Consider the following 56,288-nt stretch of genomic DNA (forward strand, 5'->3'; position numbering starts at 1 on the left):
CGACCTTCTTTGCCGTGAGCATCCTGCGCTGGGATATCAACCTGCGGGAATCCACGGTGCTGGGGCTGGTTGGCGCCGGGGGCATCGGTGTGATTTTACAAGGCGCCATCGACATGCTGGATTGGCGCACCGTAGCCACCATCCTGCTGGCCATCATCGTGCTGGTGATCGCCGGTGAGGCGCTGGCAGCCTGGCTGCGCAAGAAGGTGATCTGATCCCGCTTTGGGGTCTAGTCTTTAGCCAGTAGCCGTTCATAGAGCGCCACGTAGTCTTGAGCCATGCGCTCGCGGGTAAAACGCGTCATGAAACACTCCCTTACGACACGTCGATCCAGCGCATCGATGTTTTCCACTGCCCAGCACGCCTCTTCCATACTCTCGACGATATAGCCATTCACTCCATGCTCGACGATTTCCTCGACGGCCCCGTTGCGCCAGGCGATGACCGGCGTGCCACAGGCCATGGCCTCGATCATCACAAGCCCGAAAGGTTCCGGCCAATCGATTGGGAATAGTAGTGCTTCGGCATGGCCTAGCAGCCGCGCTTTTTGCTGGTCATCAACCGGACCTATATAGCGAATATCGTCATTCAATCGAGGCTTGACCTGATGGTCGAAATACCCTGGATTACCTACGTCGATGCCCCCAGCCAGCTGCAATGATCTGCCCGTTGCCAGGGCAATATCGATTGCTCTATCCGGGCGCTTTTGATCCGTCATACGACCAACGAACGTTAGATAACCCTTGCTTCTTTCAACGAAGGAAAAACGCCTAGGATCTAATCCATGATGCACGATTCCCGCTCGATTACTGGCAGGAATGCTCTCGGCCTGAGCTCGGGAGATTGCCGCCACCGGCAGATCGGGAAAGCTTGAGAAAAATAGCTGGCGATCCCGTTCATCGACGCGCCAGTGAATCGTGGTAAGGCTCCTTTTGCGATGTTGTCCTAATAGTGCCGCATGAAAAAATTCACCATGGCAATGCAGGATATCGAACTCCATTATCGTTCCACGTAATTTATCCAATAGCGCGGTTTCCAGAACGCCGGGAGTGCCAGGCGGTAACTCACCTTCATCCTGTTGCAACTGGGCAAGACTGGGTAGCGCAGTAATCAATCTAGCGGAGGTTCGGCTATCGCTGGAGGCAAATAAGGTAACCTCATGACCCAGAGCGACCAGCGCTTCCGTCAGGTCATGAACGATGCGCTCCGTGCCACCGTAATGTATGGGGGGAACAGGGAAAATAACGGGAGCGATTTGTGCTATACGTAATGCCATCTTGATCCATCCCATGGAATTGGCGTTCTGTTATCCAGTCGAGGAAGCCCAGAAATACGCCTGCTTGCAAAGATCTGCAGGGCTTCCCTAACACGGAAGTAAGCATATGGTCATATTACAGATTGCACTACAAGGATGTTTGCGTGGTTGCCAGGTCGAATACGGTCTGACCGCGGACACTGGCGGGCATATTCGCTATCTGCTTGAGCTGGTCGAGACCTCTGCCCAGGACCCGAGTATCGAGCGCATCGATATCGCCACTCGCGCCTTTGCCAGCAATTATTCGAAAGACTACGACACCCCATGCGAAGTCATCGATGCCAAGACCCGTATTCTGCGTTTTCGTACTGCCTTCTCGGGCTATCTCCCCAAAGAAGCGCTATGGACGGAGCTGGATTCCTTTACCGAGGCGCTGGATGCGTATATACGATCTCAGGACACGAAACCGGATATCATTCATGCCCACTATGCGGATGCTGCGGAAGTGGCCGCGGTCATCAAGCAGCGCCACGGCATTCCTTTCGTATTTACCGCTCACTCCTTGGGACAGGTAAAGCGGGGTACCTTCACGCAGTGCAATACCTCTCCCCCTCAGGAAGAACTGGATGCACTCGAACGGCGCATCGCTTTCGAGGAGCGAGCGCTGCAAAAAGCAGACCTGATCATTGCCAGCAGCCGCGACGAAGCGGAAGTACAATATGCGGATTATACCCATTACGATCCGGGCAAGATTCGCATCGTGCCCCCTGGCAGCAATCTTGATGCCTTTCAAAATGCGCCTACTTGTAATCGCATCGATCAGATCATTAACCGCTTTCTCATCGATCCTGACAAGCCTCCTCTTCTTGCCATTGCCCGCCCGGTCACCAAGAAGAATCTTGCTACGTTGATAAAAGCCTATGGCGAATCTCCCAAGCTTCAGGAGAAGGCCAATCTAGTGCTCATTGCCGGCACTCGGGACGATATCGATAGCCTGGAACCGGAGATCGCTGACAACCTCAGCGAGATTTTGTACCTAATCGACAAGTACGATCTGTATGGCAAGATCGCCTATCCTAAACGACACGAATCAGCAGATATTCCTGCCATTTATGCCTATGCTCGGGTGCGTCGTGGCGTTTTCGTCAATCCGGCTTTCAACGAACCTTTCGGCTTGACACTACTAGAAGCATCCGCTGCGGGTTTACCCTTGATTGCAACGGAAAGCGGTGGCCCCAATGACATCATCAAGCGATGTCAGAACGGTATCCTGGTCGATCCTCATTCCACTTCTAGCATTCGCGAGGCAGCACTTAAGCTGCTCTGCAGTGAAATAACCTGGCAACGCTATGCCAAAGGTGGATTGCTCGCCATAAGCGCCTTCAATTGGCATGGCCATGTGAGTCGATATCATGAACTACTCGGTAGGCTTTGTAGAAAACCAGAGCCGCAGCCCAGATTCGATAGTTTTCTGATTACCGACATCGACAATACGCTGCTAGGTTCTCCGGAATGTGCCAAGACGTTTTGCCGGTGGCGCAGGGGACAAGTGTCTCTTGGTTTTGGTGTGGCCACAGGACGAAGCCTGCACAGCGCCTTGGATATTTTGAGCATGGAAGGCACGCCCTACCCCGAGGTCATGATTACCTCGGTAGGCTCTGAAATCTATTTTTTAGCGGACAACGGTACGACCTATCAGCGCGATGACACCTGGTCGAAAATCATCGCCGAGGGGTGGCGTCGTCAGGCAATAATCGAAATTTTGGCCCAGGTTCCTGGACTGACACCGCAAAGCCCGCTCGAGCAGCGCCGCTTCAAGCTCAGCTATTTGACCGAGGGGCAAACATCTCTCAACGAGCGGATACGCACATTGCTTCAAGATCAGGGCCTGGCATGCACCGTGATACATAGTCATGGTCGCTATCTTGATATTCTTCCCGCACTGGCGTCCAAGGGCGCGGCAGTCGAGCATGTCAGGCAACACTATGGCTTGCCCAAGGAGAGGGTTTTCGTGGCGGGTGATTCCGGTAACGATGTAGAAATGCTGCGGGCCATGCCCTGTTCGATCATCGTGGCCAACTTCTCCGACAAGCTGGTAAGCCACCCTACCCTGACCCACGCCTATCTCGCCAAGTCCAGCTACGCCCGGGGCGTGATAGAGGGAGTGACCCATTTTCGCAAGCGCAAAGGCCCATGAGCGTGGTTAGCGTGTTGACTCTGGTTCGCGGCCGCTACGAGCATCTTGTCAATCTCATGCACGGTTTGGCGCGCCAGACCCGGCTGCCGGACGAACTTGTGATCGCCTATATGCAGCCCGAGCCTCATCCGGATCTGCCCATCATGCCTTTTCCAGTGCATCACTTGCACGTTCAAGGGGAGCCCATGCCTTTGGCACGGGCACGCAATCAGGCAGCGGCTTTTGCGCGTCACGCTAAGCTTATCTTTCTCGACGTGGACTGCATTCCCTCGCCGACGCTGGTCGAAAGCTATTGTCGCGCACTGAATGAAAAGGAAGGGCTCTATCTGGGCGAGGTGTTGTACCTGCCCGCGAAAAGCGTAAATGAAACGCTGGACTACACTCGACTCGATCAACTAGGGCAAGTACACCCTGCCCGGCCTCGGATTCCAGACGCCGGGACTCGGGCAGAACCCGATCCGGGTAGCCTATGGGGGCTCTCCTTTGCCTTGCACAAGGACAGCTATCGCAAGGCAGGTGGAATGGACGAAACTTACCAAGGCTACGGCGGCGAGGAGACGGATTTTGCCTGGCGCCTGGCCCGTACCGGTTTGCCCGTCTTCTGGGTTGCCAATGCTCGGGCCTACCATCAGCACCATCGACTTTTTGCACCGCCCTATCAGCATTTCGAGCATATTCTGCGTAATGCTGAATATTTTCATCATCAATGGGGGCGCTGGTGCATGGAGTACTGGCTTGGGCAGTTTCGTGATGCCGGATTGGTTGACTGGCACGAAGACGCTGACAGTATCCAGATACTGCGCTACCCGACCAGGCAAGACATCGCAAACGCCGAACTGCCCCCTTCTGCTCTGTATAGCTAAGCCGTCTAGCGTAGCTATCTAGCTGAAGCTCAGTCGTCGGCCTGAGCAGTGGAAAGCACCGTCTCGAGCGCCGTTTCGTCGGACCAGAGTCGATCAGTGGTCTCTTCGAGCCAGCTCGCGGCTATCTGGTCTGCATTCGGTGAATAGAGCCTTTGCAGGTTAGCGATATCCAGCTCCCTGGCACTGGCAAATACCGTTTGCCAGGTGTGAATGTCTCCGGGCCAAGTCTCGAGATGAATGGCTGCCTCGAGCCGAGCCAGGCACTGGGCCTTGCGCGTCTGCTCACCAAAGTAGCGCCACTCCGGCGCACAGATATAAGGACGACCGATCTTGGCAATTTCATGCACCGTATTATCGCCGGCGGAGGCCAGTACGATATCGCTTGCCGTCAGGTAGTCCGTGACATTCGACACCCAGCCGTGCTCTTCGAGGTTGGCAAAATCCGTTTCATGGCCTTCCTTGTGTACCGGGCCAATGACGATCATGCGCGATCGAGGCACTGCCCGAGCTGCTACGGTCAAAGGCGCATAGGGGGTTCCTGCACCGCCACCCCCGGTAAGCACGACGATAATTTCCTGATCCTCAGGCAACCCCAGTTTCTTGCGTGCAGCGCGTTTATCTTTCACCGCCTCGTCGCTGGTGCAGAGCCCACCGGTATAGCAGGTCTTGGCGCGTGCCCAGTCCGGGTAGTCTTCCTGCTCAAGCCGCTCATCGAAGGGGGCAAGCATTCCCACGCAGCATTCATAGGCCGCCCTGTGCCCCGGGTCGTTGCGATCCCCGTGCATGCGCACCTTGACCGCAGGGACACTGGCGATGCGGGCAAGCAATACCATTTCGGCAGAGACGTCGCTGACGAACAGCCCCGTCTCGCTGTCGTCGAGATGATCCAGAATCAGGCGCATGGTACGGCGCATCTCTGCCACGCCAAGAGGTACGCAATGCATGACGGAAGGTGTGATGGCTGCCTCATAAAGGGCCGGCGTGGCCACTTCGGCGCCGATCATATTGGGCAGTGTTACCAGTTCGATATTACGCTCGAAACCGTCGAACAACGTAGGATCGGCGGTCATGACCGTGACGGGTCTATCCGGCGAGAAACGGGCAATGATTGCCATGGCACGACGGGCATGGCCCCGACCCTGATGATGGATAAAAAAGCTGATGCGTTTTTTCAAAACCAATCGTCCCTGATAGTCGTCACTGTTTTTGCCAATCCGCTGGCTCAAACTGTAACAGGTAGTATCAAGGAAGTATTTTCAACTATCATTGACCACCGATCACGCCTCGCTGGCGCAGGTCCGCTAGGCTTTTATCGTCGATATTCAAAAGCTCCTGTAGCACCTCGTCGCTATGCTGGCCCAAGGTCGGCGGCGGCAGATCCGCATTGAGCGCCTGGCCATCGAACCGAATGGGGTTGCTGACCAGATCGACGTCCCCTGACCCGCAATGGGCCATGTTCAGCCGCATGCCGCGATGGCGCACCTGGGGATCATCGAAGACACGATCCAGCGTATTGATCGGCCCACAGGGCACGCCAACCGCCTCGAGACTTGCCAGCCACTCGTCCGTGCTTCTCTCTAATAGGCGTGACGCGATTTCCGGCACCAGAAGTTCACGATACTCGACCCGGGCCGCATTGGTGGCGAAGCGCTCGTCCTCTGCCAGCTGCGGTCGATCGAGTACCTGACACAACCGCCTAAACTGACTGTCGTTACCCACGGTGATGATCAGGTAGCCGTCCTGGGTAGGAAACGCCTGATAGGGCACGATGTTGGGATGCGTATTGCCCAGACGCCGGGGGGGCACTTCGCTGGTCAGATAGTTGAGGGCCTGATTGGCGAGCACGCCGACCTGCACATCCAGCAATGCCAGATCGAGATGGCCACCTTTACCCGTGCGCTCGCGCTGAAAGAGTGCCGCCAGGATGGCGTTCGAGGCATACATGCCGGTGAAGATATCCGTCAAGGCGACGCCAACCTTCATGGGCTCGCTACCCGGTGTCCCTTCGGGTTGTCCGGTCAGGCTCATCAACCCGCCCATGCCCTGAATCATGAAGTCGTAACCGGCGCGATGGGCGTAGGGGCCATCCTGGCCAAAACCGGTGATCGAGCAGTAGATCAGATCTGGCTTGACCGCCTTCAGACTCTCGTAATCCAGCCCATACGCCTTGAGGCCACCGACCTTGAAGTTCTCGAGCACCACATCGCAGTGGCTCACCAGCTCACGAATCAGCGCCTGTCCTTCCGGATCCGCAAGATTTACCGCCACGGAACGCTTGCCCCGATTGGCACTGAGAAAATAGGCGGACTCCTGGGTACCGGCAAGCCAGGGTGGCCCCCAGGCCCGGGTATCGTCGCCGCTGCCCGGACGCTCGATCTTGATCACTTCCGCCCCCAGATCCGCCAACTGCTGACCGCACCAGGGGCCGGCCAGCACTCGGGAAAGATCAAGAACGCGTACGCCTTCAAGCGGCTTGTTCATCACTGCATGCCCTTATGCCTAGAAAAGATTCGTCACAGGTTGCCGTGAGGGCTGTGGGACGTAGGAGCCCGATTTATCGGGCGAACGGCATCGGCTCGTCCTTGACGCCTGACGGCGCCTTTCGCGCAGAGGATCTGCGCTCCTACGCCACCCTTTCAGACAAATTTGCTGCATTACACTGATCTGCAATGAGGCTTAGAAAAATGCCTGGATACCGGTCTGCGCTCGTCCAAGTATCAACGCATGGATATCGTGAGTTCCCTCATAGGTGTTCACGGTTTCCAGGTTGACCATGTGACGGATCACCCCATACTCTTCGGAGATACCGTTGCCGCCATGCATATCTCGAGAAACTCGCGCGATATCCAGTGCCTTGCCGGCATTGTTGCGCTTGATCAGAGAGATCATTTCCGGAGTGCCCTGCTTGGCATCCAACAGTCGTCCGACTTGCAAGCAGGCCTGTAGGCCCAAGCTGATCTCGGTCTGCATGTTGGCAAGCTTCAATTGAACGAGCTGGGTCGCGGCCAGGGGACGGCCAAACTGCTTGCGATCCAGGGTGTATTGGCGTGCCGCATGCCAACAGAATTCCGCAGCCCCCATGGCGCCCCAGGCAATGCCGTAACGGGCCTTGTTGAGACAGCCAAAAGGCCCGCCCAGACCGGTGGCTTCCGGCAGCAGCTTGTCCTCGGAAACGAAAGCATCATCCAGCACGATCTCGCCGGTAATTGACGCACGCAGGGACACCTTGCCTTCGATCTTGGGGGTCGTAAAACCTTCTACATCCCGATCGACGATGAAGCCCTTGATCTTGTCCTCGTGAGCATCGGATTTGGCCCAGACAATGGCCAGATCGGCGATGGGGCTGTTGGTAATCCACATCTTCTGCCCGGTCAAACGATAGCCGCCGTCGACCTTACGCGCCCGGGCACGCATGCTGGCTGGATCGGAGCCGGAATCCGGCTCGGTCAGACCAAAGCAACCCACCAGCTCACCGGTGGCCAGCTTGGGCAGATAATGCTGCTTCTGCTCTTCGCTGCCGTAGGCTTCGATCGGATGCATGACCAAGGACGACTGCACGCTCATTGCCGAGCGGTAGCCGGAATCGACCCGCTCCACTTCTCGTGCAATCAGTCCGTAGGCGACATGACCGATGGCGGAGCCGCCATACTCCTCGGCGACCGTGGCGCCAAGCAGCCCCATTTCGCCCATTTCATTTAAAATTTCGCGATCAAAATGCTCGTCGCGGTAGGCCTTGAGCACTCTAGGTTGCAGCCGTTCCTGACAGTAGGCGTGGGCGGCGTCCTGAATCTGGCGTTCGTCATCGGTCAACTGCTGGGAGAGCAGCAGCGCATCATCCCATTGGAATCCACTCATTGTTTTCTCCTCATTCTCTTCTTGGCCCGTGCCCTTAGGGCAGGAACCGCTCAAGAGCGTTGAAAATATTCAACCCCAATTTACACCACTCCTTGGTCCACGCCCAGTCCCCACTACATGAATTTGGGTTAGGGTTTGCGGTTATCCGAAAACACCCAGCAATATGTCACAGCTTGCAACAACACGGTGCTGGGAAGTTATCTTCATAGCGTAGCAGTGCACGGGCGTCTTCACTAAACAGCGGTTCGCCCGCTCTAAGAACGTCAATGATATTTCACGTTTCTTGGCACTTGAGATTATTCTGTCGAAGCAATCGGCTCCTGCTACTCGCAATAACAGCATGAAGTGAAATGGAGAATTGAGCACCATGGACAACACCATCGTCATGATCCACGGCATGTGGGGCGGCGGCTGGTACTGGGACAATTACCAGCGCTTTTTCGACACCAGGGGCTACCGATGTTTGGCACCGGATTTGCGCTACCACGATATGCCGGCAAATCAAATGCCCTTGGCTAAACTCGGCGCCACAGGTCTGCTCGACTATGCGGCGGATCTTGAAATTGAGATCCGCGCATTGCCAGAAAAACCAATTCTTTTCGGACATTCCATGGGCGGGCTGCTCGCGCAGATTCTTGCCAGTCGCGGCTGTGCAAGAGCAGCAGTCTGCATCACGCCAGCGGCACCCGCCGGCATACTCTCGCTGCGCTATTCGGTGTTCAAGAGCTTCTTCGGCATCTTTACTCGTAGAGCCTTCTGGAAACGCGCTCACCAGCTGGACTACGAGCGCGCCGTCTACGCCATGATGCACAAGCTGCCCGAGGCCGAGCGCCGTGCAATCTACAACCGCTGCGGCTGGGAGTCCGGCAGAGTGATGGCCGAGATCGGCCTCTGGCCGCTGGGGGTTAAAGGCGCTCAGGTCGATGCCAGCCGCGTGACCTGTCCGATACTCATCGTCGCAGGCGCTGAAGATCGCATCACCCCGGCTAGCGTGGTACGCAAGGTTGCAAAGAAATACCGGCGAAGTACTTACCTGGAATTCGCCGGGCACGCGCACTGGATACTGAAGGAACCGGGGTGGGAAAAGCCAGCGGCGCAGATCGCCGCCTGGCTAGAGGCGCAGTAAATCGGCTAGCTTTCCCGTTATCAATACGTGAACTAGTCTCAAGCGCTTTCAAAAAATCCGACGGTTGTTACGGCCAATACCAATGAATTCAAGCGAGTTCACGGTCTACGGGTAGAAAACTGGCTGGCATGCTGAATTCTGAACGCTCATCTTCTTTTTCTACGTCTTCCTCTCGCCACTCACTTTCATCGAAGCACAGTTCGAGCTGTCGCACCTTGCGGCCCATATCATCGTAGAGTGTCTGTATCGCCAACGCTTTGAGCTCCTCTCGCCGGGGTAAGTGCGAAACGAGAATAGAGTAGGCGATCAGATACGTAATGATGGGCAGCACCCACATCAAGAGATCGGTGTGATCCAGGGATAGACGCAGACAGGTAAGCACGATCAGAATCGTCGGCCCAACGGCGGCGACTCCGTGGGGTAGTCCAAGAAAGCGATTTTCCTTGAATATTTCGCGCTCGTAATAGCGTAGAGAAGTAGCAGTCGGTTTCACGGTCAGGCGTTCACGGTCGGAAGTGTTGCTGGCAGAACCTTTGGCAAAGCCGAGCTCATCAAACCGTCTGTCATTGAGCGCGTGGTGCCAGTCCTATCTCCAGTCCTGTCTATTGCATCGACCGATTGTGGTAAAGCTTTATATGGAATGTTCATTAAAGACGGATATTACTTTTAATATGAAATTCGAGCTCATAATTGGCTTGCTCGAAGCATTAAAAGTGATATTTTCCTTTTTAAGATATGTCATGAATCACTAACCTCAAGCACCACTCGCCCACGCCGTGGATACTGGGTTTCCAGATAGCGGTGCGCTGCGACTACCTCTTCGAAAGTAAAGACGCGCTCGATCTGAGGCACCAACATCCCTTCTTTAGTCATTCGGTTGATGTCTTCAAGGGCACGATGCAGTGCGGCGCAGTCCTGAGGAATACCGAGTTCGGGATGCCCCGTGAAGTTGGTTAGACAGTGCACGAAGAATTGCAGATGCCGCTCGAAGGCGGCACAGGCGGGAAACGGCGTCTCGTTGCCCCCTTGCAGGCCGTGCAGCACCAGGCGCCCTCGGGTGGCCAACACATCGCCCAGCAGTTTCATCTGGGGGCCACCGAGCCCATCCATGACCACATCGACCCCTTGGCCATTGGTCAGTTTGGCGATGCGAGCGATCAGATCCTCTTCCTCGGTCACGATGACCTGCTCGGCCCCCAGGGACAGCAAGTAGTCGCGATCCTTTGCAAAGGCAGTTGCCACGATGCCTCGGGCGCCCAACGCTTTGACGAGCTGAATGCAGTAAGGACCGCACTCCTGATTGGCCGCGGTAATCAACACGTTCTCGCCAGCGCGAACCCGGGCCAGATCGACGAGACCGAAATAGGACTTGAGCAGCGGTGCGTAGTGAACGCTGGCCTCGATCGGTGTCAAACAGTCCGGGTAGGCGGTCAGCGCACATCGCGGCAGCAGAATTTCATCGCCGTAGGTACCATAGCGATCGAGCCCGTGGGCCGGTAGGGACGCGACACGATCACCGATTTGCAGATCGTCCACGCCTTCGCCAAGCGCAAGCACCCTGCCGGCCATTTCGTGACCAAGCCCTGCAGGCAAGCATGCTTTGGTAGGTGCAAGATTTTGACGGCGCAACACGTCGAACCAGTTGACGCCCACGGCCTCTGTTGCCAGCAACACTTCGCCGGATTTTGGCGCTCGAGGCGCCTGCGACTCATACTCGAGAACGCTGGGAGGGCCGAAGCGTTTGAACCGTATTACCCGTGGCATGATGAATCTCGACGGTGATAGATCATGGCAACAGACTCTAGCCATACTGCAAGATAAACGCCATTCACCCTTGTCGATAGTGATTATAGCTTTTCGTGATAGAGATATAGCGCATTAATTAGTTTTAAATATTATAAAAATATTCACGCAGCGACGCTGATGCTCACTAAAATCGTTGAACATCCTGTTCAGCGATTGGTTCGATTCGGGAGACATCGTCGATGAATCGCAGCGATTTGCGGCGTATCGATTTCAACCTTCTGGTTGTGTTCGAAACGTTGATGCAGGAACGAAGCGTGACCCGCACCGCGGAAAGACTCTTCCTCGGCCAGCCGGCCATCAGTGCGGCGCTTTCTCGGTTGCGCCAGCTGTTCGACGACTCCTTGTTCATCCGCACCGGGCGCACCATGGAGCCTACCGCTCGTGCGCTTGAAATATTTCACCTTCTGCAACCGGCGCTGGATTCCATTGCGGATGCCTTGAGCAGTGCCAACGAATTCGATCCTGCCACCAGCGCCAGCGTCTTTCGCATCGGCCTGTCCGATGACGTCGAGTTCGGACTGCTGCCACCGCTGCTACGCCGTCTGCGTGCAGAAGCACCCCATATCGTGCTTGTCGTACGCCGTGCCAACTATTTGCTGATGCCCGCGTTATTGAGTTCCGGAGAAATCACCGTAGGGGTCAGCTATACCCATGAGTTGCCCGCCAACGCCAAACGCAAGGTATTGCGGATCAGCAAACCCCGCCTGCTACGAGCCGACCGCATTCCCGGCAGCCTGACGCTGGACGACTATTGCGCCCGCCCCCACGCCCTGGTGTCCTTTACCGGTGACCTGAGTGGTTTTGTCGATACGAAACTGGCGGAGTTCGGGCGTACGCGCCATGTCGTGCTGGCCATCCCCCAGTTCAATGGATTGAGCACCCTGCTTGCGGGAACGGACATCATCGCCACGGTGCCGGATTATGTCGCGACTGCACTGACCGCTCACGGCGGGTTACGCGAAGACGATCTGCCTTTCGAATGTCGGCCTTTCGAGCTGTCCATGGTATGGAGCGGGACTCAAGACAATGATCCCGCCGAACGCTGGCTGCGTTCGCGCATTCAAATGCTCGCCAACGATCCCGAAAATCTGATAGTTCCACTTCGCCAATAAGACGAAACCATTGTTGGCAACATGCATGTATTATCAATCGATGTGATAATTACTTTTGACTCGTTCGATTCGTCCAGCATGCCAACAGCAACCCATACTTTGCCTGTCAACGCGACAATCCTTTCTTATCCAATCGAGGCAAAGAACATGAAAACCAGACTTCTCCTATCCGCTCTTCTTGTTGTTTCATTTCCCATGATGGCGGCAGCCAGCGACGTGACTGCTCGAATCAACAAAGAGATTCAAGAGCCGTTATCCCCCAAGGTAACGCAGAATAGCGTCTCGATTAAAAACGTCGAGAACACCCTGGGGAAGAGCGCGGCATTGACGCAACTGACTGTTTATATTTCAGAAACCACTGAAAAATCGACCATGCATCCTATGATGGCCGAAAACAAACCGGCAGCGTCCAAGCCTCTCGATTGGTAATGCTTCTACAGGAAAATTGACGCTGAAGCTGGGTCATCACGCCTATGTCCACGCCTATGACATGAACGGCATTATCTGACAAATCATCAAGATCAATGCCGTTCTTCTATTTTTGCTGCAGCAAGACATCACTAGCACCAACAACAATAAAAAACAACGATTGGCATTTCAGCACTATCATTTTTATCGATAGTTATTTTCACTTCTTTCGATTAGTGATCAATCAAGCATCACTGCAGACTTCTTCTTTACAAGCTCCAGGCATACCCTTCATTCCACAACGAGTGGCCGTTATCGCCATGAAAATAATCTTTCGTCTCGTCTGTGCTTTGCTCTTTACGGGCTATCTTTTACCTCTATTAACCATCCAGGCGCATTCCAGCGAAGAGCAGGCTCAGCCGTTGCCTCAGGTCGGCGTGGCCCGAGTGCTGACTCAGCGTGTCACCGAATGGGACGAATACAGCGGACGTCTGGAAGCACTGGAGACGATCAGCATTCGTCCTCGAGTGTCAGGCTTTATTGATGCGTTCAACTTCGAGGAAGGCTCACGGGTTAAAAAAGGCGACGTGCTGTTCGAAATTGACCCCCGCCCTTTTGAGACGGAAGTCCGTCGTCTACAGGCGCAGTTGCAACAGAGCCAAGCATCCCTGGAGAGCGCCAACAACCAGGCCCGTCGCGGTGAGCGGCTCAAGGCACAGCAGGCACTCTCGGAAGAAGAGGCGGAAATTCGCTCCAGCACCGCCCGTCAGGCCGAGGCGAACGTTGCCAGGGTTGGGGCGGAACTCGATGCGGCTGAACTGGATTTGAGCTTCACCAAGGTGACGGCGCCCATCGATGGTTACATCAGTCGCGCCGAGGTAACCGCCGGCAACCTGGTCACCGCCGATACCACATTGCTTACCACTCTGGTCTCGAGCGACAAGGTGTACGCCTACTTCGAGGCGGATGAGCGAGCCTATCTGAAATATCGGGAACTGACGCGACAAAATCAGCGTTACGCCACGAGCCCGGTGTATTTGGGCCTGGCCAACGAAGACGGTCACCCCCACGAAGGAAAGATGAATTTCCTCGACAATCGAGTCGATCCTCAGACCGGCACCATTCGCGGTCGGGCGGTGTTCGACAATGCGGACGGTTATTTCGCCCCGGGGCTTTATGCCCGACTCAAGCTGGTCGGCAGCGCCACTTATGAAGCGGCGCTCATTCAGGACAGCGCCGTCGGCACGGATCTGGGTCGCAAGTTCGTCCTGGTGCTGAACGATGACGACGTCGTGGAATATCGCCAGATCATCCTGGGCCCAAAACAAGCGGGGCTGCGCATCGTACGCGAGGGCCTCAGCGGTGATGAACGTATCGTCGTCGAAGGCTTGCAGCGGGTGCGCCCCGGCACCCCGGTCGATGCCACGCTGGTGCCCATGGCGGATGACGAGACTCTTGCCGCGTTGTCACGGCCATGAACTTTTCTCAATTCTTCGTGCGGCGTCCGATCTTCGCCATCGTGCTGTCGCTACTGATTCTGATCGTTGGGCTTCTTTCACTCTTCCGGCTGCCCATCAGCGAATACCCGGAAGTCGTGCCGCCCACGGTAGTCGTCCGGGCAAGCTTTCCCGGCGCCAACCCCACCGTCATCGCCAAGACCGTGGCCTCGCCTTTGGAGCAGGAGATCACCGGGGTCGAGGACATGCTCTACATGTCCTCCCAGTCCACCGCGGATGGCAGCATGACGCTGACCATCACCTTTGCGTTGGGCACGGACCTGGATACCGCCCAGGTGCAGGTACAAAACCGCGTCACCCGGACGTTGCCGGTACTGCCGGAGGAAGTGCAGCGCATCGGCGTGACCACGGACAAGGCCTCTCCAGACCTGACCATGGTGGTTCACCTGATTTCCCCGGATGAGCGCTACGACATGCTCTATCTGACCAACTACGCCACCCTCAACGTGCGCGATGAGCTGTCAAGGCTCGAAGGCGCCGGCGACGTGCGGTTGTTCGGCGCCGGGGATTATTCGCTGCGAGTGTGGCTCGATCCGACCCAGGTTGCCGCGCGCAATCTCACCGCCATGGATGTGGTGGATGCCATCCGCGAGCAGAATCGCCAAGTGGCCGCTGGGTCCCTGGGCGGGCCGCCGGCGCCGAACGCCACCAGCTTCTAGCTGTCGATCAATACCCAGGGTCGGCTGGTGGAAGAAGAGGAATTCGAGAACATCATCGTCGATGCCGGCCCCCAGGGTGAAATCACCCGACTCCGGGATGTAGCGCGCATCGAGCTTGGCTCAAGCGACTACTCCCTGCGTTCGCTGCTCGACAACCAGCCCGCCGTGGCCATTCCGATCTTCCAGCGGCCCGGCTCGAATGCCATCGCCTTGTCTGACGCGGTGCGGGCGCGCATGGCCGAGCTCAAGCAGGATTTTCCCGAAGGCATGGACTATTCCATCGTCTATGACCCCACGGTATTCGTGCGGGGCTCCATCGAGGCGGTGGTGGAAACCCTGTTTGAAGCGCTGCTCCTGGTGGTGCTGGTAGTAGTGCTGTTCCTGCAGACCTGGCGCGCCTCGATCATTCCGCTCGTCGCGGTGCCGGTCTCGCTGATCGGCACCTTCGCCGTCATGAACCTGCTGGGGTTTTCGCTCAATGCGCTGTCGCTGTTCGGCCTGGTGCTGGCGATTGGCATCGTGGTTGACGATGCCATCGTGGTGGTGGAAAACGTCGAGCGTAACATCGGTCTCGGCAAGACCCCAGTGGAGGCGACTCGTCAGGCGATGAAGGAGGTCACCGGGCCGATCATCGCCACCTCTCTGGTGCTGTGCGCGGTATTCATCCCTACCGCCTTCATCTCGGGTTTGACCGGTCAGTTCTATCGCCAGTTTGCGTTGACCATCGCCATCTCTACCATCATTTCGACCTTCAATTCATTGACCCTTTCCCCGGCCCTGTCCGCCTTGCTGCTCAAGGGTCGCGACGAGCCAAAGGATCGCTTCTCGCGCTTGCTCGATGTGCTGTTCGGCAAGTGGTTGTTTCGCCCCTTCAATCATATGTTCGGCGCCCTCAGCCGCGGCTATGTCAGTACCGTGCGCTACCTTCTGCGCGGCACCGCCATCGTGCTGGTGATCTATGTCGGGTTGGTGGGGCTTGGCTGGCTAGGCTTTTCGACCACCCCCAGTGGCTTCGTGCCACCTCAGGACAAGCAGTATCTGGTCTCCTTCGCCCAGCTACCGGACGCGGCAACCCTGGATCGCAGCGAAGCGGTACTGCGAGAGATGTCGGAAAAGGCCCTGAATCACCCGGGCGTGCAGGGCGCAGTCGCGTTTCCGGGGCTATCGATCAACGGCTTCACCAACAGTCCCAACAGCGGCATCGTCTTCGTCACCCTGGACCCCTTTGACGAACGCCAGACCCCGGAGCTTTCTGCCGGGGCCATTGCCGGCGCCTTGAATGAAAAGTTCGCCGGCATTCCCGAGGCCTTCATTGCGATCTTCCCACCCCCGCCGGTGCGAGGGCTTGGCATCGTCGGGGGATTCCGCCTGCAGATTCAGGACCGAGGCAGCCTAGGCTACGAAGAGCTCTATGCCCAGACCCAGAACATCATCGCCAAGAGCCAGGAGGTACCGGAACTTGCGGAGCTGTTCTCGAGCTTTCAGGTCAACGTGCCGCAAATCGATGCCAACGTGGATCGGGAAAAGGCCAAGAATCACGGCGTGGCCATCGACGATATCTTCCAGACCATGCAGATCTATCTAGGCTCGCTGTATGTCAACGACTTCAATCGCTTCGATCGCACCTATCAGGTCATCGCTCAGGCGGACCGGCAGTTCCGTCTGGAGCCGGAGCAGATCGGTCAGCTCAAGCTGCGTAACAGCAATGGGCGCATGATTCCCCTGGCCACCTTTCTCGACGTGCAGCAGTCCGCCGGCCCGGATCGGGTCATGCACTACAACGGCTTTCCCACCGCGGAAATCAACGGCGCGGCGGCACCAGGCTTCAGCTCCGGCCAGGCGGAGGCCGCCATGGCGGCACTGGTGGAACAGGAGCTGCCCAACGGCATGGTGTTCGAATGGACGGATCTGACCTATCAGCAGATTCTGGCGGGCAATACCGCCCTGTTCGTCTTTCCCCTGTGCGTCTTGCTGGTGCTGATGGTGCTGGCGGCGCAATACGAAAGCTGGAGCCTGCCCCTGGCGGTGGTCTTGATCGTTCCCATGACGCTGCTTTCCGCCATTACCGGGGTGATCATCGCCGGCAGCGACAATAATGTCTTCACCCAGATCGGGCTGATCGTGCTGGTGGGGCTGGCCTGCAAGAACGCGATCCTGATCGTCGAATTCGCCAAGGAACAGCAGGAAGAAGGCGCTGATCGCCTCAAGGCGACCCTGGAAGCCTGTCGTCTGCGTCTGCGACCGATTCTGATGACCTCCTTTGCCTTCATCATGGGGGTGGTCCCCCTGGTGCTCTCCACCGGCGCGGGTGCGGAGATGCGACGCGCCATGGGCATAGCGGTCTTCTCGGGCATGCTCGGCGTCACCTTCTTTGGCCTGCTGCTGACCCCGGTGTTCTACATGCTGATTCGGGGGTTTGTGGAGAAGCGCGAGGCCCGGCGTGAGCGCCAGCTGCGCAGTAACCACACACCGGATCTTTTTCCTTAGCCTTCGTTTCCCGTCGCCATACAACGCGCGCCGATTTAATTTGCAGGCAAATTTCTTGCTTTATATCCACGTTGTTGACTATTTTCTTTATCAAAGGACTTTAATGAACGATTTGATATTAGAATATGGCTCTAAATTCTCCCGCCATTCGGTCGCCGCTGCTAAGCAGCCCCTCGGACTATTGTGACCCGGGTGTCGCTACCCTATTCAGGCGCCACGGCCTGATTGATTTTGAAACACTCTGGAACGTCGAAGCACAAGATGTTGACGCACCCAATCATGAACGCGGCGGCGTCTCGACCGTGTCGCGTCTAGAACTTGTAGAGAACGATGGCGCCATCAAGCGCTTTTTTCTCAAGCGCCAGACCAACCATCTAGCTCGCAGTGTGCAGCGCCCTTTGGGAGAACCGACATTTTCTCGCGAATGGAGCGCCATTCGCCGCTACCACACCCTTGGCATTCCCGCCGTACAAGCAGTCTGGTATGGCGAGCGCAAGAACAAAGACGTTAATCGGGCACGTTCATCCGCCGAATGGCGCGCCATTTTAGTGACCGCGGCGCTGGAAGGCCGTGATGATCTTGAGCATTGGCATGCCCGCTGGGAGACGCTGGACGATGATCTGCGTCAGCAGGTCATCTCGGCAAGCGCCCAGCTCACTAGAAAGATTCATGCAAACGGCATGATGCACGGCTGTCTTTTTCCCAAGCATCTGTTCTTGAGCCATCCTTTCAATGCTTCGACCAGCGCCATGAATGCTGTCATCATCGATTTAGAAAAAACACGGCGCTTCCTATGGAAACGGCATGAACGCCTGCGAGATATTTATGTGCTATGGCGCCGTTTGAGGCATTGGAACGAAACAGAATGGCGACAGTTTTTTGGCATTTACTGTGATTGCTCGCCGGATGATTCTCGCGTGGACCAATGGCTCAAGCGTCTCAATAAACGTGCCAGCCGTCGCTGAACAGACACCTGGCCATGACGACAAGGCACCTGATTTGCCATGACTATCGGCCTTTACTGGTTCACTCAAGATCTGCGCCTACAGGACAACGCGGCGCTCATTGATGCCGCTTCCCGCTGTGATCGCCTTATTTGCGTTTACTGCATCGATCCTGACGGGTTCGAGGCCAACGAGTTCGGCTGCACGTCGCTAGGTCCTCATCGCTGGCGCTTCCTGAAAGAGACGCTTCGCGATCTGGAAGAACACCTTGCCGCTTACGATCAGCGATTGATCCTGCGGTTTCAATCGCCGGAACAGGCGCTGAACGATTTGATTGCTCAGCATCAGGTGACGGTCGTGGTGCGTAGCCAGAGCGCGGACTGTTACCTGCAGAAAACCTGGGATGCACTCAATCAGCGGTGGCCTCAGGTCGTTTTCCAGGAGCAGACCACCCATACGCTGTTCGACCAGGGTGCCCTGCCCTTTGAATTGGACGAACTGCCTGGCACCTTCACCCAATTTCGCAAGCGCGTCGAGCCCTTAACTATCGAAGCCCCATTATCGGCGCCGGGTGCTCTGCCCCCGCCGGTGTCGGATGCTCAGCCATCACCCACTCTGCCTCAGGCGATCGTCGATCCTGGTTCGCCCTTCAAGGGTGGCGAGCGTGAAGGGTCAGCCCATCTCGAGGCTTATTTCAGCGGCTTCGATGCCGCTCACTACAAAGAGACGCGTAACGCATTGGAGGGCTGGCAGAATTCATCCAAGTTCTCGGCCTGGCTGGCCAACGGATCACTGTCTCCACGCCAAATCGTTGAGCGTCTGCATCGGTTCGAGAATGAGGTAAAAGCGAACGAATCAACCTACTGGATCTACTTCGAGCTGCTATGGCGGGAGTTCTATCAGTGGTATGCCCATGCCCACGGGGCTCGGCTGTTTACCTTGAAGGGATTGAAAGACGAGCCACCGAGGCCGGATCGTGACATCGAGCGTTTCACTGCCTGGTGCCGAGGCGAGACCGGTCTACCCATTGTCGATGCCTGTATGCGCGAACTCAATGCCACCGGCTACATGAGCAATCGCGGTCGCCAGCTGGTGGCAAGTGCTCTGATCAATGAACTGGAGCAGGACTGGCGCTGGGGAGCGGCCTATTTCGAGCGGCAGCTAGTGGATTACGATGTGGCCTCGAACTGGGGCAACTGGCAGTATCTCGGCGGCGTCGGCGCCGATCCACGCGGTCTGCGCCGTTTTGATCTGGCCAAGCAGACGGCTCAGTACGACCCGGAAGGCTCGTTTATTGTTAGATGGCTCGGCGACGACTGACATGCATCGAAAGTCCCACCTGCCCACCAAGATCTGCCCGGTCTGCGAACGCCCTTTCGCCTGGCGCAAGAAGTGGGCGCGCAACTGGGATTCGGTGGTGTACTGCTCTGAGCGCTGCCGGCGTCAAGGCAAGCAAGCAGCGGCGTCCAGCGATTAATTTGCCTCCGGCTCATGGATGATTATTTCCACCCGGCGATTGGCAGCACGGCCCTTTTCCGTGTTGTTATTCTTTAGAGGCTGCGTGGAAGCGTAGCCCACCGCCCGCAGCCGGGATGAGGGAATACCTTCTCGATTGAGTGCACGCAAAATCGCCGTGGCGCGCCCGCTGGAAAGCTCCCAATTGGAAGGAAAGCGCGTGGTCTTGATCGGGACGCTGTCCGTATGCCCTTCCACGGAGATCGTGCCCTGGTAGCGCTTGAGTGTCGCCACCAGCGCTCGAGTGACCGTTTCGCCGGCATCGGTCAATGTTGCATCGCCGGATTCGAACAGCAGGTGATCCTGGATACGCAGGTTAATACCGCCCTTCATCCGGGACACCTCGACACCCTCGATTATAGGCAAAGACTGCTCGGACTCACGTATCTGCCACTGTCCAGCCACTTGAATGGCCGCGGCCTGGGCCCCCTCACTGATTTCAAGCCTACGAGCCACCTTGAGCGATGCCGCAATTGTCTGGGTCTGTATGATTCGAGACTGTGCAATCGTTTGAGCGGCCGCAATGGCCTTGTCTGATATTTGTGGCGAAAGGGTTCTCTTTCGGGCGACTTCCCGGGCCGCAGCGATGGCTTTATTACTTAATCCTGGCAAGGATGTCGGGATTGTCGCGATCAGCGTTGCCGCCTTGAGCGCCTCCGGCAGCAGGCTGGGAGCAGCACTGACCCGACGTGTCGCGATTACCGCGGCATTGGATACGCGGGGCAGGCCCGCCTCGGCTGCCGCATCTTCGTCGGTCTTGGCAGCGCCAGCGCTACCATCGAGACTCAGAACCAATACGAACAGTGCCACCAGCAAGGTCATGATATCCATGTAGCTGATCATCCAGCTGTCGCCGCCCCTGTCTTCTGCATTCAGAGCCAGCAGCTGGTCGTGGCTTGCATGCCTTCGATTAGACTCAAGCATTGGCCGGAACACCTTTATGGCCATCCTTGTCGCCCTTGAAAGGCTCAAGAGGGTCACGAATTTCGTCATGATAGTTGGCAATGAAGGAGTTCAAGGTTTCTTCGACAAAAGAGGGCGAGCGTCGTTTGGCGATCAGCGACACCCCTTCGAGCACCATGTTCATCGCGATCAAGCGCTGCTCGGTGCGGCGCTCCAGCTTGACGGCAATGGGCTTGCACAGCAGATTGGCAATCAGGATGCCGTAGAAGGTGGATAGCAATGCCACCGCCATACTCGGCCCGATGATCGTCACGTCGCCGGCACTCATGGTCTGCAGCATGTTGACCAGCCCCACCAGGGTCCCGATCATGCCGAAAGCCGGTGCATAGGCTGCCATGGTCCGAAGGATCTGCGCCTCGGCAAGCTCCCGGGCTTTCAGCCGCGCAATGCGCCAGCGCAGCAGATCGATGATTTCCGCCTCTTTGGTATTGTCGATGACTAGCTGTACGCCGGTGCGCAGGAATGGGTTACGGGTTTGTGTCAGGGTGCGCTCCACCGCACGGATATCCCCCTGGAACCAGAGTCGCGCCATGGCAACCAGCTCGCGCACGTCTTCCTCGACGTAGCTGTTCTCGCGATGAAAAACGACGCGAATTATGCGCGCCAGGCGGATCACTTCCCGTAAGGGGTAGCTAATGAAGGTGGCGGATAGGGTGCCGGCGATGACGATCAGAAGCCCCGGCAAATTAAGAAAGCTCATCGCCGTATCGGCGCTGAACAATAGAACACAGGCCAGCAATAGAAGGCTGGCAACGATACCGATCAGCGTGGAAGCATTCATGCAGAGCCTGGCCCATCGATGGGCGATCGCTTGAGAGATGCTGATATCATAGCGATCCATCGCAGAGGCAAAGCGATGAAAAGACGTTACATTTTATGCGTTCTTATTCACTGCGAACGAAGGATATTGACTTGACTGATTGGGCTCGTGACTCTCGCTAAACGTAATAGACTTCAAGCGAAAAGCCACGAGCAAGAACGCCTACCCGGCTGATCAGTAGATGCCAAGCAGCATACGGGCACCATAACCCCATAGCAGTACCGTGGCGCCTAGCAGCACCTCGAGTACCAGTACACCGATCGCCAGGGTCGAACCGGTGACGATAAAGCCTTCCCGACTATCGATGCCAAGGAAATTGGGAATACCGAGATAGAGCAAATAGGCGCTATAGCAGAGACCAATGGTTCCCGCTAGGATACATAGCCAGATAAGAGGATAGAGTGCCACCAGACCGCTCAAGAACATGGGGGTGGCGACATAACCGGCAAAGACGATACAGCGACGCTTGCTCGGGGGAGTCGCGTAGCGTTTTGCCATCCAGTGAATCACCGTGCCCATGAAAACGACGGCGGCGATAATCGCAAGATAGAACACAATGCCTGCATACAAGGCATCATCCAGGTCGAGCTTGATGGCATGACCACTACCGAGACTCCATCCCACTTGCGTCGTCCCAATGAATGAACATATCACCGGAATCGCGGCCAGCTCGAGAACGTGATGCGCATAGAGATGATTGATCGTTTCGCGTTCGCTCTGAATCTGCTTCCATTCACGATTCGGGTGGGCCATTAATCCCCAGACATGGGTCAGCATAGGATCATTCCTCCTTGGGGCTCTTCACAATCCGGAACATCATCATTGCTTTGACAATATCACTCTATCTTCCTAGGCAGTATAGAATATATGAAGAAAATGGAATGCCTATCGTTAGCCTTTAGTAGGTGTCCTTGGAGTGCTTGCCGCCTGGACAGTCTGCAGCGCCTCCACCATGCTTGCCAACGCCGCCTGACCCTGCTTGCCTGCGGTGGCTTGCTGCCACCATAAGGCATGGACTGCTCGCACTTGTACCGGTATTTCTGCAAGCCCCAATACCTGCGCCATGGCAAGTCGGTGCAATCCGCGGTTGATTTTGACGACCTGCCCTTCTCGATCGATCGCGACGCCCAGGCGATCCTTACCCTGATTCGCATTAAAACCGTGAGCGCGCATATCCTGCATATAGCCAAGGTAAACGTTGAGATATGTCATCACCCGGTCCGAGCTATTGAGCAGGATGCCCTTGTGATGAGACCGAAAGGGTTTGCCCTGCTCGATTCGCTGCATGAAGCGCCGATAGGAGGTACTTTGAACAAGCGCCTCGCGATGCTGCCAAATATCATCGATGAATCGATAACGACTGCCCTTGCGAAAGTCAAAACGGGTTAGATCCCAATCACCTTTCCAAATGAACTGATTCATGGCTAGCCGCTTTTCTGACGCAACAGGAAAAGAGCGTGATATGGAAATGGCACAGCTCAATTCATTGGGTGCCAGACATAGCGTCAGTTTGTCATCCAGATAGGCTTCAACGCTTCGATAAGGCAAGCCTATGGCTTCCACTCGCTGTGCAAATCTATCCTGATTCAACCACCGCGAGAGCATACGGTCTTCAAGAGGCCTGACAATACGCGCTTCGAAGGCAGTACGGGTAGTGCTTGCCCAGCGTGAGCGCTGCATGGCCCAGCGTAGCTCGGGATCGTAGAGCGCCGGATGAACTTGTTCACCAGTGGGTGATTTGGGTAGTTTTTTCATTGAGATATGGCTGGTTTGGTTTAACCATCAATAATTAGCTACTTAATGAACAAAATAACATAAAGAATGCTATCGAATCTCGGGTTGCCAGTCATGAATCTTGCACATAGCCTATATAGCCCGATATGAACCAGCCCCACACTCAAGCCCAGAAGCGAACAGCCACAATGTCTTCGACAGCAAAGGAACGGCTTCCAATGGCAGCCATTGCCATTCGTCAGGTAGAAAAAAGCACTGGAGCGAGCCGTAACGCTTTCGAACAGTCAGCGGCACTGCAAGAACTGGGCTATCGTGTCGTGATACTTGCCGAGCGAGCGACTCGACGCTAGTAGAACGTGCAGGAGCCAGACTCGTTCGCCTGCGCCGCTGGCCATTCAAAGGTGCCTTTCGGCGTTTCTGGTTCAATCGCCATGTACAATCCTGGTGCAGGCGTCATCGTCCAGCGTTATTGGTCAGTCATGGTGATGCGCAGAGCCAGGATGTGGTTTACATGCACAACTGTGTGCATTTGGCCAGCCAGCGCATTCATGGAAAGGAGCTGCCCAAAAATCACGAAGTTGCCGCCATTCACGATTATGTTCTCTCCGACAATCAATTCAAGCGTATCGCCGTCAATTCAAGATTGATGGCCGAGGAATTCAAGGGCCGTTATGGCCTGTCTGAGCATCAGCTCGATATCAGCTATCCGGGTTACGATCCAACGCAGTTCAATCCTGTCAAGGCTCGCGAAGAGCGCGACGCTACCAGACAGGCGCTTGGCGTTGACCAGCATGAATTACTGATCGGATTGATCACCTCAGGCAATTTCAAGAAGCGCAACGTGGCAGGATTCGTGGAAACTGCAGCATTGGTGAGTCAGCGGCTTCCCGATCAATGTCGTTTTCTCGTGATCGGAAAGGACGACAACAGCGTTTATCAACAGCAAGCAGAAAAACTGGGGCTAGACGATCGCTTCATATGGCGTTCGACGGTTCCCGATATCGAACGTTTTTATGGTGCGCTGGATGTCTTCGTGCTACCCGCGCATATCGAGGAGTTCGGTCGTGTCGCTTTGGAAGCCATGGCCTGCGCCACACCGGTACTACTCTCCGCTTGGGTAGGCGCCGCCGAATTGATCGAGGGAGAATTTCCCGAGCTGATACTGGATGACAGTAATGACAGCGACGCTTGGGCCTCGCGAATCGTCGCATTACTCATCAACGACGAACACAAAGAACTAGGGGCTCGACTTGCCCAGCTCGCGACACATTACTCGCATCAACAGCAGTACAAGAAACTCAAAGCTTCGTTTCAGACGCTTATGGCCAGCAGTTGAATGAAGGAAAACGAGCCCATGCTCTATTTGCAAGACGATCTCTTGATCGGACGAGGCACCGAGCGCTACTGTTATCGTCACCCTCAAGACGACACGCGCTGTATCAAAGTCGTTCACAACGTCAAGAACAACAAACAGCAAAATCAAAAGGATTACGAGTATTTCTCTCGTCTGCAAAAACGCGGCATAGACTGGTCACACCTGCCACGCTGCTACGGCTGGGTGGAAACCGATCAGGGTAACGGTCTGGTATTTGATCTTTTGCAAGACAAACAGGGCAACCCTCTTCCGCGTCTGGACGTCCTATTGCAAAACGGTTATCTCGATAAAGCGGCGATCAAAGCGCCATTGAAAGAACTGCAGGATTACCTGCAGGCCAATCAAATATTCACAAGCGATCTGCGTGCCAGCAATATCGTATGTGAGTCAGAAGAAACGCCTCTTCGATTATTCTTGATCGATGGCGTTGGCGATCGTGACTTCATCAGACTCGCTTCCATGATCAAGCCATTGGCACGGGCCAAGACCAACCGTCAATGGAAACGATTCATGAAACGTATGAAGAAATAGCGACTGACTCAGGCAAAATACTCTTTCACTGCCGTAACGACACGACTCAAATCCTTTTCATCTATACCGTACCATAAGGGTAAACGAAGAAGCCGATCGCTTTCCTGGGTGGTGTACTCATCTTCACCAACGAAAGTTCCCCAATGCTTTCCTCCCTGGGAGGTATGTAAAGGAACATAGTGAAATACTGCTCCTATCCCCTTTTCTTTCAAGAACGCCAATAACTCCGAGCGCTCATCGATATCCCTGACTTTGATATAGAACATATGGACATTGTGTCGACAGGTGTCAGGAATTGTGGGGAGCTGCACGACGCCACGCTCGGCAAGCGGTTCAAGGGACTCGTTGTAATATTCCCAGGAACGTCGGCGATCGGCGTCAATACCATCAACGGACTGCAGCTGCCCCCAAAGATAAGCAGCCTGCAATTCACTGGGAAGATAACTGCTACCCACATCAACCCAGGAATATTTATCGACCATACCGCGAAAGAATTGACTGCGATTGGTGCCTTTTTCTCTCAGTACTTCTGCTCGTTCTGCAAAACGCTCATCATTGACAATCAGCAGCCCGCCTTCACCACCGCTGGTATAGTTTTTTGTTTCATGAAAGCTATAAGTACCCAAGTGACCGATACAGCCAAGCGGCTTCCCCTTGTAAGTTGAGAGCATCGCTTGAGCCGCATCCTCGATAACAAAAAGACCGTAGCGATCGGCAAGGGTCATGATGCTGTCCATTTCACAGGCGACTCCCGCGTAGTGCACGACTACCACTGCTTTGGTCTTCTGCGTGATAGCCGCTTCAATGAGGCGCTCATCGATGTTCATGGTTGCTGGATGGATATCGACAAATACAATCTTGGCCCCTCTCAAGACAAAGGCATTGGCCGTACTGACGAACGTATAGCTAGGCATGATCACTTCGTCTCCTGGACGAATATTGATCAGCATGGCCGTCATTTCCAGGGCATGGGTGCAGGAAGGCGTCAATAACGATTTGTAGCAACCAAGATGCTCCTCGAACCATTGCTGGCAATAAGACGCGTAAGCGCCACCTCCCGATATTTTGCTACTGCGCATGGCATCCAGCACGAAGTCATCTTCTCTACCGGTATAGGAGGGTTTATTGAAGGGAATCATCTTCTCGCTCCTTGAGAAATTGACTTTCAAGGGTAAGGATATCTCGTTTTCGCTCCTTTATACGATGCGCTGGGCTGCCGAAATAGATTCCCCAAGGATGAGTGCTTTTGTTCACCAACGTCATGGCTCCTATCGAGCAGCCTTCCTTGACTTCCACCCCAGGGAAAATGATCGATCCAGCGCCAACGATGACGTGTTTTTCCAGCACGACACGGCTAAAGAACTCATTTTTATATTTTTTGTCTACCAAAGAGCTGACCATGGTTGCGCCGCTATAGTCATCCGACTGAGAAAACACTTTCGTGCCATAGGCCAGACCGCAGAAATCCGCCATGAAAACCCCAGGCTCACCCCCCGCTATCAGGCATTGGGTAGAGATATGGCAAAATCGACCGATACTGACTCTGCCGGACACCACACAGAAATCGTCGATCCTTGAATGGTCACCTATTTCAATGACGTCATGATTGTAAATACTCGCTTTATCACTGATCTTGACGTTTTTACCAAGCTTCTTGAAGCCGAGCGCCTCAAGCGCTTGCTGAGTAAGATATGCCATAAATTCCTACAAGATATCCTTGAGTTGATGTATCAATCTTTCCTTTGAAAAGTAAGAACTAATGATTTCCCGATTGCGCTTTGCGGTCTCATCGTCCAAGCGAACGCTACCTATATTATCCAAGTCAAAAACCTTGACTCCGAGTTCTTCAAACATGGACCATGGTGTAATATTTTTGCGGATGAATACCGTTTTTCCCGAGCCTAGCAGCGTGATCATATTTCCCATTGCCTGCTGGCGCCGAAACGCAAAGCATGCGATATCGACCTCTGCTAGTATTTCAAGATATTCTTCCAGAGGTAAAAATTCGGTAAGCGCTATGAAATCCTCGCTGAATAACCTTTCTCCTTCTGTCATGACTTTTCTTGCATAGCGTCTATTGCCATAGGAAAGAGGGCAGATGATCTTGATATTGCCTTCTGGCAACATCTTGAGCCGCTCGAACGCCTCGCAATGCTCATTGCTGCGACTCGCTGAATTGCCAACCAGCACTGTAGCTTTTGTTTTTTTGGGACGTTGTCTTCTTTCAGGTAAATTTAGCGACTTATAAAGATTACTGGGATACACGAAGCTTTCAATATAGCTACCTTTGGCACCATACCACTGCCGTGCCAGATCGATGTCTCCAGGAATGTAGGTAACAAGGTGTCCGATGTCTGGAATGATCTTACGACGACACCATTCGACGAGTCTCTCTTTCAACGTCGTCTTTTCATTTTGGTAGCTATATAAATCGCCACCCCAGATTATCCAATAACAACGGCCCAATATTTTTGGATTCAATGCGAGAATAAACACGACATACTTATTAAATAATCCATGAAGGATTATCTTGTCGTATTTACGCATCTTGAAGTACAGCTTAAAAAAACCAAGCTTGCTGTTCTGTTGCTCTACGTCAGCGCCGGTTTGATAGGGATAGTCGTGAGACTTTTCTATGAGATGAAAATGATTATCCGAACCATCAATCTCTTCGCGAACAAATTCCATAAAAGCCGGAATGAACTTGTCCATATAGCATACATGGAGTATTTTTTTAGACATTATCACTTTCTTCAACAATCAGGTTTTCGAGATATTCTCCATAGCCGCTTTTCCTGTATTGAACAGCAAGTCGCTTCAGGTCGTCACTTGTGAGCCAGCCTCTCAGAAAAGCAATTTCTTCTAGACAAGCCACTTTCATTCCTTGTCGGTGCTCGATGGTTTGCACGAACATGCCAGCATCCAACAGGCTTTCGTGGGTTCCCGTATCCAACCAGGCAAACCCGCGCCCCAAGAGCACGATGTTCAGGTCGTTGCGCTGTAAGTAGGCTTGATTGATACTCGTAATTTCCAGCTCACCCCGAGAAGACGGTGCTACTTGTTTGGCAATCTCTACTACGTCGTTGTCATAGAAATAAAGACCTGTCACCGCGAAGTTCGACTTTGGGTTTTCAGGTTTTTCCTCAATGGAAACAACTCGTTGCTCGGCGTCGAATTCCACGACGCCAAAACGCTCAGGATTCTTTACTTGATAACCGAATATCGTGGCGCCCTGCTCTCGTCCTGCGGCTTCAAGCAGCTTGGGTGTAAACCCTTGTCCGTAGAATACGTTATCACCCAGTACCAGACAGACTCTATCATCGCCAATGAACTCTTCGGCAAGGAGGAACGCCTGGGCTAATCCATCAGGCTGTGGCTGAATCGCGTAGCACAAATCGATACCGAACTGATGCCCATCTCCAAGCAAACGTACGAAACCGTCTTGATCCTCAGGCGTTGTAATGATCATGATTTCGCGTATGCCCGCCAGCATCAAAACCGAGAGAGGATAGTAGATCATGGGTTTGTCATAAATGGGCAATAGCTGCTTGGAAAGCCCTTTTGTAATAGGATAAAGACGCGTACCACTACCCCCCGCCAAGACAATTCCCTTCATGACTTTTTCCTGTCGATAGTTCCAAGGCGCTCGCGTTGATAAGTGCTGCTCAATGCCCTGGTACACCAGCCTAAATTGTTCAAGTACCAGCTTACTGTTTTTTGGAGGCCACTTTCAAAAGATTCGTCAGGTACCCAACCCAATTGGCGTTGAATTTTTCCTGAATCGATAGCGTAACGAAAATCATGACCGGGCCGATCCTTTACTGACACGATCAAATCGCGATAATTGGCAACGCCCATTGGTTTTTGTGGTGCCATCTCTTCCAATAAATCGCAAACTTCTAGCACTACATCGATATTCCGTTTTTCGTTGTGGCCGCCAATGTTATAAGTTTCACCTATTCTTCCATTATTCAATACCAAGTAAAGGGCGCGAGCATGGTCATCTACATACAGCCAATCACGCACCTGCTCCCCCGTACCATAAACCGGAAGTTTTCTACCTTCCAAAGCATTGAGAATAATCAGCGGAATGAGTTTTTCAGGAAAGTGAAAAGGTCCATAATTATTGGAGCAATTTGTCACTAACGCGGGAAAATCATAGGTTCTCTGCCAAGCACGCACCAGATGATCGGAACTCGCCTTGCTAGCAGAATAAGGCGAACTTGGCATATACGGGGTAGTCTCAACAAACAGTTCGTCAGGATTTTCAAGATCACCATACACTTCATCCGTCGATATATGATGAAAACGAAAATCAGCTTGACGGCTGAAATTCAAACCCTGCCAGTAGTTTCGAGCAACCTCCAGCAGTGTATAAGTTCCAATGATATTGGTTTCGATAAAGGCGGCAGGACCGTCAATGGAGCGATCGACATGGCTTTCTGCGGCTAGATGCATGACGGCATCAGGGCAATGGACCGAAAACACTCTCTCAAGCTCGATCCGATTGCAAATATCTACTTGCTCGAATTTATAGCGTTCGTTGTTTGATACGGAACTCAACGATTCCAGGTTGCCCGCATAAGTCAACTTGTCGACATTTACAACGCTGCACTGTGTGTTTTTTATAATGTTTCGTATTACAGCTGAGCCAATGAAGCCTGCACCGCCAGTAATCAAGACTTTTCTCGTTGAATTATTCATGTAAAACTTTCCAAGATTGGTAAAAAATTCAACTGAGCTATCTTCATGTAATGCTTTTTACACCAATATCCTTTTCAGAGGTTAGCTGCCACCGCCAATAATGAGTCACTAATCCACCAAGGATAATATTATGCACGTATACTCCCGTCCAAAAAGAATTATATGACTCAAACTGGTTTGCTATCATCCAGTACACAAAGAAAATCACACCAAACAGCGCAATATCATTTGGCAACAAACCGCCCTTCCATGCAAGCCAGGATGAGCGCCCTACCCAGACTGCCAATGCCCCCATTACGGTCAATCCCAAGATCCCATACGCCACCCATATTTCGAGAAAGAAATTATGCAGATGGCCAAAGTTTTCCTTGATCGAATTCGGTAACCATTCGGTATGATCAATAACAAGGCTACGCCCTTGACCGCCCCACCCAACGAGAGGACGTTGCTCTATCCAATCAAAGGCGGCGCGCCATGTGTGAATACGAATACCAATACTCGAATAGGGTAAGTCCTCGAACTCTCCTTGTGCTATTTGACTGATAACTTGAGATTCCTGGTCTATACGCTCAGTTAAAGTATCGTGAAATTTTATACCTGCACCGGTTGTCACTATTAATAATAATATAAAACTGACCGAAAATTTCTTGAGATTTTCAGTAGTAAATTGACTGCTTCCTTTGTAAAGTAGCCATGTAATTCCTGCTGTACTCAAGGCTACGAGCAAAGCCAACCAGATGGCTCTAGTCTGGCCAATTAGTACACCTATAGAACAAATTATCAGTAAAAAACACCAGAATAGTATGCGTATCGACCGGAACTTGCCCGGCGTACAAAAACGCTTTGAAAATACGAATATACCTAAAAGTGCTACGCCAAACAGCATGGCGCCATGCTGCTTGTTGCGTATTCCAAAGCCAGCACGCTCACCTTGCAATCCTATAAGCCATTCATGAATACCGTCACCATGTATCAAGGTGGCCGGTAAATAGAAGATAAGGGCTAGCCCCCAGACGATTAGCGTATTGCGAGTACTACCGCCTAACCACCATGCCACGCCGATAAAGATGAACAGTTTCGCTAACCTGTCAACTTTAGGATCGCTATCCATCCATTCTGGATGATGTAAAACACCAAGCCACCAGGATAGCATTTGTACTAGAATCACGGCCAACAGTAGCCATAGTGCTGCAGAACGCCGCAACTGTTTCCCATATACAAGGATTGCGATCAATCCAAAAAAGGCCGTAGAGTATTCACCAAGTTTACCTAAATCTGGCCAAAGAACTCTAAAAGAGGAATACAGAACAAGGCCCAGGACCCCTACATATAATATCCATTTTGGATAAGGTAGAAGCTTATGAGGTTCCCAGAGCATTTTACTCTTCACGTTTAACATCCATCCTGGATTGCACAAAAGGTGATCGGTACAGGTATGATGGCATTCCTATAACGAATATGTCCCTTGTATTGTCACCTAAAACTATCTAACTAATCTTACCAAGCTCAAGCAAGGTGAGAAGTAGAGTATGGACGCTGGTATCGCTTTGCTGAAAATCATCCATCAGTCCACGCAAGCGTTGCTCAAATTCGTGCTTTAAATCTTTTTCATTTTCTTGTTGACGTCGTTTACTAGATCCTTCCAGATCCCGTAAGGCTTGAGAAAAGGCATCGTCAAGTTCCCGGAACCTACGTAGCTTCTCTCTTTCGTCCATATAACGAGGTTTATTAGATTTCATGAATTTAGTCTTGACACCGTAAATTAGGTTGAAAATCACCTTAAAGATTGGTCATGGCATAAAGCATTTAAAATTAAAACGTAACGTTGTCGCATATTAAATATTATTTATATAAATTAAATTCGCATGTTCCTGTAGTTGAAACTTCAAAAATCGCGGCTTGAAAATAACACAAAAATACAATTTCACACTTAACATCACAACAAGGTAGAAAATTTAAGCGCTAGCTTTTAAGCTGATATCTGTTGGTTTGCGTTTAAATCAAAATAATTACTGATGTGTATGCATCTTTTCTTGTCAAAAGACTGTTCAAGTAAACTCGTGCCAAAACACAGATACTGTGTGCATATAAAAACAGACCAGTTCATGTGGTATAAACGGATACAAAATTATTTTTGCAACTTACTATAATACGCTCAGCATGGCACTAAAAAAAGCCTTTATGTTTACAATTTCAGGGATAAAACAGCTAACTAATTTTTATGAGTCTTTGTAACAACAAATAGAAGCAAAAAAACCATGCTAAGCAATTGAAATTTTATTCGTTTTCTCAAACTTTTAAAACAATGGGGCACTGAAGCCTGTGGCGCTGACGTATTGTCTCATCAGCGCCTTGTCATTGTTTTACCAGCATTTAATTAACAAAGAATTAACCTTCAGTGCGGACTAGCCAGGACTCAACGGTATCAGCACCGTGCTCGTCCTTCCAGGATTTCAATGTCTTTTGATTTCCGCCTCTGGTTTCAACCACTTCGCCCGTATTGGGGTTTTTGTAAATCTTTAGCTTACGTTTGCGACGGCTCCCACCTGTTGCAACGCTTTTTGAAGTGCCGGAAGACCGTTCTTGAGGCTGAAGAAGGTCGATGACGTCAGCGGCATTTTTACTGAACTCCTGCATTAGTGCTTCAAGACGCTCCTTGAACTCGAGCTCAGATGTTAAGCGCTGGTCGCTTTCCATCTGTTCCATCTCTTCCTGGATTTGCTTGAGCAGTTGCTCTTTCTTCATGTATTCACTGAGTAGTGACATAACGTCTTAATTCCTTATGTCGGAAGTTAGCAAGTAGGATGCAATTATTAACGTTTTTAAGTTTCATGCCAAGGGCAGATTTGTTTTTTTCTAAAATTCACGGAACATCTCTTCTATGAGATACGCAAAAGCGAGCTTATCTATGAACAAAAAAGACCTGTGCACCGTGCTTGGGATATTCTCTTTTAACAAAAGACCCAGTGACCAGTACGCTCCTATGAGCAGCCATAATCGTTTGTCATCCTATTCACATCACTTAACCGAACGCAAAAAATATCATTAAAAACAATGCTCTATAATAACCACACCAAAATTGTGCTATTCAAGGGTAAGTACGATCTTAAAAATACGAAAAGCAGTCTTACCTGTAACTTGGAGTAAAAGAAAAGCATTGTCTGCGTTATCTGCTAGTAACGCATGACGCCTAGCCGTAATTCGATGAATAAGAATTCATCAAATAGATTTTCTTCGAATATCGCGTTCCCTGACACCTGTAGTAATGCTTAAAGCCACATCGCTGCCAGCCAGCCAAAGCCAATCAGCGGTATGTTGTAGTGTAGAAAGGTCGGCACCACTGAGTCCCAAATATGATCGTGCTGACCATCCACATTAAGCCCGGCAGTCGGGCCCAGGGTCGAGTCTGAAGCCGGTGAACCTGCATCACCTAGCGCCGCGGCAGTGCCCACGAGTGCAATCGTCGCCATGGGCGAAAAACCAAACTGCATCGCTAATGGCACATAGATAGTGGCAATGATCGGTATGGTGGAGAAAGATGAACCAATCCCCAACGTAATGAATAGACCAACCAATAGCATGATGAGTGCTGCCAGCCCTTGATTGTCGCCAATGATTTCGACAGCGTCACTCACCAGCAGTTCGACCTCGCCGGTGGCATCCATCACTGATGCAAATCCGGCAGCAGAAATCATGATGAAGCCGATCAACGCCATCATGCGCATGCCGCTGGTAAAAAGATCATCGGCTTCGCGCCATTTGAAAACACCACCCACCGAGAGCAAGGCAAAACCCACTAGCCCACCGAGGATCATGGAGCCGCTGTAGAGTTGGATGCCCAGTGCAGCAAGAATTGCCACCACGGACATCAAAAGGCCAAGGGTATGAATATTCACCTGCTCCTGCTGATGAGGCAGATTGCTGATATTCGTATCCTGAGTGTCGTAATCTCGCGGCTTGCGATAGCTTATAAAAAGTGCCACCAGTAGCCCCAAGGCCATGCCGCTAACCGGCACACCCATGGCCAAGGGCACCATGCCTCGCGTGATTTCAAGACCTAAAGACTGCCCCACCTCGTTTATATTGGCCAGCAGAATGTCATTGAGGAAAATGGCACCAAAGCCTACCGGTAATAGCATGTAAGTTGCCGTCAATCCAAAGGTCAGCGTGCAGGCTACCGCGCGTCGGTCCAGACGTAGCTGATTCATCACCTTCAGAAGCGGTGGAATCAGGATGGGAATGAAGGCGATGTGTACCGGGATCAAATTCTGAGACGAAATGGCTACCAGCAGTACGGAACCGATCAGCGTGTACTTTACCGCTGCCCGTCGCTTTGGCGATGCCTCCTGACCAAACAGCCTGATCAGACGCTGTGCCAGCAGATCCGGCAAACCGGCCCGTGAAATGGCCACGGCAAAGGCACCCAAGGTGGCATAGGCCAGGGCTATCTTGGCACCACCACCGACCCCATCGTTGAAGGCTGCCAGTGTATCGCCAAGGGATAAACCGCCTACCAGCCCTCCCGCCAATGCACCCGCTATCAAGGCGAATACCACCGATACTCGGGCCAAAGCCAGTGCCACCATGACCAATACGCCGAGAATTACCGCATTCATGCGCTCGTTTCCTGTTCAAAGATTGGCAGAAGCAAGTGAAAGCCGGCGATTCTACCAGAGCGATTGACCGAGCGTGATTTCTCTCTACTTTCTAGACTCAAAAAAACTGTCGCAAAACCAACGATCTTTGCTCGAGTGAAAGCATACCCTCGACAAATGTCGCATAGGCTGTCGCCACTTTATTCTTGACAAGTGGCGCCACCATCGAGGATTTTGGTATACAACTCTGGTACACAAAAACATCTCCGGCTTGCTGAGCAAGGCACCTGAACCACATCGACGTGGGTAACCCTAGCGTTCGAACAGATGCCGGCTCTCATGACCGAGGAAACCTCCATGACCGACAACACTACGCTCTGGATTCGTGATCCGCTCGACTGCGCAGACCCCGACGCAGCAGGCGGCATCGTGATTCAAGGCACGCGCATTCTCGAGAAAGTAGCGGCCGGCGCCAAACCCAAGCGACCGGTAGACAACATCTTCGATGCGTCTCAGCATGTCTTGCTACCTGGATTGGTCAATACCCATCATCACTTCTATCAGACCCTGACCCGCGCCTATTCGCCTGCGCTCAATAAAGAACTCTTTCCCTGGTTGACCACGCTGTACGAGGTATGGGCGAATCTCGACGAAGAGCAGCTGGCGCTGGCCAGCGAACTGGCCATGGTGGAACTGCTGATGTCCGGCTGTACCACCGTGGCGGATCATCATTATGTTTTCTCTGGGGCTTTGCTCAACGCTATCGATTGCCAGGTTGAGACCGCTCAGCGTCTTGGCGTACGCGCTGCGCTGACTCGTGGTTCGATGAGCGTGGGGCAGGAAGATGGAGGTCTGCCGCCCCAGTCCGTCGTGCAGGATGAACGGACCATTCTCGAGGACAGTCAGCGTCTGATCCAGCGCTATCATCAGCGCGGCGACGGTGCCATGACCACTATCGCTCTGGCACCCTGCTCGCCTTTCTCGGTCAGCCGTGAACTGATGCAAGAGAGTGCCCGGCTCGCCGAGACCCAGGACGTACGTCTACATACCCATCTTGCGGAAACCGAAGACGAAACCGCTTACTGCCAGCGTTTGTTCGGCATGCGCCCGCTGGACTATCTGGAAGAGTGTGGCTGGTTGAGCAATAGAACCTGGCTGGCTCACGGCATCCATTTCAACGACGACGAAGTCAAACGCCTGGGCCGTGCTGGCACCGGTATCGCTCACTGCCCGTCCTCCAACATGGTGCTGGGCTCCGGCATGTGTCGTGCCCTGGAACTCGAAGCTGCCGGCGCACCGGTCGGAATAGGCGTGGACGGTTCAGCTTCCAACGATCACTCCAACCTGGCAAGCGAAATGCGTCAGGCGCTGCTGCTGGGTCGCCTGCGCTACTCGCCTAGTCAGGTGACTCACGAAGATATCATCCGCTGGGCGACGCGAGGCTCCGCACACTGCCTGGGCCGCCCGGACATTGGCGACCTGGAACCCGGTCAGCAGGCGGATATAGCGCTCTTCAAGCTCGATGAACTGCGCTTTTCCGGTGCCGAAAACCCTCTGGCAGCGCTGCTTCTGTGTGGCGCCCAGCGCGCGGACCGGGTCATGGTAGCCGGTCGCTGGCGAATCATCGATGGCTTGCCCTGCAAGATCGATCTCGACGCCCTAATGGCACGCCACAACAGTGCCGCCAAACGCTTGCGCAACGCTTTATGACATTTCTTACGACAACAACATCCATTGCAACCCCACCCCTTAGCGACAACAAGAAGCAGGAGCATTGCCGACAATGAGCACATCGACGACCATGACGACGCCGCCGGAACACCCGGAGGATAGCCCACACCATGTCCGCAGCACCCACGACGTCAATGCCATGCCGCCATTGGGGCGCGCCGTCCCTTTGGGCATTCAGCACGTGTTGGCGATGTTCGTGGGCAACGTTACCGTACCCATCATCATCGCCGGGGCGGCCAATTTGCCCGAAGCCCAAACGGTTTTCATGATTCAAGCGGCCATGTTCGTTGCCGGTGTCGCCACCCTGTTGCAATCGCTGGGTATCGGACCGATCGGCGCACGCCTGCCTATCGTCATGGGTACCAGCTTCGGCTTCGTGCCGGTATTGATTCCCATCGCCGGCGACATGGGACTACCCGCAGTACTGGGCGCCTCACTATGTGGCGGCGTGGCCATGGCGTTGGTAGGCCTCTTTTTACCCTGGTTTCGCTTTCTATTTCCGCCGGTGGTCACCGGCACCTTCGTCATCATGCTGGGGGTGCTGTTGATGCCCGTAGGCTTCGCCTATGTCGGAGGCGGTTTTGGTTCTCCAGATTTTGGCGCCACTCACCATCTCCTGTTGGCCGCGCTGGTCTTCGCTGTCACCTTGGGTCTACACCAATATGGCCGAGGTATCTGGTCGGAAGCCGCCCCCCTTGCGGGCCTGTTGGTAGGCTATGGGGCCGCCGTTGCCTTCGGTTACGTGGAGTTCGGCAAGATCGGAACCGCAGAATGGATTTCGATGCCCGTCCCCTTGGCCATCGGTCTTGAATTTCATCTGGCTGCCATCGTGCCGGTCGTACTGCTGGCCCTGGTGACCTGCGCCGAATCCATCGGTGACATCGTTGGCACCACCGCTGGCGGCATGAATCGCGAGCCTACCAAGAAGGAACTTTCCGGCGGCGTCATGGCGGATGGTATCGCCAGCGTTTTCGCCGCTATCTTCAATGCCTTCCCCCAGATCAGTTTCAGCCAGAACGTGGGCATGGTCGCCCTGACCGGGGTCGTCAGCCGCTACGTGGTAGCCATCGGCGGTGGCTTTCTGCTGCTCGCCGGTCTGCTGCCCAAGCTGGGCGCCGTCGTTTCGAGCATCCCCAACTCGGTACTGGGCGGTGCGGTACTCATCATGTTCGGCATGATCGCCAGCGCCGGCATCAAGATGCTCAGCACCGTGGATTTCAACAAGCGAAACATGGTGATTATCGGTGTCTCGCTGTCTCTGGCCATCGGCTTGCCGGCCCAGGAAGGCCTCTATGCCAATCTGTCCACGAACATGCAGGCAATCATCGAATCCGGTCTGATTCCTGGCGCCATCGCCGCCATCCTGTTGAATCTGATCCTGCCAAAGGGTGAAAAGCCCATGCGCGACACCATCTGAGCTTTCCCGAAGGATCGTCTCAGTAAGCTTTTATAGATTCGTTTCTTGTCGGCCCTCACTCGCAGCATGAGTGGGGGCTTTTTTATGCTTACAGCATCCAAAATCCTGTCATCAAGAATTCTGCGACCAAAGCTCTACTTTACGTAAACGTCAACCCTATCTATTCTGCCATTATTATTTTGACGCCGAGCCCTAGCAGGTTCGGTGTACTCCTAATAAACGCCCAGATACGTTCAGGAGCAGCGCCATGTATTCTCCTTATACGCCCCTCGATTTCGGTCTGGATGAAACCCAGACCATGCTACGCGATCAGGTCAACGCCTTTGCCCGAGACGAAATCGCGCCACGAGCAGCGGATATCGACGCCGAGAACGTCTTCCCGGAAGACTTGTGGCAAAAATTGGGCGATATGGGCCTGCTGGGAATCACCGTATCCGAGGAAGATGGCGGCTCCGGCATGGGCTATCTTGCTCATTGCATCGCCATGGAGGAAATCTCTCGAGCCAGCGCATCCGTGGGGCTCTCCTATGGCGCCCATTCGAATCTTTGTATCAACCAGATAAAACTCAATGGCAGCCCTGAGCAGAAGGCCAAGTATCTGCCCAAGCTGATAAGCGGTGAGCACGTCGGCGCCCTGGCCATGTCCGAACCCGGTGCCGGCTCCGACGTGGTATCCATGAAGCTGCGCGCCGAGAAGAAAGACGACAAGTACGTGCTCAACGGCAACAAGATGTGGATCACCAACGGCCCGGACGCTCAGGTGCTGGTGGTCTATGCCAAGACGGATCCCGGAGCCGGCTCAAAGGGCATCACCGCTTTTCTCATCGAAAAGGACTTTTCCGGTTTCTCCACGGCGCAAAAGCTCGACAAGCTGGGCATGCGCGGTTCCAACACCTGCGAGCTGGTATTCGACAACTGCGAAGTGCCCGTTGAAAACGTGCTGGGTGAAGAGAACAAAGGCGTCAAGGTGCTGATGAGCGGGCTGGACTTCGAGCGTACCGTGCTGGCCGCTGGACCCATCGGCATCATGCAGGCCGCCCTGGATGTGGTGCTGCCCTACATCCACGAGCGTAAACAGTTCGATCAGTCCATTGGCGAGTTTCAACTGGTGCAGGGCAAGGTGGCGGACATGTACACCACGCTGAACGCCTGTCGTGCCTATTTGTATGCGGTCGCCGCCGCCTGTGATCGCGGTCAGACCTCGAGGAAGGATGCCGCGGGGGTCATCCTGTTCTGCTCCGAGAAGGCGACTCAGGTGGCGCTGGATGCGATTCAGCTCCTCGGTGGCAATGGCTATATCAACGAGTATCCGACGGGGCGTTTACTCCGGGATGCCAAACTCTATGAGATCGGCGCCGGCACCAGCGAGGTTAGGCGGATGCTAATAGGTCGCGAATTATTCAACGAATCTGCATGACACGGTAGGAGCCCAATTTATTGGGCGATAAATGGCGAATCAACGCATTCATCGCTCGGTAAACCAAGCTCCTACATCCACCGACTCAATGCCGATAGCCGAATTCAAGGAATCGCCATGGCAATCCTGCAGACCCAGATCAACCCGCGCACCGAGGCCTTCCAGGCCAACGACAAGGCGCTGCGCGCCGAGGTCGACAAACTGCATACCCTGACCGCATCCATCTGTCGGGGCGGTGGCGACAAGGCCAGGGAGCGCCACGAATCTCGGGGCAAGCTGTTCGTGCGGGATCGTATCGATCATCTTCTCGACGAAGGCGCGCCCTTTCTCGAGATCGGTGCCCTTGCCGCCCATGAGGTCTACGAATCCCCGGTACCTGCCGCCGGCGTGGTGGCCGGGATCGGCCGGGTATCCGGTGTTGAATGCGTGATCGTCGCCAACGACGCCACGGTCAAGGGCGGCACCTACTATCCGCTGACGGTAAAAAAACATCTGCGTGCCCAAGAGATCGCCCGCAAGCATCGTCTGCCCTGCATCTACCTGGTGGATTCCGGCGGCGCCTTTCTGCCGCTTCAGGACGAAGTGTTCCCGGACCGGGATCATTTCGGGCGCATTTTCTTCAATCAAGCCACCCTTTCCGCAGAAGGCATTCCTCAGATCGCCGTGGTCATGGGCTCCTGTACCGCCGGCGGCGCCTATGTGCCGGCCATGGCGGACGAGTCGATCATCGTGCGGGAACAGGGGACCATCTTCCTGGGCGGCCCGCCTCTGGTGAAAGCTGCCACCGGCGAAACCATTAGCGCCGAGGATCTGGGCGGCGCCGACGTGCATGCCAAGATCAGCGGCGTGGCGGATCATTACGCGGACAACGATGCCCATGCCCTGCAGCTGGCGCGCCGCGCGGTGTCGCGATTGAACTGGCAAAAACGCGGCCGGCTTGCAATGAAGGAACCCAAACCGCCACGCCTGGACCCGGCAGAGATCTACGGCATCGTCGGTACCGATCTGCGCAAGCCCTATGATGCACGGGAGGTCATCGCCCGCTTGATCGACGACTCGGACTTCGATGAGTTCAAACGCTACTACGGCGATACCCTGGTCACCGGCTTCGCTCATCTGCAGGGTCATCCGGTGGGCATCATCGCCAACAACGGCGTGCTGTTCTCGGAGTCGGCCCAAAAAGGCGCGCATTTCATCGAGCTCTGTGCCCAGCGCAGGATTCCCCTCATCTTCCTGCAGAACATCACCGGCTTCATGGTGGGCTCCAAGTACGAGCAGGAAGGCATCGCCAAGCACGGCGCCAAGCTGGTCACCGCCGTGGTCTGTGTCAACGTGCCCAAGTTCACGGTGTTGATCGGCGGCAGCTTCGGCGCTGGCAATTACGGTATGTGTGGCCGCGCCTATGAGCCTAATCTATTGTTCATGTGGCCCAATGCGCGCATCTCGGTGATGGGCGGCGAGCAGGCTGCTAACGTGCTGGCCCAGGTCAAGAGAGAACAGCACGAACGCCATGGCACTGAATGGAGCGAGGAAGACGAGGCGGCGTTCAAGACGCCGATCCATGAACAGTACGAGCATCAGGGGCATCCCTATTACGCCAGTGCGCGACTCTGGGACGACGGCGTGATCGATCCGATTCAGACCCGAGATATATTGGGGTTGGCTATATCCGCGGCGATGAATGCGGAGGTCGAGGAGACGCGCTTTGGTGTATTTCGGATGTAGGCCACTGTTTTGTGGGAGCCCAATTTATTGGGCGATCAATGCTGGATTGCCCACCATCGCTCGGTAAACCAAGCTCCTACATTGGCCAGATACTCCAAACCCACATGAGGCGAGATTGCCGCCATGCCTGATACAACGAGCTATTCCCGACTGCGCATCGACGATCGCAGCGTCGCCTGGCTGACCTTGGATCGCCCCGAGGTGCACAACGCCTTCGACGACGCCCTTATTCATGAACTCAACAACCATCTCGACCAGCTATTCGAAGCCGTTGAGCGCGATGAGGTTCGGGTACTGGTGCTCGGCTCAGAAGGGAAACACTTCTCCGCCGGCGCAGATCTGAACTGGATGAAGCGCATGGTCGACTACAGCTTCGAGGGCAATCTGAACGACTCTCGGGAACTGTCACGTTTGATGCATCGCCTCGATACCCTGCCCTGCCCTTCACTATGCCGGGTACAAGGCGCCGCCTATGGTGGCGCGGTGGGATTGGCCGCCTGCTGCGATATCGTCATTGCCTCGGAGGCGGCGCGTTTTTGTCTCTCCGAGGTGCGAATCGGTCTATCTCCCGCAGTGATCAGCCCCTATGTACAACGCGCCATTGGCGAGCGGCAGATGCGCCGCTATGCGCTGACCGCCGAAGTCATTGATGTAACCACTGCCCAGACGCTGGGGCTCGTGCACGAAGTGACCGCCAAGGAAGGGCTGGATGAAGGCATCGAATCCCTTATCGATACCCTGCTTGCCACCTCACCTCAGGCAAGTCGTGCCACCAAGGCACTGCTGGCGGATGTTGCCCAAGAACGTGATTCTGATGCCATCCGGGAACGCTGTTGCCAGGTCATCAGCGAGCTGCGTGTGAGCCAGGAAGGCCAGGAAGGACTCAGCGCCTTCTTCGACAAGCGCCTGCCAAGCTGGAAACCGACTGGCAATCAGAACGATTCGAGCGATAAGCAAAACGACGATCAAAACAAGGAATCGCGCCCATGAGTCTTGCCAACGCGCCGACGCCACTGTCCACGGTATTGATCGCCAATCGCGGCGAGATCGCCTGTCGCGTGATCCGCACCGCGCGACGGCTGGGCCTGAAAAGCGTGGCAGTCTACTCGGATGCGGATGCCATGGCCTATCACGTGCGAGAAGCGGATGAAGCGCTGCGCCTTGGCCCTGCGCCGGCCCGGGAAAGCTATCTGAACGTCAAGGCAGTCATTGAAGCCGCCAAACGGTCCGGGGCCTCGGCCATTCACCCAGGCTATGGCTTTTTATCCGAGAATGCCGAGTTCGTCGCGGCCTGTGAGCAGGCCGGCATCGTATTCATCGGCCCGCCGGCCAGCGCCATCGCCGCCATGGGGGATAAATCCGCCGCCAAGGCACGCATGGACGCCGCAGGCGTACCTCTGGTGCCGGGCTATCACGGCGACGACCAGGATGAGGCCACTTTAAAGACCGAGGCGGATCAGATCGGCTATCCGGTATTGCTCAAGGCCAGCGCCGGCGGTGGCGGCAAAGGCATGCGCATCGTCGAGCGCGGCGAGGATTTTCAGGCAGCGCTTGAAGGCTGCCGTCGTGAATCCCAGGCGGCCTTCAACGATCAGCGCATGCTGATCGAGAAATACCTGACCCAGCCTCGCCACGTCGAAGTACAGGTGTTCTGCGACAGCCACGGTGACGGTGTGTACCTGTTCGAGCGGGACTGCTCGGTGCAGCGCCGCCATCAGAAAGTGCTGGAAGAGGCGCCGGCGCCGGGCATGACCCAAGAGCTGCGTCGCCAGATGGGCGACGCCGCGGTTCGCGCCGCCAAGGAGATCGGTTATGTGGGCGCCGGCACCGTCGAGTTCCTGCTCAATGCAGACAACAGTTTTTATTTCATGGAGATGAACACCCGTCTGCAGGTGGAGCACCCGGTCACCGAGATGATCACCGGCGAGGATCTGGTGGAATGGCAGCTGCGAGTAGCGGCGGGTCTACCGTTGCCCAAGCGCCAGGAAGAACTGACAATCACCGGACATGCCTTCGAGGCAAGGCTCTATGCCGAAGATCCGGAACAGGATTTCCTGCCGGCTACCGGCCATCTTGAACGTTTTGAACTTGATATGGCTGGGGCAAATCTAGACCCCTCCCGGGTTCGTCTGGATAGCGGCGTCGAGGCCGGCGACGAGATCACGATGTACTACGACCCCATGCTCGCCAAGCTGATCACCCATGGGGACGACCGTGACCAGGCCCTGGCGACCCTCAACCGGGCCCTGTCGGCACTGGATGTTTCCGGCGTGACCACTAACCGCGCCTTCTTGCAGCGACTGGCCAGTCATGCGGATTTCCGCAAGGCCGAACTGACCACTCGTTTCATCGAGCTGCACGAGGCTGAGCTATTCAGCAAGGCAACTCTCGACAACGAGGCTTATGCCAGCGCGGCGCTATTCGCCCTTGATCTTTTACAGCGTGAGTCCCATAAGGATTCACCCTGGGCGCGTCGTGACGGCTGGCGGTTGAACGCGCCGGCCCGAATCCGCATCGCCCTGACGGACCCGGCCCACGCCGGTGATGACGCCGACAGCTCTGCCATCCTGACCGTACTGGCCGAGCGTCAAGGAAAGAGCGCCTGGCGATTGCAGGTGAACGATCACATCCTTGAAGGTCAGCTACAGAGATTGGAAGGCGATGGTGTTGCCATCCTGCTGGACGGCCATCGCCGTCGCTGGCTGGCCCGACGCGACCGCACTCCTCACGGCGACGTGCTGGTGCTTGGCGATGCAGAGCAGGAGACGCGCCTGTTCTGGCGTCGCCTGGACGCCGTCGATCACGGCCATCACGAGGTGGATGCCACCCTGACCGCCCCCATGCATGGCACCGTGGTAACGCTTCTGATCGAACCCGGTGAGCGGGTCGAAAAAGGCACGCCGCTGATGGTCATGGAGGCAATGAAAATGGAGCATACCCTGAACGCGCCCGCGGATGGGGTGGTCGAAGCGTTTCATTTCGCCGCCGGCGATACCGTCGGCCAGGGGGATGAATTGCTGACGTTCAATGCCGACGAGTGACAAAATCTGTCAATAATCGCCCGGTAAATCAGGCTCCTAACAAGCCAGCGACTACCGCTCTTGTAGAAGCTCGCTTCAGCGAGCGATAGTCGTTGACAGAGCACACAGACAGGAGAAACAGATGTCCTTTCCTTCCTCCGTGCGCCTTGTAGAGGTTGGCCCGCGAGACGGCCTTCAGAACGAGCCGGAGCCAATCGATACCGCCACCAAGCTTGCACTGATCGATCGACTGGGACTCGCGGGTATTCGTCATATCGAAGCCGCCAGCTTCGTCTCGCCCAAGTGGGTGCCGCAGATGGCGGATCACCGCGAGGTAATGAACGGTCTTGAGCGACGCGAGGGCATCACCTATTCCGCACTGACCCCCAACCTCAAGGGGCTAGAAGCGGCCCTGGAATGCGGTGCCGAGGAAGTCGCCGTATTCGGTGCAGCAAGCGAGACTTTCTCCCAGAAGAACATCAACTGCTCCGTGGCGGAATCACTTGAACGTTTCGCTCCAGTGCTGGAACGCGCCAAGCAAGCGAACGTTCGCGTGCGTGGCTATGTCTCTTGTGTGCTTGGCTGCCCCTACGAAGGCGAGATAGCGCCTGACAAGGTTGCCAAAGTTTCCAAGGCATTGTTCGAGATGGGCTGTTATGAGATCTCCCTGGGCGACACCATCGGCACCGGTACCCCACTGAAAGCCAAGCGCATGCTCGAAGCGGTAGCCAAAGAGATTCCCATGGCCAAACTGGCTGCGCATTTCCACGATACCTACGGTCAGGCGTTAGCCAATCTCTACGCGGTACTTGAAGAAGGCATCGCGGTCATCGACAGTTCCGTCGCCGGCCTCGGCGGCTGCCCCTATGCCAAAGGCGCATCCGGCAATGTTGCCAGCGAAGATGTGGTCTATCTTATCAATGGACTTGGAATCAAAAGCGGCATCGATCTGGATGCTCTGGCTGCCACTGGACACTGGATCACCCAGACCATTGGACGACCCAACCGCTCGAAGGTAGGCGTGGCGCTTTCCAAAAAGTGAATGTTCCAAAAAGTGAATGTTCCAAAAAAGTAAATGGCCACGAAATGACCGATCAGAAACAGGCTCAGGCTCAGAGATGTGACTCGTGATGAAACTTCGCCGCATTGGAATCATTATTCTTATCCTATTCGCTGTGCTTGGTGTTGCAGCTTTTGCTCTGGCCTGGCGCTCGGAAATACCCGCTGTCACCGAGAATGCGCTCCCCGACGCGGATCACTCTCTGGCATCCAAAGGATTCGTGCTGGCAGAACTTGGTAACTGTGCCAGCTGCCATACCGCAAATGACGGGCAGCCCTACGCCGGAGGTCGCGCCATGCCAACACCCTTTGGCACGATTCGCGCCACCAACATTACGCCGGATCGCGAGACCGGCATCGGCACTTGGACGGAGGAAGCCTTTGCCCGGTCCATGCGCGAAGGCATCGATCGCGAAGGCGCCCATCTTTACCCGGCCTTTCCTTACACTCATTTCACCAAGGCAAGTGATGAGGACATTCGCGCCCTTTACGCCTTCCTGCGCTCACTTCCCGCAGTAACACACGACGTGGCCGCAAACGATCTTGCGTTTCCCTTCAATATTCGCGCCCTGGTGGCGGGCTGGAATCTGTTGTTTCTCGACAAGGAAGAGCTCGAGCCCGTGTCGGATCAAAGCGAGCAGTGGAACCGAGGCCGCTATCTGGCAGAAGGCTTGTCTCACTGCGGCGCGTGCCACACGCCTCGCAACATAATGGGCGCCGAAAAGTCCTCGGAAAGGTATCAGGCGCGATGATCGACGGCTGGTATGCCCCGCCCTTGAGCGGTGATGATGCACGCCCATGGAGCGTTGATCAGCTAAGCGATTATCTTGCCACCGGCTTCCAGCAGGATCACGGTGCTGCCGCCGGTCCCATGGCGGAAACGACCCTCAACCTGCGTCAGGCGTCGCCCTCTGACATAGAGGCCATTGCCGTCTATACCGCCAGTCTGAGCGACGGCAACGAGCAGAAAATGACGCCTATCGACAATCAGAACATCGAGGTGTCCCCCTCGACCCACAGTCTGTGGGTAGGCGCCTGTGCGAATTGTCATGAACAAGAAACCGGCGTTGGCCCCTCGAATGCGCTGCCTTTGTCCATCAGCGCGGCACTCCGGCAGTCGAGTTCAGCGAATGCGGTACGCACCATCGTCGATGGCATAGCGTCCTATCGTGACGATGGCGGCCCCTACATGCCGGCGTTCGGCGATATCCTGACGAACGAAGAGATAGTGAAACTCAGCCAGTATCTGCGCCGCCGTTATTCCGATGAGGGGCAGTGGAGCGGGCTCGAGGATGAAATTTCGAAGGCGCGTTCCAGCGCGGATGGAAAGGAATAAAGGATGAGCGTCAAGATCAAGGTCAACGGCACCGTTCATGACATCGACGGTGACCCTTCGATGCCACTGCTCTATGCGCTGCGGGACAATATCGGCCTGCGCGGTGCCAAGTTCGGTTGCGGGCTGGGTCAATGCGGCGCCTGCACGGTGCATGTGGATGGGCGCGCCGTATTTTCCTGCATCACCCCCATCGCTGCTCTCAACGGCCGCGCCGTCACCACCACGGAAGGGTTGCTCGAGGACGGCAAGCCCAACAAGGTGCAGCAGGCTTTTATTGATGAACAGGCGGCTCAGTGCGGCTACTGCATCGCCGGCATGGTGATGCGCGCTCAGCATCTGCTCAATCAAAATCCCGATCCGTCGGATGAGGAGATCCTCACTGGCATGCAGCCGAATCTATGCCGCTGTGGCACCCACGCCGCCATTCTGCGCGCCGTCAAGCGCGCCGCCAGAGCCTAGGGAGAACCAGTTCATGAACCATACGCCCACGCTCTCACGGCGCACGTTCCTGAAAGGTGCTGGCGGGCTGATCGTGACCTTCTCACTGCTGGGCAAGGTCGTGTCCGCCCAGGAAGCTAAGCGCGATCTCAAGACCGGCACCCTGAAATCCGTCGAGGACGGCGTCGTCGAGTCCTATCTGGCCATCGACGAGAACGGCAAGGTCACCGTGTATAGCGGCAAGATCGATTTTGGCACCGGCGTGCGCACCGGCATGGCCCAGATCGCCGCGGAAGAGCTGTCCGTGCCCCTGGACGACGTCACGGTGATCGAGGGCGACACCGCTCTGACCCCGGATCAGGGGCCTACCTACGGCTCCAACTCCATTCAGGAGGCCGGGCAGAATCTGCGCTTTGCCGCCGCCACGGCCCGGGAGGCGCTGCTGGCCGCGGCGGCGAAGCGCCTGAGCGTCGCGCAAGAGGAGCTGACGATCAGCGACGGCGTCATCCAGGGCCAGAACAGTCGCCTAGGCTATGGCGAACTGGTCGGCGACGAGCGCTTTTCTCTCAAGGTAGACGAGAAGGTTCCACTAAAAGACCCGGCAAAATATACCATCGTCGGCCAGCCCATCATTCGTCGCGGCCTGCCGGGCAAGATCACCGGCGACTTCGTCTACATGCAGGATCTGCGCGTACCCAACATGGCTTACGGCATCGTCGTGCGTCCGCCGGCAGTCCAGGCGACCCTGGAAGCGGTGGATGAAGGCTCCCTCGCCCATCTGCCTGACGTGGTCCAGGTCGTGCGCAAGGGCAATTTTCTCGGCATCGTCACTGAAAGCGAATGGTCCGCGGTGCGGGCCGGCCGTGAGATCAAGGCGACCTGGTCGACGACAGAGTCTCTTCCGGAACAAAACAGTCTCTGGGAGCACGTCAGAAACACCAAGATCGTCAAGAACGACGTGACCAGCGACATTGGCAGCGTCGATGAAGCGCTCGAAGCTCCTGGCCGCACGATCAAGGCGACCTACGACTTTGCCCTGCATACCCACGGCTCCATTGGCCCCTCCTGTTCCATCGCGGACTTCAGTGACGGCAAGCTGGTGAGTTGGTCCTCCTCCCAAGCGACCCATCGCCTGCGCCAGGAGCTGGCGGAGATGTTCTCTCTCGCCGACAAGAACGTACGTTGCATCTATCTCGAGGGGGCGGGTTGCTACGGACGCAACGGCCACGAGGATGCGGCAGCGGATGCGGCGCTGCTTTCAAGAGAAGTAGGACGCCCGGTACGGGTTCAGTGGATGCGCCATGACGAACACGGCTGGGACCCAAAGGGCCCGCCCACCCTGATCGACCTGCAGGCTCGGATCGACGATCAGAACCAGGTGAGCGCCTGGCAGTCCGAGTTTTTCATTCCCCAAGGCGCCGGCGGGCGCGTCGGGCTGCTGCCGGCGACCCTGGCGGACCTGCCCACCACCACGGAGCTAAATCCAGGCGGCATCACCAACGACTCCGCGATCCCCTACGGGTTTCCCAATGTGCGCACTATTTGTCATCGGCTCGAATCCACGCCACTGCGCCCTTCCTGGATTCGCGCGCCGGGCCGCATGCAGAACACCTTCGCCAACGAGTCGTTCTTCGATGAAGTAGCCGCAGCACTCGAGATCGACCCTATCGAATTTCGCCGTCAACAGATCGACCCAAACGACCGACGTGGCCATGAGATTCTGGATCGTCTGGAAAAACTGACGGAATGGGAAAAGCGTACCTCTCCCAAACAGGATGTCGGCGACAGGATGCTTTCCGGCCGGGGGGCGGCCTATGTGAAGTATGAGCTCAAGCGCACCTACGTCGGCGCGGTAGCCGACGTCGAGGTGGATCGCTTTTCCGGCAAGATTCACGTCAAGCGCTTCTTCGTGGTGCACGACTGCGGCCAGATCATCAACCCCACTTCCGTGCGAGCCCAGATCGAAGGCAACGTCATTCAGACGACGAGTCGCACCCTTAAAGAGGAGCTGACCTTCGATCGCAAGAGGGTCACGAGCCTTGACTGGGCCACCTACCCGATCCTGCGATTCAAGGAGGTGCCCGAGGTGGTCATCGATTTGATCGACCGTCCGGAAGAAGAGCCCTGGGGGGTAGGCGAACCTTCCTCGGCCATTGTGTCCGCCTGTATTTCTAATGCGGTGTTCGATGCAACCGGTGCAAGAATGCGCTCCGTGCCGTTCAAGCCGGAAAAGGTGCGTGCAGCGCTTTCTTGAACATAAAGACAACCACGGACAGCAGTCATCGTGGCGCTGAAATCCTTTGCGGGAAAACGGCCTTCGCTAACTCCTGGCCACCGCCAGGCAGGACGCTCGGCTGCCATGATGGGATAAGAAGACAAACTCCTCCAGCTCAAGGCCAGCGGCGCGAAGCTGAGCCTTGAACGCCTCTTCGTAGGTCACGCGGCCGAAATCGATGCTCGTTACTCGCTTGAGTACGGGCTTGAAGCGCTCCATCCAGCGAGAAGGCTGCTTTTGAATGGTTTGGGTGAAAAATATCTGCCCACCCGGGCACAAGAGCCCACGGCAATGCCGCAGCGCCTGCTCGGGATCGGGCAGCAACATGAAGCTTGCCGAGAAGTAAACGGCATCATAGGGCCCGCCTTGATGATCGTAGACCGACTCGAGTCGCACTTCCGTGTAGTCAGCCAGTGAGGAGGCTGCCAGCCTTCGCCTGGCGCTTTTCATGTAGTCGGCGTCTATATCGATGCCCGTCACATGCAGGCGTTTACGCTTGACCACCTCGGCATTGGCCACCAGCGCGCCAGCCGTGCCGATGCCCACATCCAGCATGGTGGCGCCCTCGGGTACGCGCTCTAGCACCTGCGCGTACCAGCGGGAGGTGAGCTTGAGGATAAGGGTGTCGTATATGAAGCTACGCATCATGGCTCCCTGCACTGTTATTCTCCCGAAATGATCCAGCGCGCGGCTTTCTCCGCGATCATCAGGGTGGGCGAGTTGGTGTTGCCGCTGGTGATCGTCGGCATGATGCTGGCATCGACGACCCGAAGACCTTGAATGCCTCGCACCTTGAGCCGCGAGTCGAGTACCGCGAAAGAATCGTCGTCACGGCCCATCTTCACCGTGCCCACCGGATGAAAGATGGTACTGGCGATATCGCCGGCAAGCCGGGTCAGCTCCTCGTCGGTTTGATACTGAACGCCTGGGCGCCACTCCTCGGGCTGGTACTGGGCCAGGGCCGGCTGAGCTACGATCTCCCGCACCTGACGCAAACTGGCCGCCGCTACCTGGCGATCCTCATCGGTGCTGAGATAATTTGGCGCAATGAGCGGTGGATCATCGAAGCAATTCGAGCGAATACGCACCGACCCGCGACTAGTGGGGCTAAGGTTGCACACGCTTGCGGTAAAGGCAGGAAACCTGTGCAGTTCTTCACCGAAGGCCTCCAGGCTGAGGGGCTGGACATGGTACTCCAGATTGGCGTGAGGAAGACTTGGATCGGAGCGGGTAAAGGCGCCAAGCTGACTTGGAGCCATGCTCATCGGCCCGGTTCGGCGCAGCAGGTATTCAAGACCGATTTTGGCCTTGCCGAACAGGCTGTTGGTAAGCACATTGAGCGTCTTTACACTTCGTACCTTGAACACGGTGCGGATCTGTAGATGATCCTGAAGGTTCTCGCCAACCCCCGGGGCGTCCTGCACCACCTCGATGCCCTGGGTCTTGAGCAGCGCTGCCGGACCGATACCGGAAAGCTGCAGAATCTGCGGCGAACCGATGGCGCCAGCGGAAAGAATGACTTCACGGTTGGCGCGAACGGTTGTCGTCTCGCTGCTTTTACCACTCTTGCTACCTCGGTGCAGGACGGCACCCACGCAGCGCGTACCGCCCTCTTCCGTTGCGTCGAATATCAGGCGCTCGACCTGGGCACCGGTCCAGACGGTCAGATTCGACCTATCCTTGACCGGGCGCAGGAACGCCTTTGACGTGTTCCAGCGCCAGCCGGAACGCTGGTTGACCTCGAAATAGCCCACCCCGGCATTGTCCCCGGTGTTGAAGTCCTCGGTGCGTTCGAAACCTGCCTGACCAGCGGCTTCGGCAAACGCTTCAAGAATTTCCCAGCTCAGGCGTTGCTTTTCGATCCGCCACTCGCCGCCGTTACCATGCACCTGCGCAAAGCGGTCGCCAGTCTTCGTCTCGGGAGTAGCGCCGTCATCGAGCCGATAATGATCTTCATGGGCCATGAAATCCGGCAGCGAGTTTTGCCAATTCCAGGCGTCATCACCGGTGAGTTCCGCCCACTGATCGTAGTCCCGGGCCTGGCCGCGCATGTAGATCATGCCGTTGATGGAAGAGCAACCGCCCAGAGTCTTGCCGCGGGGATAGCGCAATGAACGCCCATTGAGCCCCGCATCGGGCTCGGTCTGATAAAGCCAGTCGGTGCGCGGGTTGCCGATGCAATAAAGATACCCCACGGGAATGTGAATCCAGTGGTAGTTGTCTTTCTGGCCGGCTTCAAGCAGTAGGACTCGCTTCGAGGAATCCTTGCTCAGGCGATTGGCCAGCAGGCAACCGGCGGTACCGGCCCCGACGATGATGTAATCGAAGGCGTCTCGAGACATGGCGTTGTCCTCCGTCAGCGGGACGCCCCGAGTCAGGCGACTGACTCGGGAGTATTGTTATTGCAAACGAATGAAGGCTGTTGGCCTACTGCTTTGCAGCCCTTGCCGCCCGCGCCGCGTGCAGCTTCTTGTAGCTTTCGATCAGCCGCTGGTGTCTTTCCACCCCTTCCAGCTTCATGCTGGTGGGGGTCAAACCGGGAAAGCGCACCTCGCCATTCACCGAGCCCACCACGGCCTCCATGGTCTCGTTGCCGAACATGCGCCGCAGGTTGTAGAGATAGTCGTCCAGCGCCAGCTCATCGTCCAGAGTGATTTCCAGCACCGCCTGCATCGCCTGATAGAAAAGCCCCCTCGCGACGGTGTTGTCGTTGAACTGCAGGAACATCTCGACCCGCTCCAGCGCTTCCTCGAACTGCTGCAGCGCCAGGTGGATCAGAAGCTTCAGCTCCAGGATAGTGAGCTCGGACCACACGGTGTTGTCGTCGAACTCGATGCCGATCAGGGTGACGATCTTCATCTGCTCGTCGAGTTCGCTCTCCTCCAGACGCTCGAGCAGTGCGGCCAGCTGCGTATCATCGAGTGAATGCAGGTTGAGGATGTCCTCGCGGAAAGCCAGCGCCATGTTGGTGTTGTCCCAGACCAGATCCTCCACGGGATACACCTCGGAATACCCCGGCACCAGGATACGGCACACCGGCGCGCCCAGATCCTCATGGACGGCCATGTAGGCTTCCAGGCCCATTTCCTCGAGAATGCCGAACAGCGCTGCAGCCTCTTCCTCGTTAGTGCCCGAGAAGTCCCACTCGCAGAACTCGACGTCTTGTTTGGCACTGAAGAAGCGCCAGGAAACCACCCCGGAAGAGTCAATGAAGTGTTCGACGTAGTTGTTAGGCTCGGACACCGCCTGGGAATTGAAGGTAGGCGGCGGCAGATCGTTCAGGCCCTCGAAGCTGCGGCCTTGGAGCAGCTCGGTGAGACTGCGCTCGATCGCCACCTGGAGGCTCGGGTGCGCGCCGAAGCAGGCGAAGACGCCGCCGGTCTTCGGGTTCATCACGGTAACGGAGACCACCGGGAACCGCCCGCCAAGAGAGGCATCCTTGACCAGTACCGGGAACCCCTGGGCTTCCACTGCTTCGATGCCCTCAACAATCTCGGGATATTTTGCCAGCACCGCCGGGGGCACGTCGGGTAGCGTGATCTCTTCTTCGATGATCTGCTTCTTCACCGCCCGCTCGAAGATCTCCGATAGGCACTGCACCTGGGCCTCGGCAAGGGTGTTGCCGGCGCTCATGCCGTTGCTGAGATAGAGGTTCTCGATCAAATTGGAAGGGAAATAAACCGTTTCGCCGTCGGATTGGCGCAGGAAAGGCAAGGAGACGATACCGCGGGCCACCTTGCCGGAGTTGGTATCGATAAGATGCGAGCCGCGCAGCTCCCCGTCCGGATCAAAAATCGCCCGGCAATGACCATCCAGTATGCCCGCCGGCAACTCATCGTTGGGCCCGGGCTGGAACCACTCCTCGTTGGGATAGTGAACGAAGGCGCTATTGGCAATCTCCTCGCCGAAGAACTGATCGTTATAGAAGAAGTTGCAGCTCAAGCGCTCGAGGAACTCCCCCAGGGCTGAGCACAGCGCGGCCTCCTTGGTGGCGCCCTTGCCGTTGGTGAAGCACAAAGGCGAGGCCGCATCGCGAATATGCAGCGACCACACATGGGGCACGATGTTGCGCCAAGAGGCGATCTCGATCTTCATGCCAAGCGCCTCGAGCATCGCCGTCATGTTGGCGATGGTCTGCTCCAGGGGCAGGTCCTTGCCCTCGATCCAGGTGTTTTCGCCCTCCACGGTGCCGCTCATCAGCAGCGCCTGGGCATTCTCGTCGATGTTATCGACTACTTCGATCTGGAACTCCGGGTTGTTCTGGATCACCCGCTTTACCGAACAGCGCTCGATGGAACGTAAGATACCGGTGCGATCCTTCTCAGAGAGATCCGCCGGCAGCTCGATCTGGATTCTGAAGATCTGGTTGTAGCGGTTCTCCGGGTCGACGATGTTGTTCTGAGACAGCCGGATGTTCTCGGTGGGAATGTCCCGAGCGTTGCAATAGACCCGCACGAAGTAGGCGGCACACAGCGCCGAGGAGGCCAGAAAATAGTCGAACGGACCCGGCGCGGAGCCGTCGCCCTTGTAGCGGATCGGTTGATCGGTGATGACGGTGAAATCGTCGAACCTGGCTTCTTGGCGCAGGTTGTCGAGATAGTTGACCTTGATTTCCATGGAGAAGAGCCGGGTTGATGACTGTCGGCGCGCCGTAGGCGAGTGACCGGTCATTATCCCGGTTTTGTTGTCCGGCGTCTTGGGTAGTGGATGAAAAATCGGGCTGACTGCCCTGCCCGCTTGCAGTGATAGCCAGGATTGCAATCGGCGGCAAAACAGGTTATGTAGTGATTGATACACATATTTCAAATACGCGTCAATGGATTTCATAGTGACCGATACAAATAATGTCAAAACCTCAGGACGCCCAAGGCAATTTTCCGTGAGTGAGGGCGTTGCCAAGGTAATGCCACTGTTCCATGCGCGGGGCTATGACGATGTCGGCGTTGCGGAGTTGAGCAATACCATTGGCGTGAAGGCCACCAGCCTTTATGCGGCCTATGGCAACAAGCTGGGGCTTTTCGAACGGGCGCTGGCTCATTACGTTGAATGCAGCGGCGGATTCGTCGGCGAGGCCTTGTCCCGGGCCAATTCCGCCGAAGACCTGTTGCCTGAGCTGCTGCGCAGTGCTGCGATCGCCTATACCGAACACCCTGGGCGCCCTGGCTGCATGGTGCTCGACGGTGAGCTGATGACCAGCGACACTCAGGCCGCCGAGCTGATCCGGAACAACATCATTCGGGTCAGATCGGCCATCGCCGACCGGTTTCGGGAGTTCGGCTCGAACGAACCAGAGCGCAACGCCGACCTGGCTATCTTGTTGATGCGGGGAATCTCGGCGAGCGCCCGCACTGGCTCGTCTCGAGAGAGCCTGCTGGACGCCGCGGATTGGATGGCAACAGAATGAATACTCAAAATGTGCCTACTCGGCCTGACCGCTTCCTGTAGAAGACGAGTCTGCCAGCGTCTGATCGCGGTGGCGCACGTAAAGCTGAACGATGGCAGCGGATGCCAGGCGGCTGAGCGTATTGTCGGCGCGACTGGTCAGCATGATGGGCACCCGAGCGCCCAGCACCACCCCCGCTGCATCCGCGCCGGCGAGATAGATGAGCTGTTTGGCGATCATGTTGCCCGCTTCGAGATCCGGCGCAACGAGAATATCCGCATCTCCTGCCACCGGCGAACTGATGCCTTTTGCCTTTGCTGCCTCTAAAGAGACCGCATTGTCGAAGGCAAGCGGGCCATCGATGATGCCGCCGCTGATCTGACCGCGCTCCGCCATCTTGCACAGCGCCGCCGCCTGGATGGTCGAGTCGATCTTGGGTGTCACCGTCTCTACCGCGGATAGCAGCGCCACCTTGGGCACCTCGATGCCCAATGCCTGGGCAAGTTCGATGGCGTTCTGCACGATATCGCGCTTGTCATCGAGGGTTGGATAGATGTTGATTGCCGCATCGGTGATGAACAGCGGCTTGGCGTAATGAGGTACATCAAGGGCATAGACATGGCTCAGACGTCGCTCGGTGCGAATACCCTTGGAGCTGTTGACGACCGCTGCCATCAGCTCATCGGTATGCAGCTTGCCCTTCATCAGGCTTCGACCTTGGCCTGTCGGACCAGACTGACCGCCATCGCCGCGGCGGCGTGACTATGGGGCGTATCTATGATCTCGATTTCTCCGAGATCGAAGCCGGCTTCCATAGCGGCGGCTTCAATCTTGGCTCGCGGCCCCACGAGAACAGGAGTGATGAGTCCCAGATTCGCCGCCTCGAGTGCGCCAGAGAGTGACAGGGCATCGCAAGGATGCACGACGGCGGTACGCGCCGGTGCAAGATCCCGTGTCGCGTCAATGAGCGCCTTGTAGCGTGCCCCGGGTTCGTGCAAAAACACCTGGGGCAAGGAGACTTTCGGCCGACGTACTTTCTTGGACGGCGCAATCACCTCTGCCTCCCCCAGCACTACCGTGTCACCGGCCTGATTGACGCAGGAGCAATCCAGAATCACACGCTTCTTCTCGGGATTCTTCTCCCGCACGGTGACCCGCACCGTCAGGGTGTCGCCAATCTCGACGGGATGGCGAAAACTCAAGGACTGATTGAGATAGATAGTGCCCGGGCCAGGCAATTCGGTGCCAAGCACTGCTGAAACAAGGGCGCCGCCCCACATGCCATGGGCAATCACCCGCTGAAAACTGCCTTCCTGGGCGAAAGCTTCATCAAGATGGGTAGGATTCACATCTCCGGACATGATGGCAAAGAGCTCGATGTCCTCGCGTCTAAGGGTGCGTACCAGCTGTGCCGACTGGCCGACTTCCATCTCGTCGAAAGTTCTGTTCTCGATGTAGTGCATGTTGACTCCCTTTTCTCGTCAGCAGTGACGTCGCCAGACCCAGTGAACGATTACGCCCACCGGGCTAGGTCTTTGGACCAGCCTAACAAAAAGAGATAACGTCTTGTGCGACACCCAAGCGTTTCAAAAAGCACGAATAGAAGGATCACGGCATGAAAACCCAACGACCCAGCGCTACTCCGACAGTGCAACTGGACAACGACCGCGTGATCGTGACGCGCTGGGACTTTCCGCCCGACGGGGAAACCGGCTGGCATCGCCATGAATACGACTATGTCGTGGTGCCCATGGCGGATGGGGTCCTGAACCTAGAAACCCCAGAAGGACTCAAGGAAGACGAATCCTGTCCGAAGGTGTTTCCTACACCCGCTCGGCGGGCACCGAACACAACGTCATCAATGGCGGCGAAGAGTCATTTGCGTTTGTAGAGATCGAGCTTAAATAAGAAATCACCGCAGGCCGCGAAACGCCTCCACCACATGACCGGCCAGTACCTCACTGGCCGAGCCGGCGCTGGCAGCCTGAATCAACAACACCTGGTACTCGCCAAGGGACGGC

48 protein-coding genes and 2 pseudogenes are annotated in these 56,288 nt (G+C 55.6%); 27 read left to right on the forward strand and 23 right to left on the reverse strand.

Going from position 1 to position 56,288, the window contains the following annotated elements:
• Positions 1–215, forward strand: a 215-nt coding sequence (locus CH74_RS06665) for a hypothetical protein (protein ID WP_048306693.1), incomplete at its 5' end; no start/stop codon positions are given.
• Between the two features lie 14 nt (positions 216–229).
• Here CH74_RS06665 and CH74_RS06670 read toward each other — a convergent pair.
• Positions 230–1,276 (reverse strand): glycosyltransferase family 4 protein, encoded by a 1,047-nt coding sequence (locus CH74_RS06670; protein ID WP_048306694.1) that lies wholly within the window; start codon positions 1,274–1,276, stop codon positions 230–232.
• Positions 1,277–1,382: 106 nt separating this feature from the next.
• On the opposite strand from CH74_RS06670, the gene CH74_RS06675 reads away from it, so the two are divergent.
• Together CH74_RS06675 and CH74_RS06680 are read left to right on the forward strand one after the other, a co-directional pair.
• The gene (locus CH74_RS06675; RefSeq protein ID WP_048306695.1) at positions 1,383–3,452 is read left to right on the forward strand and encodes an HAD-IIB family hydrolase; all 2,070 of its coding nucleotides are present in this window, start codon (positions 1,383–1,385) and stop codon (positions 3,450–3,452) included.
• Positions 3,449–4,315 carry a glycosyltransferase family 2 protein gene (locus CH74_RS06680; protein ID WP_172656308.1) on the forward strand — a complete coding sequence of 289 codons (867 nt, stop codon included), beginning with the start codon at positions 3,449–3,451 and terminating at the stop codon, positions 4,313–4,315. Before CH74_RS06675 ends, CH74_RS06680 begins: the two co-directional genes overlap by 4 nt.
• 29 nt (positions 4,316–4,344) lie before the next feature.
• Here CH74_RS06680 and CH74_RS06685 read toward each other — a convergent pair whose 3' ends face one another.
• The 3 genes from CH74_RS06685 to CH74_RS06695 all read right to left on the reverse strand — a co-directional run bounded on the left by CH74_RS06685 (position 4,345) and on the right by CH74_RS06695 (position 8,170).
• On the reverse strand, positions 4,345–5,490 hold the full coding sequence (locus tag CH74_RS06685; RefSeq protein WP_048306696.1) for a glycosyltransferase: 1,146 nt from the start codon (positions 5,488–5,490) through the stop codon (positions 4,345–4,347).
• Between the two features lie 88 nt (positions 5,491–5,578).
• Positions 5,579–6,796, reverse strand: coding sequence for a CaiB/BaiF CoA-transferase family protein (locus CH74_RS06690; protein ID WP_048306697.1), 1,218 nt, complete (start codon positions 6,794–6,796; stop codon positions 5,579–5,581).
• A gap of 195 nt (positions 6,797–6,991) precedes the next feature.
• Positions 6,992–8,170, reverse strand: a complete 1,179-nt coding sequence (locus CH74_RS06695; protein ID WP_048306698.1) for an acyl-CoA dehydrogenase — start codon at positions 8,168–8,170, stop codon at positions 6,992–6,994.
• A 367-nt stretch (positions 8,171–8,537) separates the two neighbouring features.
• Between CH74_RS06695 and CH74_RS06700 the strand changes: the two genes are divergently transcribed.
• Positions 8,538–9,296: an alpha/beta hydrolase gene (locus tag CH74_RS06700; RefSeq protein ID WP_048306699.1), complete on the forward strand. Its 759-nt coding sequence runs from the start codon at positions 8,538–8,540 to the stop codon at positions 9,294–9,296.
• An 88-nt stretch (positions 9,297–9,384) separates the two neighbouring features.
• Here CH74_RS06700 and CH74_RS06705 read toward each other — a convergent pair whose 3' ends face one another.
• Together CH74_RS06705 and CH74_RS06710 are read right to left on the reverse strand one after the other, a co-directional pair.
• The gene (locus CH74_RS06705; protein WP_048306700.1) at positions 9,385–9,789 is read right to left on the reverse strand and encodes a hypothetical protein; all 405 of its coding nucleotides are present in this window, start codon (positions 9,787–9,789) and stop codon (positions 9,385–9,387) included.
• Positions 9,790–10,034: 245 nt separating this feature from the next.
• Positions 10,035–11,060 (reverse strand): zinc-dependent alcohol dehydrogenase family protein, encoded by a 1,026-nt coding sequence (locus CH74_RS06710; protein WP_048306701.1) that lies wholly within the window; start codon positions 11,058–11,060, stop codon positions 10,035–10,037.
• Positions 11,061–11,281: 221 nt separating this feature from the next.
• Between CH74_RS06710 and CH74_RS06715 the strand changes: the two genes are divergently transcribed.
• From CH74_RS06715 to CH74_RS18185, 7 genes and pseudogenes are all read left to right on the forward strand, one after another.
• Positions 11,282–12,214, forward strand: coding sequence for a LysR family transcriptional regulator (locus tag CH74_RS06715; RefSeq protein ID WP_048306702.1), 933 nt, complete (start codon positions 11,282–11,284; stop codon positions 12,212–12,214).
• 147 nt (positions 12,215–12,361) lie between these two features.
• Complete coding sequence (locus tag CH74_RS06720) at positions 12,362–12,643, forward strand: hypothetical protein (protein ID WP_048306703.1); 282 nt, start codon at positions 12,362–12,364, stop codon at positions 12,641–12,643.
• A 299-nt stretch (positions 12,644–12,942) separates the two neighbouring features.
• Positions 12,943–14,100, forward strand: a complete 1,158-nt coding sequence (locus CH74_RS06725; protein WP_053070657.1) for an efflux RND transporter periplasmic adaptor subunit — start codon at positions 12,943–12,945, stop codon at positions 14,098–14,100.
• Positions 14,097–17,285: pseudogene (locus tag CH74_RS06730) on the forward strand (multidrug efflux RND transporter permease subunit). The gene CH74_RS06725 and the pseudogene CH74_RS06730 overlap by 4 nt, the downstream one beginning before the upstream one ends.
• Positions 17,286–17,410: 125 nt before the next feature.
• A complete protein-coding gene (locus CH74_RS06735; RefSeq protein WP_082140321.1) occupies positions 17,411–18,250 on the forward strand; it encodes a lipopolysaccharide kinase InaA family protein in 840 nt (279 codons plus the stop codon).
• A gap of 39 nt (positions 18,251–18,289) precedes the next feature.
• Positions 18,290–19,549 (forward strand): DASH family cryptochrome, encoded by a 1,260-nt coding sequence (locus CH74_RS06740; protein WP_048306704.1) that lies wholly within the window; start codon positions 18,290–18,292, stop codon positions 19,547–19,549.
• A 1-nt stretch (position 19,550) separates the two neighbouring features.
• Entirely contained in the window at positions 19,551–19,706 is a 156-nt protein-coding gene (locus CH74_RS18185; protein ID WP_082140322.1) for a DUF2256 domain-containing protein, read from the forward strand.
• Here the strand turns inward: CH74_RS18185 and CH74_RS17715 are convergent.
• The 4 genes from CH74_RS17715 to CH74_RS06760 form a co-directional block, all read right to left on the reverse strand.
• Complete coding sequence (locus CH74_RS17715) at positions 19,703–20,668, reverse strand: OmpA family protein (RefSeq protein ID WP_053070658.1); 966 nt, start codon at positions 20,666–20,668, stop codon at positions 19,703–19,705. The genes CH74_RS18185 and CH74_RS17715 overlap by 4 nt on opposite strands.
• A complete protein-coding gene (locus CH74_RS06750; protein WP_048306731.1) occupies positions 20,661–21,488 on the reverse strand; it encodes a motility protein A in 828 nt (275 codons plus the stop codon). The genes CH74_RS17715 and CH74_RS06750 overlap by 8 nt, the downstream gene beginning before the upstream one ends.
• A gap of 213 nt (positions 21,489–21,701) precedes the next feature.
• Complete coding sequence (locus CH74_RS06755; protein WP_048306705.1) at positions 21,702–22,304, reverse strand: Yip1 family protein; 603 nt, start codon at positions 22,302–22,304, stop codon at positions 21,702–21,704.
• Positions 22,305–22,418: 114 nt separating this feature from the next.
• The gene (locus tag CH74_RS06760) at positions 22,419–23,282 is read right to left on the reverse strand and encodes a hypothetical protein (RefSeq protein WP_048306706.1); all 864 of its coding nucleotides are present in this window, start codon (positions 23,280–23,282) and stop codon (positions 22,419–22,421) included.
• Positions 23,283–23,479: 197 nt separating this feature from the next.
• On the opposite strand from CH74_RS06760, the gene CH74_RS19805 reads away from it, so the two are divergent.
• The 3 genes from CH74_RS19805 (at position 23,480) to CH74_RS06770 (ending at position 25,167) form a co-directional block, all read left to right on the forward strand.
• Entirely contained in the window at positions 23,480–23,611 is a 132-nt protein-coding gene (locus CH74_RS19805) for a hypothetical protein (protein WP_301280847.1), read from the forward strand.
• 161 nt (positions 23,612–23,772) lie between these two features.
• Positions 23,773–24,597 (forward strand): glycosyltransferase family 4 protein, encoded by an 825-nt coding sequence (locus tag CH74_RS06765; protein ID WP_253272976.1) that lies wholly within the window; start codon positions 23,773–23,775, stop codon positions 24,595–24,597.
• 18 nt (positions 24,598–24,615) lie between these two features.
• Positions 24,616–25,167 carry a YrbL family protein gene (locus CH74_RS06770; RefSeq protein WP_172656309.1) on the forward strand — a complete coding sequence of 184 codons (552 nt, stop codon included), beginning with the start codon at positions 24,616–24,618 and terminating at the stop codon, positions 25,165–25,167.
• A gap of 8 nt (positions 25,168–25,175) precedes the next feature.
• On the opposite strand, the gene rffA is transcribed toward CH74_RS06770, so the two are convergent.
• The 9 genes from rffA to CH74_RS06815 form a co-directional block, all read right to left on the reverse strand.
• The gene (gene rffA, locus CH74_RS06775; RefSeq protein ID WP_048306708.1) at positions 25,176–26,306 is read right to left on the reverse strand and encodes a dTDP-4-amino-4,6-dideoxygalactose transaminase; all 1,131 of its coding nucleotides are present in this window, start codon (positions 26,304–26,306) and stop codon (positions 25,176–25,178) included.
• Positions 26,290–26,865, reverse strand: a complete 576-nt coding sequence (locus tag CH74_RS06780) for an O-acetyltransferase (RefSeq protein ID WP_048306709.1) — start codon at positions 26,863–26,865, stop codon at positions 26,290–26,292. The genes rffA and CH74_RS06780 overlap by 17 nt, the downstream gene beginning before the upstream one ends.
• Positions 26,866–26,871: 6 nt before the next feature.
• Entirely contained in the window at positions 26,872–27,879 is a 1,008-nt protein-coding gene (locus CH74_RS06785) for a TDP-N-acetylfucosamine:lipid II N-acetylfucosaminyltransferase (protein WP_172656310.1), read from the reverse strand.
• A 22-nt stretch (positions 27,880–27,901) separates the two neighbouring features.
• On the reverse strand, positions 27,902–28,783 hold the full coding sequence (rfbA, locus tag CH74_RS06790; RefSeq protein ID WP_048306711.1) for a glucose-1-phosphate thymidylyltransferase RfbA: 882 nt from the start codon (positions 28,781–28,783) through the stop codon (positions 27,902–27,904).
• A complete protein-coding gene (gene rfbB / locus CH74_RS06795; RefSeq protein ID WP_048306712.1) occupies positions 28,780–29,871 on the reverse strand; it encodes a dTDP-glucose 4,6-dehydratase in 1,092 nt (363 codons plus the stop codon). Before rfbB ends, rfbA begins: the two co-directional genes overlap by 4 nt.
• Positions 29,872–29,914: 43 nt before the next feature.
• Positions 29,915–31,261 carry an O-antigen ligase gene (locus CH74_RS06800; protein ID WP_253272977.1) on the reverse strand — a complete coding sequence of 449 codons (1,347 nt, stop codon included), beginning with the start codon at positions 31,259–31,261 and terminating at the stop codon, positions 29,915–29,917.
• A gap of 97 nt (positions 31,262–31,358) precedes the next feature.
• The gene (locus CH74_RS06805; protein ID WP_253272978.1) at positions 31,359–31,610 is read right to left on the reverse strand and encodes a hypothetical protein; all 252 of its coding nucleotides are present in this window, start codon (positions 31,608–31,610) and stop codon (positions 31,359–31,361) included.
• A gap of 649 nt (positions 31,611–32,259) precedes the next feature.
• Positions 32,260–32,637, reverse strand: coding sequence for a histone-like nucleoid-structuring protein, MvaT/MvaU family (locus CH74_RS06810; RefSeq protein WP_048306714.1), 378 nt, complete (start codon positions 32,635–32,637; stop codon positions 32,260–32,262).
• Positions 32,638–33,140: 503 nt separating this feature from the next.
• Complete coding sequence (locus CH74_RS06815) at positions 33,141–34,487, reverse strand: Na+/H+ antiporter family protein (RefSeq protein WP_048306715.1); 1,347 nt, start codon at positions 34,485–34,487, stop codon at positions 33,141–33,143.
• A 336-nt stretch (positions 34,488–34,823) separates the two neighbouring features.
• On the opposite strand from CH74_RS06815, the gene CH74_RS06820 reads away from it, so the two are divergent.
• The 11 genes from CH74_RS06820 (at position 34,824) to CH74_RS06865 (ending at position 48,863) form a co-directional block, all read left to right on the forward strand.
• Complete coding sequence (locus tag CH74_RS06820; RefSeq protein ID WP_048306733.1) at positions 34,824–36,176, forward strand: 8-oxoguanine deaminase; 1,353 nt, start codon at positions 34,824–34,826, stop codon at positions 36,174–36,176.
• Between the two features lie 73 nt (positions 36,177–36,249).
• Complete coding sequence (locus tag CH74_RS06825) at positions 36,250–37,614, forward strand: uracil-xanthine permease family protein (RefSeq protein WP_156181408.1); 1,365 nt, start codon at positions 36,250–36,252, stop codon at positions 37,612–37,614.
• A 247-nt stretch (positions 37,615–37,861) separates the two neighbouring features.
• On the forward strand, positions 37,862–39,031 hold the full coding sequence (locus CH74_RS06830) for an isovaleryl-CoA dehydrogenase (protein WP_048306717.1): 1,170 nt from the start codon (positions 37,862–37,864) through the stop codon (positions 39,029–39,031).
• A 117-nt stretch (positions 39,032–39,148) separates the two neighbouring features.
• Positions 39,149–40,756 carry a carboxyl transferase domain-containing protein gene (locus CH74_RS06835; protein WP_048306718.1) on the forward strand — a complete coding sequence of 536 codons (1,608 nt, stop codon included), beginning with the start codon at positions 39,149–39,151 and terminating at the stop codon, positions 40,754–40,756.
• 123 nt (positions 40,757–40,879) lie between these two features.
• Positions 40,880–41,746, forward strand: coding sequence for an enoyl-CoA hydratase-related protein (locus tag CH74_RS06840; RefSeq protein WP_048306719.1), 867 nt, complete (start codon positions 40,880–40,882; stop codon positions 41,744–41,746).
• On the forward strand, positions 41,743–43,797 hold the full coding sequence (locus CH74_RS06845) for an acetyl/propionyl/methylcrotonyl-CoA carboxylase subunit alpha (RefSeq protein WP_048306720.1): 2,055 nt from the start codon (positions 41,743–41,745) through the stop codon (positions 43,795–43,797). Before CH74_RS06840 ends, CH74_RS06845 begins: the two co-directional genes overlap by 4 nt.
• Positions 43,798–43,918: 121 nt before the next feature.
• Positions 43,919–44,818 carry a hydroxymethylglutaryl-CoA lyase gene (locus CH74_RS06850; RefSeq protein WP_048306721.1) on the forward strand — a complete coding sequence of 300 codons (900 nt, stop codon included), beginning with the start codon at positions 43,919–43,921 and terminating at the stop codon, positions 44,816–44,818.
• Positions 44,819–44,906: 88 nt separating this feature from the next.
• Positions 44,907–45,587 carry a cytochrome c gene (locus tag CH74_RS18615; RefSeq protein ID WP_253272981.1) on the forward strand — a complete coding sequence of 227 codons (681 nt, stop codon included), beginning with the start codon at positions 44,907–44,909 and terminating at the stop codon, positions 45,585–45,587.
• Entirely contained in the window at positions 45,584–46,171 is a 588-nt protein-coding gene (locus CH74_RS18620) for a cytochrome c (RefSeq protein ID WP_156181412.1), read from the forward strand. The genes CH74_RS18615 and CH74_RS18620 overlap by 4 nt, the downstream gene beginning before the upstream one ends.
• Positions 46,172–46,174: 3 nt before the next feature.
• Positions 46,175–46,630: a (2Fe-2S)-binding protein gene (locus tag CH74_RS06860; RefSeq protein ID WP_048306722.1), complete on the forward strand. Its 456-nt coding sequence runs from the start codon at positions 46,175–46,177 to the stop codon at positions 46,628–46,630.
• A gap of 13 nt (positions 46,631–46,643) precedes the next feature.
• The gene (locus CH74_RS06865) at positions 46,644–48,863 is read left to right on the forward strand and encodes a molybdopterin cofactor-binding domain-containing protein (RefSeq protein WP_048306723.1); all 2,220 of its coding nucleotides are present in this window, start codon (positions 46,644–46,646) and stop codon (positions 48,861–48,863) included.
• 66 nt (positions 48,864–48,929) lie between these two features.
• Here CH74_RS06865 and CH74_RS06870 read toward each other — a convergent pair whose 3' ends face one another.
• The 3 genes from CH74_RS06870 to CH74_RS06880 form a co-directional block, all read right to left on the reverse strand.
• The gene (locus CH74_RS06870; RefSeq protein ID WP_048306734.1) at positions 48,930–49,529 is read right to left on the reverse strand and encodes a bifunctional 2-polyprenyl-6-hydroxyphenol methylase/3-demethylubiquinol 3-O-methyltransferase UbiG; all 600 of its coding nucleotides are present in this window, start codon (positions 49,527–49,529) and stop codon (positions 48,930–48,932) included.
• A 17-nt stretch (positions 49,530–49,546) separates the two neighbouring features.
• On the reverse strand, positions 49,547–51,226 hold the full coding sequence (locus CH74_RS06875) for a GMC family oxidoreductase (protein WP_048306724.1): 1,680 nt from the start codon (positions 51,224–51,226) through the stop codon (positions 49,547–49,549).
• 85 nt (positions 51,227–51,311) lie between these two features.
• Positions 51,312–53,501, reverse strand: a complete 2,190-nt coding sequence (locus CH74_RS06880) for an OsmC domain/YcaO domain-containing protein (RefSeq protein ID WP_048306725.1) — start codon at positions 53,499–53,501, stop codon at positions 51,312–51,314.
• A gap of 262 nt (positions 53,502–53,763) precedes the next feature.
• Between CH74_RS06880 and CH74_RS06885 the strand changes: the two genes are divergently transcribed.
• On the forward strand, positions 53,764–54,288 hold the full coding sequence (locus tag CH74_RS06885) for a TetR/AcrR family transcriptional regulator (RefSeq protein ID WP_053070659.1): 525 nt from the start codon (positions 53,764–53,766) through the stop codon (positions 54,286–54,288).
• Positions 54,289–54,303: 15 nt separating this feature from the next.
• Here CH74_RS06885 and CH74_RS19985 read toward each other — a convergent pair.
• Positions 54,304–55,730, reverse strand: a pseudogene (locus tag CH74_RS19985) (bifunctional enoyl-CoA hydratase/phosphate acetyltransferase).
• A 152-nt stretch (positions 55,731–55,882) separates the two neighbouring features.
• Here CH74_RS19985 and CH74_RS06895 point away from each other — a divergent pair.
• Positions 55,883–56,158, forward strand: coding sequence for a hypothetical protein (locus tag CH74_RS06895; protein ID WP_301280848.1), 276 nt, complete (start codon positions 55,883–55,885; stop codon positions 56,156–56,158).
• The last annotated feature ends 130 nt before the right edge of the window (positions 56,159–56,288 follow it).

The sequence above is a fragment of the Halomonas sp. PR-M31 genome (genome assembly GCF_001039575.1).
GTDB lineage: Bacteria > Pseudomonadota > Gammaproteobacteria > Pseudomonadales > Halomonadaceae > Modicisalibacter.

Bases quoted from the DNA above. Each gene is read 5' to 3' on its own strand.
- CH74_RS06820 (WP_048306733.1), top strand. From the start codon at position 34,824: ATGACCGACAACACTACGCTCTGGATTCGTGATCCGCTCGACTGCGCA.
- CH74_RS06765 (WP_253272976.1), top strand. From the start codon at position 23,773: ATGCACAACTGTGTGCATTTGGCCAGCCAGCGCATTCATGGAAAGGAG.
- CH74_RS06710 (WP_048306701.1), bottom strand. From the start codon at position 11,060: ATGCCACGGGTAATACGGTTCAAACGCTTCGGCCCTCCCAGCGTTCTC.
- rfbA (WP_048306711.1), bottom strand. From the start codon at position 28,783: ATGAAGGGAATTGTCTTGGCGGGGGGTAGTGGTACGCGTCTTTATCCT.
- CH74_RS06850 (WP_048306721.1), top strand. From the start codon at position 43,919: ATGTCCTTTCCTTCCTCCGTGCGCCTTGTAGAGGTTGGCCCGCGAGAC.
- CH74_RS18620 (WP_156181412.1), top strand. From the start codon at position 45,584: ATGATCGACGGCTGGTATGCCCCGCCCTTGAGCGGTGATGATGCACGC.
- CH74_RS06720 (WP_048306703.1), top strand. From the start codon at position 12,362: ATGAAAACCAGACTTCTCCTATCCGCTCTTCTTGTTGTTTCATTTCCC.
- CH74_RS06680 (WP_172656308.1), top strand. From the start codon at position 3,449: ATGAGCGTGGTTAGCGTGTTGACTCTGGTTCGCGGCCGCTACGAGCAT.
- CH74_RS06895 (WP_301280848.1), top strand. From the start codon at position 55,883: ATGAAAACCCAACGACCCAGCGCTACTCCGACAGTGCAACTGGACAAC.
- rffA (WP_048306708.1), bottom strand. From the start codon at position 26,306: ATGATTCCCTTCAATAAACCCTCCTATACCGGTAGAGAAGATGACTTC.
- CH74_RS06690 (WP_048306697.1), bottom strand. From the start codon at position 6,796: ATGAACAAGCCGCTTGAAGGCGTACGCGTTCTTGATCTTTCCCGAGTG.
- CH74_RS06735 (WP_082140321.1), top strand. From the start codon at position 17,411: ATGGCTCTAAATTCTCCCGCCATTCGGTCGCCGCTGCTAAGCAGCCCC.
- CH74_RS06835 (WP_048306718.1), top strand. From the start codon at position 39,149: ATGGCAATCCTGCAGACCCAGATCAACCCGCGCACCGAGGCCTTCCAG.
- CH74_RS06805 (WP_253272978.1), bottom strand. From the start codon at position 31,610: ATGAAATCTAATAAACCTCGTTATATGGACGAAAGAGAGAAGCTACGT.
- CH74_RS06880 (WP_048306725.1), bottom strand. From the start codon at position 53,501: ATGGAAATCAAGGTCAACTATCTCGACAACCTGCGCCAAGAAGCCAGG.
- CH74_RS06825 (WP_156181408.1), top strand. From the start codon at position 36,250: ATGAGCACATCGACGACCATGACGACGCCGCCGGAACACCCGGAGGAT.
- CH74_RS06810 (WP_048306714.1), bottom strand. From the start codon at position 32,637: ATGTCACTACTCAGTGAATACATGAAGAAAGAGCAACTGCTCAAGCAA.
- CH74_RS06865 (WP_048306723.1), top strand. From the start codon at position 46,644: ATGAACCATACGCCCACGCTCTCACGGCGCACGTTCCTGAAAGGTGCT.
- CH74_RS18615 (WP_253272981.1), top strand. From the start codon at position 44,907: ATGAAACTTCGCCGCATTGGAATCATTATTCTTATCCTATTCGCTGTG.
- CH74_RS06695 (WP_048306698.1), bottom strand. From the start codon at position 8,170: ATGAGTGGATTCCAATGGGATGATGCGCTGCTGCTCTCCCAGCAGTTG.
- CH74_RS06870 (WP_048306734.1), bottom strand. From the start codon at position 49,529: ATGCGTAGCTTCATATACGACACCCTTATCCTCAAGCTCACCTCCCGC.
- CH74_RS19805 (WP_301280847.1), top strand. From the start codon at position 23,480: ATGGCAGCCATTGCCATTCGTCAGGTAGAAAAAAGCACTGGAGCGAGC.
- CH74_RS17715 (WP_053070658.1), bottom strand. From the start codon at position 20,668: ATGCTTGAGTCTAATCGAAGGCATGCAAGCCACGACCAGCTGCTGGCT.
- CH74_RS06830 (WP_048306717.1), top strand. From the start codon at position 37,862: ATGTATTCTCCTTATACGCCCCTCGATTTCGGTCTGGATGAAACCCAG.
- CH74_RS06740 (WP_048306704.1), top strand. From the start codon at position 18,290: ATGACTATCGGCCTTTACTGGTTCACTCAAGATCTGCGCCTACAGGAC.
- CH74_RS06840 (WP_048306719.1), top strand. From the start codon at position 40,880: ATGCCTGATACAACGAGCTATTCCCGACTGCGCATCGACGATCGCAGC.
- CH74_RS06725 (WP_053070657.1), top strand. From the start codon at position 12,943: ATGAAAATAATCTTTCGTCTCGTCTGTGCTTTGCTCTTTACGGGCTAT.
- CH74_RS06845 (WP_048306720.1), top strand. From the start codon at position 41,743: ATGAGTCTTGCCAACGCGCCGACGCCACTGTCCACGGTATTGATCGCC.
- CH74_RS06770 (WP_172656309.1), top strand. From the start codon at position 24,616: ATGCTCTATTTGCAAGACGATCTCTTGATCGGACGAGGCACCGAGCGC.
- CH74_RS06715 (WP_048306702.1), top strand. From the start codon at position 11,282: ATGAATCGCAGCGATTTGCGGCGTATCGATTTCAACCTTCTGGTTGTG.
- CH74_RS06860 (WP_048306722.1), top strand. From the start codon at position 46,175: ATGAGCGTCAAGATCAAGGTCAACGGCACCGTTCATGACATCGACGGT.
- CH74_RS06815 (WP_048306715.1), bottom strand. From the start codon at position 34,487: ATGAATGCGGTAATTCTCGGCGTATTGGTCATGGTGGCACTGGCTTTG.
- CH74_RS06700 (WP_048306699.1), top strand. From the start codon at position 8,538: ATGGACAACACCATCGTCATGATCCACGGCATGTGGGGCGGCGGCTGG.
- CH74_RS06780 (WP_048306709.1), bottom strand. From the start codon at position 26,865: ATGGCATATCTTACTCAGCAAGCGCTTGAGGCGCTCGGCTTCAAGAAG.
- CH74_RS06675 (WP_048306695.1), top strand. From the start codon at position 1,383: ATGGTCATATTACAGATTGCACTACAAGGATGTTTGCGTGGTTGCCAG.
- CH74_RS06760 (WP_048306706.1), bottom strand. From the start codon at position 23,282: ATGAAAAAACTACCCAAATCACCCACTGGTGAACAAGTTCATCCGGCG.
- rfbB (WP_048306712.1), bottom strand. From the start codon at position 29,871: ATGAATAATTCAACGAGAAAAGTCTTGATTACTGGCGGTGCAGGCTTC.
- CH74_RS06750 (WP_048306731.1), bottom strand. From the start codon at position 21,488: ATGAATGCTTCCACGCTGATCGGTATCGTTGCCAGCCTTCTATTGCTG.
- CH74_RS18185 (WP_082140322.1), top strand. From the start codon at position 19,551: ATGCATCGAAAGTCCCACCTGCCCACCAAGATCTGCCCGGTCTGCGAA.
- CH74_RS06755 (WP_048306705.1), bottom strand. From the start codon at position 22,304: ATGCTGACCCATGTCTGGGGATTAATGGCCCACCCGAATCGTGAATGG.
- CH74_RS06875 (WP_048306724.1), bottom strand. From the start codon at position 51,226: ATGTCTCGAGACGCCTTCGATTACATCATCGTCGGGGCCGGTACCGCC.
- CH74_RS06785 (WP_172656310.1), bottom strand. From the start codon at position 27,879: ATGGACAAGTTCATTCCGGCTTTTATGGAATTTGTTCGCGAAGAGATT.
- CH74_RS06670 (WP_048306694.1), bottom strand. From the start codon at position 1,276: ATGGCATTACGTATAGCACAAATCGCTCCCGTTATTTTCCCTGTTCCC.